Annotated in this window: 62 protein-coding genes and 1 pseudogene (2 of these 63 running past the window's edge); 30 read left to right on the top strand and 33 right to left on the bottom strand. The window is 70.7% G+C overall.

The window, feature by feature from the left end:
- The 4 genes in view from AB0H54_RS25490 to AB0H54_RS25475 are tightly spaced (at most 55 nt apart) and all read right to left on the bottom strand, a layout consistent with a single transcriptional unit that may run on beyond the window.
- Positions 1-1,135, bottom strand: the 5' portion of a protein-coding gene (locus tag AB0H54_RS25490; protein WP_357348422.1) for an MFS transporter. The gene continues 176 nt to the left of window position 1, outside the view; 1,135 of the gene's 1,311 nt are visible here — the first part of the coding sequence; the start codon lies at positions 1,133-1,135; its stop codon lies beyond the left edge, outside the window.
- Positions 1,136-1,190: 55 nt separating this feature from the next.
- Positions 1,191-2,231, bottom strand: coding sequence for a pyridoxal-phosphate dependent enzyme (locus tag AB0H54_RS25485; RefSeq protein WP_357348420.1), 1,041 nt, complete (start codon positions 2,229-2,231; stop codon positions 1,191-1,193).
- Positions 2,228-3,052, bottom strand: coding sequence for a hypothetical protein (locus tag AB0H54_RS25480; RefSeq protein ID WP_357348419.1), 825 nt, complete (start codon positions 3,050-3,052; stop codon positions 2,228-2,230). The genes AB0H54_RS25485 and AB0H54_RS25480 overlap by 4 nt, the downstream gene beginning before the upstream one ends.
- A complete protein-coding gene (locus tag AB0H54_RS25475; RefSeq protein ID WP_357348417.1) occupies positions 3,049-4,314 on the bottom strand; it encodes an ATP-grasp domain-containing protein in 1,266 nt (421 codons plus the stop codon). The genes AB0H54_RS25480 and AB0H54_RS25475 overlap by 4 nt, the downstream gene beginning before the upstream one ends.
- A 105-nt stretch (positions 4,315-4,419) precedes the next feature.
- Between AB0H54_RS25475 and AB0H54_RS25470 the strand changes: the two genes are divergently transcribed.
- Both AB0H54_RS25470 and AB0H54_RS25465 read left to right on the top strand, forming a co-directional pair.
- Positions 4,420-5,115 carry a hypothetical protein gene (locus AB0H54_RS25470; protein ID WP_357348415.1) on the top strand — a complete coding sequence of 232 codons (696 nt, stop codon included), beginning with the start codon at positions 4,420-4,422 and terminating at the stop codon, positions 5,113-5,115.
- A gap of 99 nt (positions 5,116-5,214) precedes the next feature.
- Positions 5,215-6,639: an amidase gene (locus AB0H54_RS25465; protein ID WP_357348413.1), complete on the top strand. Its 1,425-nt coding sequence runs from the start codon at positions 5,215-5,217 to the stop codon at positions 6,637-6,639.
- Here AB0H54_RS25465 and AB0H54_RS25460 read toward each other — a convergent pair whose 3' ends face one another.
- On the bottom strand, positions 6,640-6,870 hold the full coding sequence (locus AB0H54_RS25460) for a hypothetical protein (protein ID WP_355276638.1): 231 nt from the start codon (positions 6,868-6,870) through the stop codon (positions 6,640-6,642). It abuts the gene before it with no gap.
- A gap of 187 nt (positions 6,871-7,057) precedes the next feature.
- The gene (locus AB0H54_RS25455; RefSeq protein WP_355276640.1) at positions 7,058-7,534 is read right to left on the bottom strand and encodes a MarR family transcriptional regulator; all 477 of its coding nucleotides are present in this window, start codon (positions 7,532-7,534) and stop codon (positions 7,058-7,060) included.
- A 58-nt stretch (positions 7,535-7,592) separates the two neighbouring features.
- On the opposite strand from AB0H54_RS25455, the gene AB0H54_RS25450 reads away from it, so the two are divergent.
- From AB0H54_RS25450 to AB0H54_RS25425, 6 genes are all read left to right on the top strand, one after another.
- A complete protein-coding gene (locus AB0H54_RS25450; RefSeq protein ID WP_357348410.1) occupies positions 7,593-7,967 on the top strand; it encodes a cupin domain-containing protein in 375 nt (124 codons plus the stop codon).
- Between the two features lie 67 nt (positions 7,968-8,034).
- Positions 8,035-8,979, top strand: coding sequence for a metal ABC transporter substrate-binding protein (locus AB0H54_RS25445; RefSeq protein ID WP_357348408.1), 945 nt, complete (start codon positions 8,035-8,037; stop codon positions 8,977-8,979).
- Positions 8,976-9,707, top strand: coding sequence for a metal ABC transporter ATP-binding protein (locus tag AB0H54_RS25440; protein ID WP_355276646.1), 732 nt, complete (start codon positions 8,976-8,978; stop codon positions 9,705-9,707). The genes AB0H54_RS25445 and AB0H54_RS25440 overlap by 4 nt, the downstream gene beginning before the upstream one ends.
- Positions 9,708-9,717: 10 nt before the next feature.
- On the top strand, positions 9,718-10,593 hold the full coding sequence (locus tag AB0H54_RS25435) for a metal ABC transporter permease (RefSeq protein ID WP_357348406.1): 876 nt from the start codon (positions 9,718-9,720) through the stop codon (positions 10,591-10,593).
- Between the two features lie 110 nt (positions 10,594-10,703).
- Positions 10,704-11,222, top strand: a complete 519-nt coding sequence (locus AB0H54_RS25430; RefSeq protein ID WP_355276650.1) for a hypothetical protein — start codon at positions 10,704-10,706, stop codon at positions 11,220-11,222.
- A gap of 40 nt (positions 11,223-11,262) precedes the next feature.
- The gene (locus AB0H54_RS25425; protein WP_355276651.1) at positions 11,263-11,604 is read left to right on the top strand and encodes an MmcQ/YjbR family DNA-binding protein; all 342 of its coding nucleotides are present in this window, start codon (positions 11,263-11,265) and stop codon (positions 11,602-11,604) included.
- Here AB0H54_RS25425 and AB0H54_RS25420 read toward each other — a convergent pair.
- Positions 11,598-12,032: a hypothetical protein gene (locus AB0H54_RS25420; protein WP_357348403.1), complete on the bottom strand. Its 435-nt coding sequence runs from the start codon at positions 12,030-12,032 to the stop codon at positions 11,598-11,600. The genes AB0H54_RS25425 and AB0H54_RS25420 overlap by 7 nt on opposite strands.
- 55 nt (positions 12,033-12,087) lie before the next feature.
- On the opposite strand from AB0H54_RS25420, the gene AB0H54_RS25415 reads away from it, so the two are divergent.
- A complete protein-coding gene (locus AB0H54_RS25415) occupies positions 12,088-12,636 on the top strand; it encodes a YaeQ family protein (protein WP_355276655.1) in 549 nt (182 codons plus the stop codon).
- Positions 12,637-12,694: 58 nt separating this feature from the next.
- Complete coding sequence (locus tag AB0H54_RS25410) at positions 12,695-13,591, top strand: alpha/beta hydrolase (protein WP_355276657.1); 897 nt, start codon at positions 12,695-12,697, stop codon at positions 13,589-13,591.
- On the opposite strand, the gene AB0H54_RS25405 is transcribed toward AB0H54_RS25410, so the two are convergent.
- Positions 13,588-14,169, bottom strand: coding sequence for a TetR/AcrR family transcriptional regulator (locus AB0H54_RS25405; protein ID WP_355276659.1), 582 nt, complete (start codon positions 14,167-14,169; stop codon positions 13,588-13,590). The genes AB0H54_RS25410 and AB0H54_RS25405 overlap by 4 nt on opposite strands.
- 89 nt (positions 14,170-14,258) lie before the next feature.
- Between AB0H54_RS25405 and AB0H54_RS25400 the strand changes: the two genes are divergently transcribed.
- The gene (locus AB0H54_RS25400) at positions 14,259-15,296 is read left to right on the top strand and encodes a beta-ketoacyl-ACP synthase 3 (protein ID WP_357348400.1); all 1,038 of its coding nucleotides are present in this window, start codon (positions 14,259-14,261) and stop codon (positions 15,294-15,296) included.
- A 7-nt stretch (positions 15,297-15,303) separates the two neighbouring features.
- Here AB0H54_RS25400 and AB0H54_RS25395 read toward each other — a convergent pair whose 3' ends face one another.
- From AB0H54_RS25395 to AB0H54_RS25385, 3 genes are all read right to left on the bottom strand, one after another.
- On the bottom strand, positions 15,304-15,816 hold the full coding sequence (locus AB0H54_RS25395; protein WP_355276663.1) for a DUF1990 domain-containing protein: 513 nt from the start codon (positions 15,814-15,816) through the stop codon (positions 15,304-15,306).
- Between the two features lie 28 nt (positions 15,817-15,844).
- Positions 15,845-16,180 (bottom strand): hypothetical protein, encoded by a 336-nt coding sequence (locus AB0H54_RS25390; protein ID WP_355276665.1) that lies wholly within the window; start codon positions 16,178-16,180, stop codon positions 15,845-15,847.
- 120 nt (positions 16,181-16,300) lie between these two features.
- Positions 16,301-16,837 (bottom strand): carboxymuconolactone decarboxylase family protein, encoded by a 537-nt coding sequence (locus tag AB0H54_RS25385; RefSeq protein WP_357348398.1) that lies wholly within the window; start codon positions 16,835-16,837, stop codon positions 16,301-16,303.
- A 144-nt stretch (positions 16,838-16,981) separates the two neighbouring features.
- Here AB0H54_RS25385 and AB0H54_RS25380 point away from each other — a divergent pair, with 144 nt between their 5' ends.
- The gene (locus AB0H54_RS25380; protein WP_357348396.1) at positions 16,982-17,836 is read left to right on the top strand and encodes an AraC family transcriptional regulator; all 855 of its coding nucleotides are present in this window, start codon (positions 16,982-16,984) and stop codon (positions 17,834-17,836) included.
- Here the strand turns inward: AB0H54_RS25380 and AB0H54_RS25375 are convergent, their stop codons facing one another.
- Positions 17,837-18,418 carry a TerD family protein gene (locus AB0H54_RS25375; RefSeq protein ID WP_355276671.1) on the bottom strand — a complete coding sequence of 194 codons (582 nt, stop codon included), beginning with the start codon at positions 18,416-18,418 and terminating at the stop codon, positions 17,837-17,839.
- Positions 18,419-18,494: 76 nt separating this feature from the next.
- Positions 18,495-18,914, bottom strand: a pseudogene (locus AB0H54_RS25370) (MgtC/SapB family protein); the annotation flags it as partial.
- Positions 18,915-19,223: 309 nt separating this feature from the next.
- Here AB0H54_RS25370 and AB0H54_RS25365 point away from each other — a divergent pair.
- The gene (locus tag AB0H54_RS25365; protein ID WP_357348394.1) at positions 19,224-19,931 is read left to right on the top strand and encodes a hypothetical protein; all 708 of its coding nucleotides are present in this window, start codon (positions 19,224-19,226) and stop codon (positions 19,929-19,931) included.
- Between the two features lie 6 nt (positions 19,932-19,937).
- Here the strand turns inward: AB0H54_RS25365 and AB0H54_RS25360 are convergent, their stop codons facing one another.
- The 3 genes from AB0H54_RS25360 to AB0H54_RS25350 form a co-directional block, all read right to left on the bottom strand.
- Entirely contained in the window at positions 19,938-20,795 is an 858-nt protein-coding gene (locus AB0H54_RS25360; RefSeq protein ID WP_357348392.1) for a universal stress protein, read from the bottom strand.
- Between the two features lie 87 nt (positions 20,796-20,882).
- Positions 20,883-22,622, bottom strand: a complete 1,740-nt coding sequence (locus tag AB0H54_RS25355; protein WP_357348390.1) for a GAF domain-containing protein — start codon at positions 22,620-22,622, stop codon at positions 20,883-20,885.
- Positions 22,623-22,661: 39 nt separating this feature from the next.
- Positions 22,662-23,306, bottom strand: a complete 645-nt coding sequence (locus AB0H54_RS25350; protein ID WP_355276678.1) for a response regulator transcription factor — start codon at positions 23,304-23,306, stop codon at positions 22,662-22,664.
- 209 nt (positions 23,307-23,515) lie between these two features.
- Between AB0H54_RS25350 and sulP the strand changes: the two genes are divergently transcribed.
- The gene (sulP, locus tag AB0H54_RS25345; protein ID WP_357348387.1) at positions 23,516-25,198 is read left to right on the top strand and encodes a sulfate permease; all 1,683 of its coding nucleotides are present in this window, start codon (positions 23,516-23,518) and stop codon (positions 25,196-25,198) included.
- A gap of 4 nt (positions 25,199-25,202) precedes the next feature.
- Here sulP and AB0H54_RS25340 read toward each other — a convergent pair whose 3' ends face one another.
- A complete protein-coding gene (locus AB0H54_RS25340) occupies positions 25,203-26,192 on the bottom strand; it encodes a hypothetical protein (protein ID WP_357348385.1) in 990 nt (329 codons plus the stop codon).
- 80 nt (positions 26,193-26,272) lie between these two features.
- Positions 26,273-26,470, bottom strand: coding sequence for a three-helix bundle dimerization domain-containing protein (locus tag AB0H54_RS25335; protein ID WP_355276684.1), 198 nt, complete (start codon positions 26,468-26,470; stop codon positions 26,273-26,275).
- Between the two features lie 146 nt (positions 26,471-26,616).
- Between AB0H54_RS25335 and AB0H54_RS25330 the strand changes: the two genes are divergently transcribed.
- On the top strand, positions 26,617-27,417 hold the full coding sequence (locus AB0H54_RS25330; protein ID WP_357348383.1) for an alpha/beta hydrolase: 801 nt from the start codon (positions 26,617-26,619) through the stop codon (positions 27,415-27,417).
- Positions 27,418-27,467: 50 nt separating this feature from the next.
- Here the strand turns inward: AB0H54_RS25330 and AB0H54_RS25325 are convergent, their stop codons facing one another.
- The 3 genes from AB0H54_RS25325 to AB0H54_RS25315 form a co-directional block, all read right to left on the bottom strand.
- Positions 27,468-28,064 carry an ABC transporter permease gene (locus AB0H54_RS25325; RefSeq protein ID WP_357348382.1) on the bottom strand — a complete coding sequence of 199 codons (597 nt, stop codon included), beginning with the start codon at positions 28,062-28,064 and terminating at the stop codon, positions 27,468-27,470.
- A 31-nt stretch (positions 28,065-28,095) separates the two neighbouring features.
- Positions 28,096-29,118 (bottom strand): medium chain dehydrogenase/reductase family protein, encoded by a 1,023-nt coding sequence (locus AB0H54_RS25320; protein ID WP_357348380.1) that lies wholly within the window; start codon positions 29,116-29,118, stop codon positions 28,096-28,098.
- Between the two features lie 73 nt (positions 29,119-29,191).
- On the bottom strand, positions 29,192-29,761 hold the full coding sequence (locus AB0H54_RS25315; RefSeq protein WP_357348378.1) for a TetR/AcrR family transcriptional regulator: 570 nt from the start codon (positions 29,759-29,761) through the stop codon (positions 29,192-29,194).
- A 166-nt stretch (positions 29,762-29,927) separates the two neighbouring features.
- Between AB0H54_RS25315 and AB0H54_RS25310 the strand changes: the two genes are divergently transcribed.
- A complete protein-coding gene (locus AB0H54_RS25310; RefSeq protein WP_357348376.1) occupies positions 29,928-30,845 on the top strand; it encodes an alpha/beta hydrolase in 918 nt (305 codons plus the stop codon).
- 67 nt (positions 30,846-30,912) lie between these two features.
- Here the strand turns inward: AB0H54_RS25310 and AB0H54_RS25305 are convergent, their stop codons facing one another.
- Positions 30,913-31,800, bottom strand: a complete 888-nt coding sequence (locus AB0H54_RS25305) for a helix-turn-helix transcriptional regulator (RefSeq protein WP_357348375.1) — start codon at positions 31,798-31,800, stop codon at positions 30,913-30,915.
- Between the two features lie 150 nt (positions 31,801-31,950).
- Between AB0H54_RS25305 and AB0H54_RS25300 the strand changes: the two genes are divergently transcribed.
- Positions 31,951-32,466 (top strand): universal stress protein, encoded by a 516-nt coding sequence (locus AB0H54_RS25300; protein WP_357348373.1) that lies wholly within the window; start codon positions 31,951-31,953, stop codon positions 32,464-32,466.
- Between the two features lie 85 nt (positions 32,467-32,551).
- Here the strand turns inward: AB0H54_RS25300 and AB0H54_RS25295 are convergent, their stop codons facing one another.
- From AB0H54_RS25295 to AB0H54_RS25285, 3 genes are read right to left on the bottom strand one after another with little or no spacing between them, the layout of a single operon-like run.
- The gene (locus AB0H54_RS25295; RefSeq protein ID WP_357348371.1) at positions 32,552-33,307 is read right to left on the bottom strand and encodes a MerR family transcriptional regulator; all 756 of its coding nucleotides are present in this window, start codon (positions 33,305-33,307) and stop codon (positions 32,552-32,554) included.
- A 14-nt stretch (positions 33,308-33,321) separates the two neighbouring features.
- Positions 33,322-34,194: an alpha/beta hydrolase gene (locus AB0H54_RS25290; protein ID WP_357348369.1), complete on the bottom strand. Its 873-nt coding sequence runs from the start codon at positions 34,192-34,194 to the stop codon at positions 33,322-33,324.
- A gap of 34 nt (positions 34,195-34,228) precedes the next feature.
- The gene (locus tag AB0H54_RS25285) at positions 34,229-35,203 is read right to left on the bottom strand and encodes a YafY family protein (RefSeq protein WP_357348367.1); all 975 of its coding nucleotides are present in this window, start codon (positions 35,201-35,203) and stop codon (positions 34,229-34,231) included.
- Positions 35,204-35,325: 122 nt separating this feature from the next.
- On the opposite strand from AB0H54_RS25285, the gene AB0H54_RS25280 reads away from it, so the two are divergent.
- A complete protein-coding gene (locus AB0H54_RS25280; protein WP_357348365.1) occupies positions 35,326-35,787 on the top strand; it encodes a VOC family protein in 462 nt (153 codons plus the stop codon).
- 33 nt (positions 35,788-35,820) lie between these two features.
- On the opposite strand, the gene AB0H54_RS25275 is transcribed toward AB0H54_RS25280, so the two are convergent.
- Entirely contained in the window at positions 35,821-36,435 is a 615-nt protein-coding gene (locus AB0H54_RS25275) for a TetR/AcrR family transcriptional regulator (protein ID WP_357348363.1), read from the bottom strand.
- Between the two features lie 97 nt (positions 36,436-36,532).
- Here AB0H54_RS25275 and AB0H54_RS25270 point away from each other — a divergent pair, with 97 nt between their 5' ends.
- The 7 genes from AB0H54_RS25270 (at position 36,533) to fadD11 (ending at position 45,138) form a co-directional block, all read left to right on the top strand.
- On the top strand, positions 36,533-37,426 hold the full coding sequence (locus AB0H54_RS25270) for a metal-dependent hydrolase (RefSeq protein WP_357348361.1): 894 nt from the start codon (positions 36,533-36,535) through the stop codon (positions 37,424-37,426).
- Positions 37,427-37,431: 5 nt separating this feature from the next.
- Entirely contained in the window at positions 37,432-38,493 is a 1,062-nt protein-coding gene (locus AB0H54_RS25265) for a PDR/VanB family oxidoreductase (protein WP_357348359.1), read from the top strand.
- Between the two features lie 61 nt (positions 38,494-38,554).
- On the top strand, positions 38,555-40,042 hold the full coding sequence (locus AB0H54_RS25260; protein ID WP_357348358.1) for an aldehyde dehydrogenase family protein: 1,488 nt from the start codon (positions 38,555-38,557) through the stop codon (positions 40,040-40,042).
- A gap of 2 nt (positions 40,043-40,044) precedes the next feature.
- The gene (locus tag AB0H54_RS25255) at positions 40,045-41,505 is read left to right on the top strand and encodes an NAD(P)/FAD-dependent oxidoreductase (protein ID WP_357348356.1); all 1,461 of its coding nucleotides are present in this window, start codon (positions 40,045-40,047) and stop codon (positions 41,503-41,505) included.
- Positions 41,505-42,386 carry a short-chain dehydrogenase/reductase gene (locus tag AB0H54_RS25250; RefSeq protein WP_357348354.1) on the top strand — a complete coding sequence of 294 codons (882 nt, stop codon included), beginning with the start codon at positions 41,505-41,507 and terminating at the stop codon, positions 42,384-42,386. The genes AB0H54_RS25255 and AB0H54_RS25250 overlap by 1 nt, the downstream gene beginning before the upstream one ends.
- The gene (locus AB0H54_RS25245) at positions 42,383-43,315 is read left to right on the top strand and encodes an alpha/beta hydrolase fold domain-containing protein (RefSeq protein WP_357348352.1); all 933 of its coding nucleotides are present in this window, start codon (positions 42,383-42,385) and stop codon (positions 43,313-43,315) included. The genes AB0H54_RS25250 and AB0H54_RS25245 overlap by 4 nt, the downstream gene beginning before the upstream one ends.
- Before the next feature lie 23 nt (positions 43,316-43,338).
- A complete protein-coding gene (fadD11, locus tag AB0H54_RS25240; RefSeq protein ID WP_357348350.1) occupies positions 43,339-45,138 on the top strand; it encodes a fatty acid--CoA ligase FadD11 in 1,800 nt (599 codons plus the stop codon).
- Between the two features lie 42 nt (positions 45,139-45,180).
- Here fadD11 and AB0H54_RS25235 read toward each other — a convergent pair whose 3' ends face one another.
- The 3 genes from AB0H54_RS25235 to AB0H54_RS25225 form a co-directional block, all read right to left on the bottom strand.
- Positions 45,181-45,789 carry a hypothetical protein gene (locus AB0H54_RS25235; RefSeq protein WP_357348348.1) on the bottom strand — a complete coding sequence of 203 codons (609 nt, stop codon included), beginning with the start codon at positions 45,787-45,789 and terminating at the stop codon, positions 45,181-45,183.
- Between the two features lie 111 nt (positions 45,790-45,900).
- On the bottom strand, positions 45,901-46,701 hold the full coding sequence (locus tag AB0H54_RS25230) for a SigB/SigF/SigG family RNA polymerase sigma factor (protein WP_357348346.1): 801 nt from the start codon (positions 46,699-46,701) through the stop codon (positions 45,901-45,903).
- 94 nt (positions 46,702-46,795) lie between these two features.
- Complete coding sequence (locus tag AB0H54_RS25225; RefSeq protein ID WP_357348344.1) at positions 46,796-47,236, bottom strand: anti-sigma factor; 441 nt, start codon at positions 47,234-47,236, stop codon at positions 46,796-46,798.
- A 183-nt stretch (positions 47,237-47,419) separates the two neighbouring features.
- Between AB0H54_RS25225 and AB0H54_RS25220 the strand changes: the two genes are divergently transcribed.
- Positions 47,420-48,052 carry a TetR/AcrR family transcriptional regulator gene (locus tag AB0H54_RS25220; RefSeq protein ID WP_357348342.1) on the top strand — a complete coding sequence of 211 codons (633 nt, stop codon included), beginning with the start codon at positions 47,420-47,422 and terminating at the stop codon, positions 48,050-48,052.
- A gap of 3 nt (positions 48,053-48,055) precedes the next feature.
- Here the strand turns inward: AB0H54_RS25220 and AB0H54_RS25215 are convergent, their stop codons facing one another.
- A complete protein-coding gene (locus tag AB0H54_RS25215) occupies positions 48,056-48,514 on the bottom strand; it encodes a hypothetical protein (RefSeq protein ID WP_357348340.1) in 459 nt (152 codons plus the stop codon).
- 136 nt (positions 48,515-48,650) lie between these two features.
- On the opposite strand from AB0H54_RS25215, the gene AB0H54_RS25210 reads away from it, so the two are divergent.
- A complete protein-coding gene (locus tag AB0H54_RS25210; RefSeq protein ID WP_357348338.1) occupies positions 48,651-48,968 on the top strand; it encodes a GYD domain-containing protein in 318 nt (105 codons plus the stop codon).
- Here AB0H54_RS25210 and AB0H54_RS25205 read toward each other — a convergent pair whose 3' ends face one another.
- Both AB0H54_RS25205 and AB0H54_RS25200 read right to left on the bottom strand, forming a co-directional pair.
- Positions 48,969-49,991: an LLM class flavin-dependent oxidoreductase gene (locus tag AB0H54_RS25205; protein WP_357348336.1), complete on the bottom strand. Its 1,023-nt coding sequence runs from the start codon at positions 49,989-49,991 to the stop codon at positions 48,969-48,971.
- Entirely contained in the window at positions 49,988-50,110 is a 123-nt protein-coding gene (locus AB0H54_RS25200) for a hypothetical protein (protein ID WP_357348334.1), read from the bottom strand. The genes AB0H54_RS25205 and AB0H54_RS25200 overlap by 4 nt, the downstream gene beginning before the upstream one ends.
- A 363-nt stretch (positions 50,111-50,473) precedes the next feature.
- On the opposite strand from AB0H54_RS25200, the gene AB0H54_RS25195 reads away from it, so the two are divergent.
- Together AB0H54_RS25195 and AB0H54_RS25190 are read left to right on the top strand one after the other, a co-directional pair.
- On the top strand, positions 50,474-51,547 hold the full coding sequence (locus tag AB0H54_RS25195) for an oxygenase MpaB family protein (protein ID WP_357348495.1): 1,074 nt from the start codon (positions 50,474-50,476) through the stop codon (positions 51,545-51,547).
- Positions 51,548-51,558: 11 nt separating this feature from the next.
- Positions 51,559-51,774 carry a hypothetical protein gene (locus tag AB0H54_RS25190; protein WP_355276739.1) on the top strand — a complete coding sequence of 72 codons (216 nt, stop codon included), beginning with the start codon at positions 51,559-51,561 and terminating at the stop codon, positions 51,772-51,774.
- Here AB0H54_RS25190 and AB0H54_RS25185 read toward each other — a convergent pair.
- Entirely contained in the window at positions 51,766-52,476 is a 711-nt protein-coding gene (locus tag AB0H54_RS25185; RefSeq protein ID WP_357348332.1) for a TetR/AcrR family transcriptional regulator, read from the bottom strand. The genes AB0H54_RS25190 and AB0H54_RS25185 overlap by 9 nt on opposite strands.
- Positions 52,477-52,657: 181 nt before the next feature.
- On the opposite strand from AB0H54_RS25185, the gene AB0H54_RS25180 reads away from it, so the two are divergent.
- Positions 52,658-52,711, top strand: partial view of an ABC transporter permease gene (locus tag AB0H54_RS25180; protein WP_357348493.1) — the 5' portion only. 753 nt of this gene lie beyond the right edge of the window; only the first 54 of its 807 coding nucleotides appear in the window; the start codon lies at positions 52,658-52,660; the stop codon falls past the right edge of the window.

The following is a 52,711-nucleotide window of genomic DNA, read 5'->3' as shown; positions in this document are numbered from 1 at the left end:
ACCGGTCGAGGACGGCGCCGGTGACCGAGGTGCCCACGACCGTGAACACCCCGGACGCCAGATAGAACGCGCCGAAATAGGTTCCGGTGAGCCGATTCCCGGCGAAGCGGCCGATCGCCTCGTTCACGAACGGCTGCACCGCCGTCACCCCGAGGGCGAGCAGCACGGCGGCCACCACCACGGGCGCGACCCGGATCACCGTGCCCGCCACGCCATCTCCGGCCGCCGCGACGAGTCCCGCGACGGCGGGCGGCACCAGGAACGACAGCCCCATGACCGCCATCCCGAGCGCCATCGCGGGCCCACGGTGCGGTCGGCGCCCCAGCACCGTGGTGACCCGCACCTGCAACGCCACCACCGCGATCGTCTCCACGACGAACAGCGCGGCCACCGCGGCGGGACCGTGCCCCGGCCCCGCGCTGTCCTGCGCCTGCAGGGTGAACACGAAATAGATCTGGCTCTGCAACGCGAACATCGGCATCAGGGCGAGGGTGAACGCCCAGAAGCGCCGATCGGTGAACACCGTCGCGAAGTCGGCCCCGACCCCACCGTCGTGCCGCGGCACCGGACGAGCGGGCAGCAGCAGCCACTGCACCACCGCGAGCACCGCGAAGATCGACGCCGCGACCAGCGCGGACAGCCGGAAACCCGCCGCGATCAATACGGTGCCGAGCACCGGACCGATCGCGGAGCCCGCGTTGCCGAACACGTTGAACAGCGCGAACGCCTGCGCGGAGCGGGCACCGCTGTCGCGGGCGATGAAGGCGCGGACCGCCGGATTGAACAGCGCGCCAGCGAAACCCGTGAGCACCGACGCCGCCAGCACCACCGGCAGCGACCCGCCGACGGCGAACAGCGCGAAACCGAGCGCCCGGATGGCGAGTCCGGTCATGATCACGCCACGCGCGCCGAGCCGATCCGCCGCCGAACCACCGACCAGGAACAGGCCCTGCTGACTCAGATTGCGGACCCCGAGCACCACACCGACGACGGCGGCCGAGAGGGCGAGGTCGTCGAGGAGATAGTCCGCCAGGAACGGTACAAGCAGGTAGAAGCCGATATGCCCGACGAGGTGGTTCACCAGCAGCAGCCGCACCGCGCCCGGCATCGCGCGGAAGGTGGCGAGCCCGCTCATCCGACGGCCCCCGCCCCGAAATCCTTTGTCCTGGAGGCACTGTCGGCGACCCGCGTCACGCCGTCACCCCGGCGGCGGGATCGCGCACGACCGCGCAGCGGCCCCAGCCGGTGACCTCGGACCCGGTGGGCGAGGCGAGCTCGGCCGGTGCGTGCGCGGACTCGCCGAGCAGATCGTTCGCCCGGCACCAGTCGTCGTCGTAGATGGTGCGCAGGTAGCGGTGCGGACCGTCGGGAAACACGGTGAGCACCCGGGCCGCCGGCGCGCGCTCGGCGGCCCAGCCCGCGACCAGCGCGGCGGCCCCCGTGCTCCAGCCGCCCGCGATCCCGGTCGACGCCGCGAGCCCCCGGCACGACGCGACGGCTTCGCGCGCGCCCACCCAGTGCACCTCGTCGAAGTCGGCGTAGGCCACATTGCGGGGCAGGATGCTGCTGCCGAGACCACGCATGAGCCTGCGCCGGTCGGGCTGACCGAAGATGCGGGAGCCGACCGCGTCCACCCCGATCACCCGCAGGTGGGGCCAGCGGGTGCGCAGCACACGGGTGAGTCCGGCGCAGTGCCCGCCCGAGCCGATCGAGGCGACGAGCACGTCGACGGCGTCGACCTGGTCGAGGATCTCCGCGCCCATGGCCTGATAGCCGCCCGCGTTGTCGGGGTTGTCGTACTGGTCGGGCCAGTAGGCACCCGGTGTCGCGGCGAGCAGTTCGGCGAGCCGGTCCAGCCGGGCCCGCTGCCAGCCGCCGGTCGGGTGCGGCGTACGGACGACGTCGAGTCCGATCCGGTAGGCCGAGAACAGCGAGCGCAGTTCGGGTTCCAGCTCGTCGTCGACCACGAGCAGGACCGGATGCCCGAGCGCCTTGCCCGCCAGCGCCAAGCCGAGGCCGAGGGTACCGCTGGTGGACTCGATGATGGTCGCCCCTGGCGCGAGCTCGCCGCGGGCCGCGGCACCCCGCAGCATCGACACGGCCGCGCGGGCCTTCATGCCCGCGACGCTCGCGGCTTCGAGTTTCGCCGTGTACCAGCTGTTTTCGGTGGGGACGGGTACGGCGGGCGTGCCGCCGATCAGCTGGAGCAGGGCGGGCTGCGGTGTCGTCATGAGCGCTCTCGATAGGTGACGACGGTGCTGGGTCCGCCGTCGAGGGAGAAGAACGGATAGGGCTCGGCCGAGACGGCGTGCACGCCCGCGCCGAGAAACCAGGGCAGCACCGCGCTCCCGGTCTGCGCGAACATCACCAGCGGCAGCTCCCGCTCGACGGCGACGGCCCGCAGCGCGTCGAAACTGCCGTTGCCCAGGGTCATTCCGGTGACCAGCAGGGCGTCGTAGCCGGTCGGTGCCGCCGCGACGGACTCGTACACGGGCTCGTCCCACTCGGTGACGCCGCCGGCGAGATCGCACGGCAGATACCCGATCGCCCGTGCCCGCAGTTCGGCGAGCAGCGAGCCGACTACCCCGACGACCAGGACCTCGCCGACCCCGGCGGGCAGCAGATCGACCACGGCGGCGGCCCGGTGCCGGGATTTCGTGAGTGACGTCGGCCCGTCGATGCGCACCGGTCGGCCCGCCGCGCCCGCCGCGTGCGGATGCGGACGCGCGTGCATCAGATAGGCGTCCAGCGCGGCGATCCTGACCTCGGCGCGCGGATGCGCGAGCAGCTCGGCGATCGGGGCCGCGACGCAGTCGTCGACGAGTTCGGCGGTGGCCGTGCCGGGTTCGAGCCCGCACGAGCCGACCGCCGCGCCGAGCCGGATGCTCAGTACCTCGTTGCGGTACCCGCGGGTCCGGCCAGGATGACGGGTGCCGTAGGTGGTGCGGAACGCGGTCGAGGCGTGCAGGGACGCGGCGTCGGGCCCGAGCAGGCCCGCGCGCGCCCACTCGGTGAGTTCGGCGACCGAGGTGGGACAGGCGGCGACGGTCATGCCGCACCGCCCGGTGTGGCGAGCGCGAAGCGCAGGTCCCCGATCAGCGTCCGGGCCAGTGCGCCCGCGCCGCCGGGCTCGGTGTCGGTGACCATGACATGACCGAGGTAGCTGTTGTTGTCGGTCGCGGGCCGCACCCGCGTCCCCGGCGCCGCCAGGGTGTACTCCACGATCCGGGGGTCGTCGGCCCAGTGCGCCGCGCCGTCGATGCCGTCGAGCTCGCCGGTCCCGGTGGGCACCGCGAACGCGACCGCCGCGCTGGCCACGTCGCTCGGACGCGGTGTCAGATCCGGGGTCCCACCCGCGGCCACCTCGGCATACGTTGCCGCCAAGTCGATTCCGGTGACGCGCCGGACGAGTTCGGTGATCCGGTTGCCCGCCGGGCGCGGGTTGACCTCGATCAGCCGCGGGCCCCGCGCGCCGAGCCTGATCTCGGTGTGCGCGACGGTCGCGTCCAGACCCAGCGCGGCGACGGCCGCCAGCGCGAGCTCGACCACGGCCGCCGTCTCGGCCGCGGGCAGCGCGGCGGGGAACATGTGCCCCGATTCGATGAACGCGGGCGCGCCGGTGAGCTGCTTGTCGGTCACCCCGATCACCGTGGTGCGGCCACCGACGGTCACCGTCTCGACGCTGAATTCCGGTCCGTCCACGCACTCTTCGAGCAGCACCCGCGGGGAGCGGCGCTGTCCGCGCGCGTTCACCGGGAAACCGGCGATCCGGTCCACCGCCGCCCGCAGTTCGGTCTCGTCCTCGACCCGGCGTACGAACATCCCACCGCACAGATCGACCGGCTTCACCACCAGCGGATAGCCGAGACCCGCTGCCGCGCCGATGATCTCGTCCCATTCCTGGGCGACCGCGAAGTCGGGTCCCGGGACGCCGGCGGCCCGGCAGATCTGCCTGGTCCGGTCCTTGTCGCACGCGTCGGCCACGGCGGTGCGGCCCGCGCCCGGCAGGCCGAGGTCGGCGGCGATCGCGGCGACCGTCGGCAGGTAGTAATCGCAGGAGGTGAGCACGCCGTCGAAACCGAAGACCTCGTGCAGTTTTCGCACGTACGGCAGCAGCGTGGCCTCGTCGTTGGTCTCGGCGGTGAACACGTTGTCCGCGGCCAGCAGAGGGTGCGGCGACGGTGTGCCCGGCCGGAGATAGTGCGCGAGATCCCTGGTCAGGAAGCTGAATCTGTGTCCGGAATCCCGGATTCCCGCCGGGAGCAGGGTGCTCATCGAGCCGACCCAACTCTCCACCATCAGCAGATGTCCCATGTAGCCTCCCAGCCTCCAGCAAGGTGCTAATGATAACCATTATCGTTAGAATTGCGACAGTCGAGCGCTCGCTCGACCGGAAATGATGAGGAAAACCGCATGTTGATGAGGAAATTCGTTGTGCCCGCCGTGCTTTCGCTGGCCGCCCTGACGGTGGCCACCGGCACCGCGCAGGCCCAGGCACCGGAGCGGCCGGTCGCGTTCACCGCTCACGCCACCGAGACCGCGTCGATCATCGAGGTCGAGCAGGGTGGCCTGGTGGTCGCGGACGGCGCGCTGCAGGTGCGCGACCTGGCGGGCACCGTCGTGGCCGCGACACCGCTGACCTTCGCGGTCGACGATTTCGAGTTCCCGATCGCCGCCGAGATCACCGGCCGCACCGCCACCCTCACCCCGCAGCTGAGCATGGACAAAGCCGTCTACAAGCCGGTCGCCCTGCCGTTCGAGGACAAGGCACCCTGGAAGTCCGAATACGACCGCGAACAGGCCGCCTGGTCCCGTATGACCAGCACCATCTCCCTGGGCGCTTCGATCGGCACACTCGTCGGTGGACTCGGCGGCGCCGCCGTCGGCTGCGTCCTCGGCGGGATAATCGGCGCCACCGTCGCCTCGGCCACCATCGTGGGACTCTTCGGCCCGTTCCTGCCCGCCGCGGCCGTCGGCTGTATCGGCGGTGTACTGGCCATCGGCGCCCTGGGCACCGTGGCGGGACAGATCTTCGTGACCGCGCCGGTCGCGCTCGGCGCGGCGATCCAGTACTTCACCACGATCAACCAGCCGTTCACCCCACCCGCCAAGTAGGCGAGGGTCCCGTGGCCCGCTGGTCACGGGACTCTAAGGGTTTCTCGAGGAAATTCGTTACCGCCGCAAATGGCCACCGGATCGCATTACGCTGCGGCTATGAGCACTACCGTCCATGGATTCACCGATGATGCCCTCGGCACGCTGGATGCCGTTGGGGTCGCCGCGGCGTTGCGGGCGGGGGAGGTCGGCCGGGCGGAGGTGCTCGAGGCCGCGATCGCGCGGACCCGGCGGGTGGACCCGAGTCTGGACGCGGTGCAGGTGGCCTGCTTCGAGCGGGCCGCGTCGGCGCCGGAGACCGCGGGCGTGTTCGCCGGCGTGCCCGCCTTCGTCAAGGACAACACCGATATCGCCGGGCTGCCCAGCTGCCACGGGTCGGCCGCGTTCACGCCGCGCGCGGCCACGGCGACCAGCGGGCCCGGCGCGCAGTTCCTGCATTCGGGTGTGGTCGTCATCGGCAAGTCGACGCTGCCGGAGTTCGGGCTCACCGCCAGCACCGAGTTCACCGGCCGGGCGCCGACCCGCAATCCGTGGAACATCGAGTACTCCGCCGGCGCGTCCTCGGGCGGTTCGGCGGCACTGGTCGCGGCGGGCGTCGTGCCGATCGCGCACGCCAACGACGGTGGCGGCTCGATCCGGATCCCGGCGGCGGCCAACGGCCTGGTCGGCCTGAAGCCCACCCGCAACCGGTTGCTCGACCAGCCGGGCGCCCGGCAACTGCCGGTGCACCTGGTCGCCGAGGGCGTGGTGACCCGATCGGTGCGCGATACCGCGCACTATCTGGCCGCCGTCGAACGGTTCGGCGCGAATCCGAAGCTGGCGCCGATCGGCTTGGTCGAGGGGCCGAGCGCGCGGCGGCTGCGGATCGGGCTGATCAGCGAGGACGTGCTCGGCCGCCCGGTGCACCCCGACAATGCCGCGGTGCTCGCCTCGGCGGCGGCGATCCTGGCCGGCCTCGGCCACGAGGTCGTCGAGATGCGGCTCGACGTGGAGCCGCGGTTCGTCGATGACTTCAAGCGGTACTGGGCGATGATGGCCGCCGCGATGACGCTGTCGTTCCGGTTCGGGCACCGCGACCACTTCGACGCGGGCAAACTCGACCCGTTCACCAGCGGCCTGATCGGGCTGGCCAAGCGCAACCCGCTCGGTGTCGCCGCGTCCACCTGGCGGCTGCGGTCCGGCACCGCCACCTACGACCGGCATTTCACCGACGTCGACGTGCTGCTCACCCCGGTGCTGTCGCATCCGGCGCCGCGGATCGGCGAGCTGGCGCCGGGCCAGCCCTTCGACGAGCTGTTCACGAAGCTGGTCGACTACGTGGGCTTCACGCCGCTCAACAATGTCGGCGGCGGGCCCGCGGTGTCGCTGCCGCACGGGCTGCTCCCGCACGGGCTGCCCGGCTCGATCCAGCTCGCCGCCCGGCGGGGCGACGAGCGATCGCTGCTCGATCTGGCCTACCAGCTGGAGGCGGCGAGCCCGTTCCCGCGCATCGTCGACCGGACGGCGGCCGAGGGCGCGGCCTGATCAGCTCTGGCGCACCGCGACATTGATCGGGCGCAGCCGGCCCGGGCTGGCGGTGCCCGCCTCGAACGCCCAGTGCTCGCCGTGCCAGCCGGGGAACTCGGTGTGCCAGCGGCCGACCAGGCGCGGGTCCTCGAGCGAGTCGATGACACCCGCCGAGCCGGTGTACTGCAGCCGCTCGTACTTGTGGCGGGTGATGGTGTCGACCGTGGCGACGGTGGCAAGGGTTGACATGACGATCCTGTCGGGAGGGTGGGAAACGGTGACTGACGTGACGAGGCGCGTCCGGTCCGATGGTCCGGATGCCGCGGTGGCGCGTCACCGCTCGCTGCCGAGTATGCCGCGCGACGCGACAGTACGCGGGTTCTTTTGAAAATCCTGTTCTTCGGATTAACGGCTACTCGTCATCACTTCGTCATGATCACCACGAGGGGCGGACCCGGCCAGGCGTGACCATCCTGGCGATGGCATTTCTGGTCTGCGCGAACATCGCCGGACCGAGGGTGTCGACCCAGTGCGCGGCGAAGGCGGCGGCGGCCGCGTCGGCCGCCCTGGTGCAGGCCCAGCCGCGATCGGTGAGGGTGATCAGGCGGGCGCGCGCGTCGCGCGGATGTGGATTGCGGTCCGCGTAACCCTTGGTGACCAGCTCGTCGACCAGCTGGCTCGCGGCCTGCTTGGTGACGCCGAGGTGCTCGGCGATCTCGCCGACGGTCGCGCCGTCGGGCGCCATCCGGACGAACGCGAAGCCGTGCGCCGGGCGGATGTCGGTGAAGCCCGCGGCGGTGACCCCGTCCTGGATCGCGGCGCTCACCTCGCTCGCCGCCGCCAGCAGCAACAGGGGGAGATCGGTGGCGGGCGGCGGGTTCCGGTGCACGGCCGTCATTCTGGCACTTGACATGATGGTCAATCTACTTGACCATATAGACAAGTTGCTTGACTATCCGAAGGAGGCGCCCATGCCGGTCACCCGTTCCGAAGACGCTCAGGTCCACGAGATCCACAACGCCCGCTTCACCTCGCTCATCCGCCCCGGCACCGGCAGTGCCGAACTCTGTGTCTGGCAGACCGAGGTCGCGCCCGATTCGGTGGGCGTGCCGCACCGCATCCTGGGGGAGGAGGCCTTCTACCTGCTCGCGGGCGAGGTCGAGATCACCATCGACGGCGAATCGGCGCCGCTGCGGCCGGGCGATGCCGCCGTCGCGCCCGCCGGGTCGATGATCGGCCTCACCAATGCGGCCGCCGAGCCCGCGGTGCTGCTCGTGACGGTGCGCGTCGGGTTCTCGGCGGAACTGCCCGATGGCTCGACTTTCGTTCCGCCCTGGGCATCCTGAACCGTCACAGCGTCTGTTCTAGGCGTTGAACTTGAAAGTTCGGTAACCCGAACAATATAATTCTGGAATGAAGGTTGGGTTTCACCGCGCGCCGGGTTCGTCGCGGCGTCGAGTTGTCGCGGCGTGTGTGCTGAGTGTCATGGCGTTCGCGCTGTCCGCGTGCGGTGGAGCCACCGCCTCCGACGACGGGAAGAAGGTGGTCCTCACCACCTTCACCGTGCTCGCCGACATGGCGCGCAATGTCGCCGGCGATCACCTACGGGTCGAGTCGATCACCAAGGTCGGTGCCGAGATCCACGGCTACGAGCCGACGCCGGGCGACATCAAGAAGGCGGCCAAGGCTGATCTGATCCTGGACAACGGGCTCAACCTGGAGGCCTGGTTCGCCCAGTTCGTCGCCGATCTGACGGTGCCGCACGCGGTGGTCAGCGAGGGCGTGACCCCGATGGACATCAGCGAGGACGCCTACCGCGGCAAGCCGAATCCGCACGCGTGGATGTCGCCGGTGAACGCGCAGATCTACGTCGACAACATGGTCCGTGCCTTCGCCGACCTCGACCCCGGCCACGCCGAGGAGTACCGCGCCAACGGCGCCGCCTACAAGGCCCAGCTCGCCGCCGTCCACAACGACCTGGTCGCCGCCGTGAACACCCTGCCCGCCGGGCAGCGGGCCCTGGTGACCTGCGAGGGCGCGTTCTCCTACCTGGCCCGCGACACCGGTCTCACCGAGAAGTACATCTGGCCGGTCAACGCCGAACAGCAGGCGACCCCGCAGCAGATCGGCTCGGCCATCGATTTCGTGCGCCAGCGCGGCGTGCCCGCGGTGTTCTGCGAGTCGACCGTCTCCGACGCGCCGATGCAACGGGTGGTCGAGGCCTCCGGCGCGCGCTTCGGTGGCACGCTCTACGTCGACTCGCTCTCGGAGGCCGACGGCCCGGTGCCGACCTACCTCCAGCTGATCCGCCACGACGCGAACACCATCGCCACCGCACTCGCCGGAGCCCCGAAATGACCACCGCGCCTGTCGTCGAGATCCAGGACGTCACCGTTCACTACGGTGACGTCCTCGCCCTCGACAATGTCGAACTGACCCTGAAATCCGGCCGGGTCTGCGGCCTGATCGGCATGAACGGCTCGGGCAAGTCGACGCTGTTCAAGACGATCATGGGCCTGGTCACCCCCGACCGCGGCCGGGTGCTGATCAACGGCAGCGCGCCCGTCGCGGCCCGCAAGGCAGGCAGCCTCGGCTACGTGCCGCAGTCCGAGGACGTGGACTGGACCTTCCCGCTGTCGGTGCGCGATGTCGTGATGACCGGCCGCTACGGGAAGATGGGCTTCACCCGCCGGGCGAGCAGGGCCGACCGCGCCGCCGTCGCCGAGGCGCTGGCCCGCGTCGAGCTCACCGAGCTGGCCGACCGTCAGATCGGTCAGCTCTCCGGCGGGCAGAAGAAGCGCGCCTTCGTGGCCCGCGGCATCGCCCAGGAGGCGACGATCCTGCTGCTCGACGAGCCGTTCGCCGGCGTCGACAAGCGCTCGGAGGCCACCATCACCGCGCTGCTGCGCGAACTCGCAGCCGACGGCGCGACGATCCTGGTCTCCACCCACGACCTGCACGCCCTCCCGGCACTGGCCGACGAGGCGGTGCTGCTCAACCGCCGGGTGCTCGAGCACGGCGACCCCGATGTGGTGTTGCGACCGGAGAACCTGGCCAAGGCCTTCGGGCTCGACGTGGACGCGTGAGGAAGTACCGATGAGCCTCGAAGAATTCTTCCTCGACCCGCTGCGCTACGAGTTCATGGTGCGCGCGCTCGCGACCACCGTCACCGCGGCGGTGGTGTGCGCGGTGCTGTCGTGCTGGCTGGTGCTGATCGGCTGGTCGCTGATGGGTGACGCCGTCTCGCACGCGGTGCTGCCCGGTGTGGTGCTGGCCTACATCGTCGGCTGGCCGTTCGCGGTCGGCGCGGTGATCTTCGGTTTCCTCGCGGTCGCGCTGATCGGCGTCGTCCGCGACACCAGCCGGGTGAAGGAGGACGCGGCGATCGGCATCGTCTTCACGACGCTGTTCGCCTTCGGCCTGGTGCTGGTGTCGGTGACACCGAGCCAGACCGACCTGAACCACATCGTGTTCGGCAATCTGCTGGGTGTCAGCCGCGGCGAGATGATCCAGATCATGATCCTGGCCGCGATCGTGCTGACCGCGCTGGTGCTCAAGCGCCGCGACTTCACCCTCTACGCCTTCGACGCCACGCACGCGCACGCCATCGGGCTGAACCCCCGGATCCTCGGCACCGCGCTGCTGGCGCTGCTCGCGCTGACCTCGGTGGTGGCGCTGCAAGCCGTCGGCGTGGTGCTGGTGGTGGCCATGCTGATCATCCCGGGCGCGACGGCGTACCTGCTGACCGACCGGTTCGCCCGGATGCTGATCATCGCGCCGACGGTGTCGGTGGTGTGCGCGGTGACCGGCCTCTACCTCAGCTACCACCTCGACACCGCCGCGGGCGGCATGGTGGTGGTCACCCAGGGCGTGGCCTTCTCGCTGGTCTACCTGTTCGCGCCGCGGCACGGCGTCATCGGCCGCAGGCTGACCGCCGCGCGGGCGCGCGGGAAGGTGGCCGTCGCGCGCTGATTTCGGCGAATCGACCGCGCGGAACCGTGCCGCGTCGCACCATGTGACCTGGAACGTGTTCCAGTTGCCCCCGGCCGTCGGCCGTGGCGGCACGCGGGAAAGGTCGCTCGATGTTCGGACTCGGGATTCTCGATTCCGTCGCCCTCTCGCTGGACGCGCCCGACGGGCGTCCGCGCGAGGTCCGGCGGGCCCAGCAACTGGCGGTGTGGCAGGCCGTCTACTGCACCGGCCTCGCGCTGGTCACCATTCCGGCCACGGAACTGCTGCCCGCCGATGCCCTGCTGCTGCGCTACGAGGGTTTCGCCTACGCCGCCGCGATCGGCACGGTGCTGCTCGCGGTGCTCACGAGCGAATTCGCCAACCGCAGCCGGTACGTGCACGCGCTGGGGTGGTACGGGGCGGCGCTGATCGCCGGTGTGGCGCTGTTCGGCCTGCTCACGCTGCCCGCCGTGGTGGTGTCGGTCGCGGTCATCACGCTGCTGGACCGGCCCGCGTCCACCGCCTGGTTCGGGGTGTCCGGCACCGTGGAACCGGTCGCGTTCTGCCGCCGGGCGACGCTCCCGGCCTGGGCCGTTCCGGTCGCCCGGCCGGTCGGGGCGCGGTGGAAGGCGCTGCTGGCCGAGCGATGAGCCCGGCGAGCTGTCGGGGCCTGCTGGCAGGATGACGGTCATGAAGGCCACTGGGGAGGACGTCCGGGCGATCGTCGCCGCGCTACCGGAGACGGTGGAGCAGTTCGCCTGGGGTATGCCGATTTTCAAGGTCGCGGGCAAGCTGTTCCTGACCCTGCCCGAGGACGAGACCTCGATGGCGGTGCGCTGCCCGATCGTGGACCGCGACGAACTGGTCGTCGCGGAACCGGACAAGTTCTGGATCGCCGCGCACGAGTCGGGCAATCCGTGGGTCCGGGTCCGGCTGGCCGCCCTCGACGATCGCGCGGAACTGACGGCGATCGTCACCGACTCGTGGCGGCTGGCCGCACCGCGGGCCCTGCTCGAAGCCGCCGATCAGTAGCCGATCGGCCTGATGTCGGCCTCGATGGTGCGGATGGCGTCGTCGGGGATGACGAAGGTCTCGACGATCTCGACGGTGGTCAGCCGCACGCCCGCGATGCCGGTGTCGAGCAGGTAGCGGGTGGTGACGGTGTCGCCGGACTCGGACATGGTGAGCTCGCGCACGCCCTGGATCACCCGGTACTGCGGTCCGTTCGCGAGATCCGCGCTCAGCTGCGGGCCCGAGTACCCGGTCTGGAAGCCGACCTCGACCCGGGTGGCGTCGGGGGTGAACGGCACCGCGCTCGCGTCGTGCGAGACCAGCGCGTCGATGTAGGCGCGGGCGATGGCCTGGCGCGGGGTGTCGGCCGGATTCGGTGCTGCCGCAGCGGTTCCCGCGCCGAGGGCGAGGAACGTGGCGGCTATTGCTGAAACATGGGTGATTCGCATGCGGAGATGCTGGCCGTCGGGGCGGGCGAGCGCAAGCGGTAGTCTCGGAGCTCCTATGGCACTCAGCGCAACCCTGCATCATTTCGCCGTCCAGCTCGCCGACGTCGACCGCGGCGTCTACGAGGACCTCGAGCTGCGGGTCGCCCGTCATCCGTCGGAGACCCTCGAGTACATGCTCACCCGCATCCTCGCCTACTGCCTGCAGTACGAGGAGGGCATCGTCTTCAGCGAGGGCGGCATCTCGGCCACCGACGAACCCGCCGTGCAGATCCGCGACCTCACCGGCCGGGTCACCGCCTGGATCGAGGTCGGCGCGCCGGACGCCGACCGCGTGCATCGCGGCAGCAAGCTGGCCGGTCGCGCGGCGGTCTACACCCATCGCGACCCGGCGAAGGTGCTGGCGCAGTACGCGGGCAAGAAGATCCACCGCGCCGAGGACATCCCGCTCTACGGCATCGACCGCGCCTTCATCGACGAGGCCGTGCCGCTGATCGATCGCCGCAACACCCTGAGCCTGTCGGTCACCGAGGGTGTGCTGTACCTGGATCTCAACGGGACCAGCCTGCGCGGCGAGGTCACCGAGCATCGGCTCGGCCAGGTCTGACCCGCGATCCGGGTCGGTGGCCTATCCTCGGTTCGGACGATTGACCAGGAGGTTGCCGGTGCCGAGTGTCATGAGCCGGATCGTGCTGCCCGCCTTCCTGCGGATCACCCGGCGCAACCGGAACTACATCGACGCCGAGGCCGCGCGCGAGCACGTCCGCAAGCTGAGCGCGGCGCCGGTGGACTATGCCCCGCCCAAGCGGTTGCGCGGCGTCGTGGTGTCGAAGCTCGAGGATCGCGGCTGGCCGGTCTACACGCTGACCCCGGCCACCGGCGACTCGCGTGGCGGGCTCGTCTACGCGCACGGTGGTGGCTGGGTCGGCGAGATCGCGCCGCAGCACTGGCAGCTCGCGGCCCGGCTGGCCGCCCAGTTGCGGCTGACCGTCACGGTGCCGATCTACCCGCTGATCCCGGCGGGCACCGCCGCCCAGGTGATTCCGCGCTTCGCCGAGATCGTCGCCGCCAGTGCGGAGCGGCATGGCACCACCTTCGTGGCAGGCGACTCGGCGGGCGGCCAGATCGCCCTCTCGACGGCACTGCACCTGCGCGACACCCGGTCGATCACCCTGCCGCGGACGATCCTGATCTCACCCGCACTCGACCTCACACTGGAGAATCCGCAGATCACCGAGGTGCTGCCGCTCGATCCCTGGCTCGGCCGCGACGGCGGGCTGGTCTTCGGCCGGCTGTGGAGCGGCGAGCTGCCGATGACCGATCCGATGGTCAGCCCGCTGTTCGGCGACCACGCCGGCCTCGGCCCGCTCACCGTGTTCAGCGGCACCTACGACATCCTCAACCCCGACACCCGGTTGCTGGTGGACAAGGCGCGCGCGGCGGGGGTCGAGGTCGACTATCACGAGGCCGACGGCCTGGTCCACGTCTATCCGCTGACCCCGACCCCCGAGGGCGCCGCCGCCCGCCGCACCATCGTCGAGACGCTGCGCGCCCACCTCTAGCGCTGGGACAGGTGCAGGTTGAGCAGGATGGTGAGCTGGGTGACGGCCTGATCGAACGGGTGCGGGGACTTGAGCGCGCGACTGTGCACGATGGTGCCCTCGATGGTGGTGAGCAGGAACCCGGCCAGTGAGACGGCGGTGGCGCGTTCGATGCCGGTCGCGACGATGCCGTCGGCCAGGCGCGCGGTCCACTCGGCGAAGGCCTGGCCCGCGATGGACTGGACGGCCGGGTCGAGTTCGTCCAGCGCGGCGGCCATCATGAACGAGCCGGCGCTGTAGTCGGACTTCTCCAGCGGGATGCGCCAGAAGGCGAGCAGGTCGGTCAGCCACTGCTGGACCGACGGCGCCGTCTGCAACGCGTCGGCCATGGTGCTCACGTGCGAGTAGACCAGGCGCGAGACGATCCGGCCTGCGGTCTGCACCAATTCGCCCTTGCCCGAAGGGAAGTGCTGATACAGCGAGTTGCGTGAGGTGTTGCTGCGCTTGAGCAGTTCACTCAGCGCGGCCGCGTGGACGCCGTGCTGCTGGACGGTGCTGATGGTGTGTTCGATCAGTCGGGCGCGTGGTCCGGCTGCCATCCGATCTCCTCCCAACCCTTGATTGAACCGATCGGTCCATGTTAGACCTATTCCAGCGTGAACCGATCGGTTCATATGGAGAGGATGCCATGCCCACCCCCATCGCCACCGCAGTTCCGGTCACCCATACGGGAATTCTCGGCCTCGGCGTGTATCGCCCGCGCCGGGTTGTGCCCAACGCCGAGATCGTCGAGGCCATCGACTCCTCCGACGAGTGGATCAAGACCCGCTCGGGGATCGCCGCCCGGCACTGGGCCGAGCCCGACGAGACCATCGTCGGGATGAGCGTCGCGGCCGCCCGCGACGCGCTGACGGCGGCCGGCGTCGCGGCCGCGGAGATCGATGTCGTCGTGCTCGCGACCTCCTCGCAGATGGTGCTCGGCCCGTCGGCGGGCGCGGTCGTCGCCACCGAGCTCGGCATGGACGACACCGCCGCCTACGACATCTCCGCCGGGTGCGCCGGCTTCTGCTACGCCCTGGGCGACGCCGCGAACCTGGTGCGCTCCGGTCAGGCCCGCAAGGTCCTGGTGATCGGTGTGGAGCGGCTGTCGGACCTGCTCGACACCTCCGACCGCAGCTGCGCGTTCATCTTCGCCGACGGCGCGGGCGCGGTGGTCGTCGGCGCGGCCGAGCAGGAGGGCATCGGCCCGGTCGCGTGGGGTTCGGACGGCAGCCGGACCTCGGCGATCAAGCAGGACAAGGACTTCCTCGAGTACTTCGCCGAGGTCGCGGAGGCGGAGGCGAACGGCGGCACGTCGGTGCGCCCGTACATCCGGATGAACGGGACCGAGGTGTTCCGCTGGGCCGTGACGTTCCTGGAGAAGGCGTGCCGGGCCGCGCTCGATCAGGCCGGTGTCGCGGCGGCCGACCTCGACGCGTTCGTCCCGCACCAGGCCAATATCCGCATCACCGACGCGCTGGTGCGCACCCTCGGGCTGCCCGAGTCGGTGGCCGTCGCGCGCGACATCATCGAGACCGGCAACACCAGCGCCGCCTCGATCCCGATGGCGATGGAACAGCTGCTGCGCTCCGGCGGCGCGAAGCCGGGCGACACCGCGCTGCTGCTCGGCTTCGGCGCGGGCCTGGCCTACGCCGGTCAGGTGGTGCATCTGCCGCCGATCGCCTGAGCGGTGCTCAGCGCACCAGCGCGCGCAGGTACCGGCGACGGTAGACACGCTGGGCGAGCAGCAGGATCGGGAACGCCGCGCGCCAGCAGCCCGCCCGCGCGGGCCTGGTAAGCGAGCGCAGGGTGAGGACAACGGCACCGTCGGGGCGCCGATGCACCACGAACGCCTCCTCGCCGGTGACCGGGTGGCCGGGCAGGGTGCCGTAGGCGAAGCCGCACCGGTCGCCGGTGTCGACGACCGCCACCACCCGCACCGGCTCGTGCACGACGATCGGGCCGAAGCCCGCGGTGATCCGGTAGTCGGCGTCGGTCACCACCGGGGTGTCGGGCGCCACGCGAAACCCGCTGCGGCGCTTGATGCCCCAGCGCAGGATCGTGTCGGTCGCGGCGGTCCAGACGTGGTCGCCGTGGCCGATCACCACCGAGGTCTCGAACCGGCGGAACCCGGGGAGTTCCGCCGTCCAGGATTCCTCGGCGGGGCGGGTCGCCCCCGCCGGGTGATAGGTGAGTGCCGCGGGCATACCGTCGACGATAGAGCGCCGAGGAGTGTCAGGCGGTGGGCTGCGGGGTGCGCTTGGCGCGCCGCTCGGTGACCGGGATCGCGTAGGCGGCGCCGTCGCGGATGCCGAATTCGAAGCGGCACGGGAACAGCGAGGGTAGGCCGGTGGAGCGTAGGTCGTAGTTCGCCGCGAGGGTCTGCATCGCCCAGTTCTGCAGCGAATCCGGCAGGCGCAGGGTGGTGCCGTCGACGCAGGACACGTAGGCGTGTGTCCGCTCGCCGTCGACGGGCAGTGGGTTGCGCAGACCGACCGCGCCGATTTCCAGAATTCGTCCGGCGTTATGGGCAGAAGCGACGCTCGGCAAATCCAACTCGATGTCGTCCATGCGGGAAACGGTAACTCAGCAACTATTCAGGGAACACGGAAATCGAGTGCCCTTGACCAAACTTCGCAAAGTCACTCCGATCCGCCGGGCGGGTCGGCCGCCCGGCGGATCGCGGGCGGGCTAACGCAGGGCGACCACCGGGAAGTCGACCGGCACGCGCAGCGCCACGTTTACGTAGTTGGTGAACAGGTTCAGCGCCACGTGCGCGACGAGTTCGACCAGCTCGGCGTCGGTCCAGCCCTGGGCGCGCGCCCGCTCGACGTGCTCGTCGTCGACGTGTCCGCGCTGCTCGACCAGCTCCAGCGCGAGCCCGAGCAAGGCGGCTGTCCTGGGATCGTCGGCATCGCCGACCTGTGCCGCGGCCAGCGCGTCGGCGGACAGTCCGGCCTTGCGGCCGAGCCCGGTGTGCGCGGCCAGGCAGTATTCGCAACTGTTGCGATTGGCCACGGCCACCGCGATGAGTTCGGTGAGGGCCGGGCCGAAGGTGCCCTCGCCGAGCGCGGTGAACGATCCCCACATACTGCGCAGTGCCGCAGGCGAATTCGCCACCGCCCGGAACATGGCCGGGGTGGTGCCGAAGGCGCCGTCGATCTGATCGAGCAGCTCGCGAGTGCCGCCCGTGGTGTCGGTCCGGGCGATGAGCGAGACGTGCGACATGGTGATTCCTCCGTGGTGCGGGGGTTGCCACCGGGGCCGATCGGCTCCGGCGGATGCCTGGGCATGCCTCCAGCTTCGTCGTCGAAATCGGCCGAAAAGGTACCAAAAGTCCGTGATGCTTACCGGATCGTCTAACTTTGGGGGATGTCTTCGGTCGATCGGCTGTCCCCACTGCTCGAGCAGTTCCGGGTGCGGGCGCACGTGCTGCACACCGGACCGCTGTGCGGCGTCACGCGATTCGGCGCCGAGCGGGGGCGGGGGTTCCTGCATCTGATCCGCGCCGGGCGGTTGACCGTCGAACACCGCGATCCGCTCGGCGCGACCCACCGGCTGGAGGTGGCCGAGCCGAGCGTCGTGTTCTATCCGCGGCCGCTGGCGCACGTCTTCCATACCGACGCCTGCGGCGACACCGATTTCGCCTGTGCCACCGTGGACTTCGATGGCGGCGCCGAGCATCCGCTCGCCAGGGCGCTGCCGCCGGTGATCGTCGTCCCCCTCGCGCGGGTCGAGGGGCTCGATCAGGCGCTGGAACTGCTGTTCGGTGAGATCGACCGGCATCGGTGCGGGCACCGGGTGCTCGCGGATCGCCTCTTCGAAGTGGTGCTCCTGCAACTGCTGCGCTGGCTGCTCGATCACCCCGGCGACGTCGCGATGCCGCCTGGCCTGCTCACCGGCATCGCCGACCCGCAGCTCGCCCCGACGCTGCTCGCCCTGCACGAGGCGCCGGGCGACGACTGGACGCTCGCGAGCATGGCCCGGCACGCGGCGATGTCGCGCAGCGCCTTCGCGGCCCGGTTCCGGGCCGTCCTCGGCCAGACCCCGCTGGACTATCTGACCGCGTGGCGACTCGCGCTCGCCCAGCTGCGGCTGCAGGCCGGGCACTCGGTGAAAGCCGTTGCCGCCGAGCTCGGTTACGCCAACAGCTCGGCCCTGTCGCGGGTCTTCACCCAGCGGATCGGCCGGTCGCCGACGGCCTGGCTGGCCGAGCTCGGCGACTGACTACTGGATCGCGAAGCGCAGCAGGGCCTGGCGGTCGCCCTGCTTGATCTTGCCCTTGCGGTCGAGCACTTCCAGCTGCCAGACCGGGCCGTTGCGGAACGCCCTGGCGATCGCGTTGGCGTTCTCCTGGCCGAGCAGCGAGGGCCAGATGTCGGCGACCGGCTGGCTGTCGGCGCCGGTGGCGTCGTAGATCTTGAACGAGACGTTGTTCGCCTTCTCGAACGAGGAACCCTTCTTGAAGGCGGCGGCGACGAACACGATCGCGTCGATGCCGGGCGGCACCTCGGCGAAGGTGACGTGCACGGTCTCGTCGTCGCCCGCGGCGGCGCCGGTCTGCTCGTCACCGGTGTGCACCACCGCGCCGTTGCCCAGCGGATTCAGCGAATCCAGCCCGGCGAACCGGACGGGTTCGCCGCCCTGCAACAGAATGGCGATCAGATCCAGGTCGACGCCACGCTTGCGCCGGGCGATGCCGAGCAGGCCGCCGCTGGATCCGGCCGACGGGTCCCAGCTCACCCCCACGCTCATCTTGGTGATGCCGGCGAGGTCGGCCGCGCCGTCTTCCTTCTTCAGCGTAATCACGATTCCAGGCTACGGACTCGCGGAGCGGGGTGCAGGGCAACAGAATTCACCCGGAACGGTCACCCGCCGTTTCGGGCTCCGGCTGCCGATCCACCGCGCGCCCCGCCGCCCGCAGCGCGACATTGGTGACGACGACGGCGACCGTGCCCGCCGCCGCGGTGGCGTACATGCCCGCGCCGGCGAGCGCGCCGACCGCCGCCGCGCACCACAGCGTGGCCGCGGTGTTCAGCCCGCGGATATTGACACCGTCGCGCAGGATCACCCCGGCGCCGAGAAACCCGATGCCGGAGACGATCTGCGCCGCCACCCGCGTCGGGTCGGCGTCGGCGCCGTGGAAACCGTTGGCGGACAGCAGGACGAAGAGGGCGGATCCCGCGGCGACGAGCGCGTTGGTCCGCAGCCCGGCCATCCGGGCGCGATATTGCCGCTCGATCCCGATCAGCGCACCGAGACCGATGCCCGCGCCGAGACGAAGCAGCATTTCCAGAGTCGACATGACGACCACACCTTTCGGCGGGTGGTGGCGTCGCTACCTCACAGTCGCGGAGGCGATCGCCGGGTGAACGAGGGACAGCACAGTTCGATGACTTCCGTCGGACACGACAACCACCTCCTTTCGCCCACTTCACGGCGTGTACCCGCGCACCCGGCGGTGCCGGGTGCCGATCGGGGCCCAGTAAACCCCCGGTTACCGGATTCCGCAACCCGAATATCGGTAACGATCGAGTTCTTTTGATTACCAACATGTTTCGCGCCATACAATCGAGGGGTGGGCGCAGGGGAGCCATGGCCGGGAGGGAAGCGAATGGACACCCGCGAGTGGATCGCCGAGAAGGTGGAAGAGTCGAGGGGCGCCACCTACCGGACACGGCCCGAGGGTGAGCAGGTCCTGATCGTCGAGCGGACGCCGACGTGCGGGCCCGCGATCGTGGTGTGCCTGGAGCGGTCGGCGGTCGAGTTCACCGCCGCGGATCTGGACGCGGTCTGCGCGCAGATCCCGGAGGTCGACTTCGTGGTGGGCACCCGGTCGAGCCCGATCGCCCATCAGACCTATCACCGTGCCGACGTGCTTGGCATCGGCCTCGGCTCGCTCGGTGACCTGCTGTTCGCGCTGCGGCACGCGGACGTGGCGAGCGCGCGCACGAGTGAGCGCATCTTCATCGAGAACGGCTTGGCCCGGCACGCGGGGGTGGAGGGGTTCGGGCGGATCGCGAAACGGGCCTACGAGGTGGTGCTCGGCGCCGTCGCGGCCGGGACCAGACGGGTCGTGATCACGAAGGAATACGAGCTGACCGCGGGGGAGGTGCTCAGCCTGGTGGCCGAACACCGCGCCCTCGCCATCGACGCCATCGCGTCGAGCAACCCCGCGGCGACGGGATTCGGCCCCGACGCGCACGACGCGGCGCGCCGGGCCGGCGTCGAGCTGTACACCTGGAAGGCATTCCTCGCCGACCTCGGCAGCGCGGTGGCGCAGGACGAGCACCGGCCGCCGCCGCACACCGGCTCGCGGTGACCCCGATCAGCGCGGGGATTCCGGGCGGGTGATGATCAGCGGGCAGGTGGTGCCGTGGAGGACGGCCTGGGCGACCGAGCCGAGCGCGGCGTCGGCGAAACCGCCGCGGCCGTGGCTGCCGACCACGATCAGCTGCGCGCCCGCGGCGGCGGTGAGGATCGCTCGGGCGGGACGGTCCTCCACGGCGATGCGCTCGACCGACACCTCGGGATACTTCTCGCGATAGCCCGCCAGGCTCGCCGAGAGCTCCGCCTCGGCCTCGGCCCGCATCGTCGCCCGCGATTCGTAGCGGAAGAACTCCGACCAGGCGTGCACCGCGATCACCCGGACCCCGCGCCTGCTCGCCTCGTCGAAGGCGACCGCGATCGCGTCCGCGCTGACCCCGGAACCGTCGACACCCACGACCACCGCACCAGCGGTGGCCGGTGCCTCCGGCACCACCGCGACCTGGCACGCGGCGTGCCGGGCGATCGCGGTGCTGACCGAGCCGAGCAGCGTGCGCCGCAAAGCACCGAGTCCCCGGCAACCGACGACCACCAACCTGGCCCGTTCGCTGCGGTCCCGCAGCACCGCGCGCGCGTCCCCGACTTCGACGCCCGTGCCGACGGTGAGCCGGTCGGTGGCGACCAGCGCCGCCGCCTCCGCGACCACGGATTCGCCGTGCGCGTGCAGCGCCGCACCGTCGAAGAGCGGACCGCTGAGTCCCGGCCCGTAGTCGATCGGGATCTCGACGGCGTAGACGAGTTCGAGTGGTGCTCCATGGTGAACGGCGTACTCGGCGGCCCAGCGCACCGCGATCAGCGACTGCGCCGAACCGTCGACACCGGCGACGACCGGGCGGCCCGGGTACTCGGGAAGGGACATGACGGCCTCTCTCTCGAGTCCACCCTGCGCCCCGGACGCCGGGCCGGGACAGGGCCGCAGGACCTGGGCCGCAGGGACTTTGGTCCCTCAGTCCAGCGGGGCCGACCAGCGCAGCAGCGTGCCGCCCTCGGGCCGCGCGGTGGCGGTGAAGACGCCGCCCGCCGCCGCGGCCCTGGCGGCCAGATTGGCCAGTCCGCTGCGCCGGGTCACCTCGGGCGCGATGCCGATGCCGTCGTCGGCGACCTCGATCGTCACCTCGTCGCGCACCACGAGTTCCACCGCCACCGAGTTCGCCTTCGCGTGCCGCACGACATTGCTCACCGCCTCGCGCAGCACCGCCTCGACGTGATCGGACAGCGGCGGCTCGAGCACGGTGACCGGCCCGGCCAGCCGGACCGTGGTGCGCAGCCCGGTCTCGGCGGTCATCTCGGTGATGATGTGGTGCAACCGTTTCCGGTACTGCGAGGAGTCGGTGGTGGTGTTGGACTGCAGGTCGAAGATCGAATACCGGATGTCCTGCACGATCGCCTGGATGTCGTCGATGGTCTCGTCCAGGCGGGTCCGCACCTCCGGCGTCCGGACCCGCTGCATCGTGCCCTGCAGCGACAGGCCGACCGCGAACAGCCGCTGGATGACGTGATCGTGCAGCCCGCGGGCGATCCGGTCGCGGTCGGCGTAGACGTCCAGATCGCGCATCCGGCGCTGGGTCGCGGCCAGTTGCAGCGCCACCGCCGCCTGGTCGGCGTAGGTGGTCATCAGCGCCTGGTCCTCGTCGCTGGGCGGGGTGGTCCCGGCCGGGAGCACCGTGGTCAGGACCCCGGTGACCAGGCCGTTCGCCCGCAGCGGCAGGGTGAGCGCCGGCCCGAAGTCGGCGATCGAGTCGAAGACCGGATCGTGGGCGGGGGCATCGGAGGTGACCGGCAGGCCCGACCGGAACGCCGCCGCCACCGGCGAACTCGCGGTCAGCGGAATGGCCCTGCCGACCAGGACACCGGCGTCGGCGCCGGCCGCCGCGACCACCCTCAGCTCGGTGATCTCCTCGGACGGGACATCGGGGTCCTCGGGCAGGGCCAGGAAGGTACACGCCGAATTCGTCAGGGAGCGGCCACGTTCGGCGATCAGCTCGAGCACGTCCTCGGACGGGCTGCCCGCCAGCAGTTCGGTGGCCACGTCCCGGATCGCCTCCAGCCACTGCTGCCGGATCCGCGACTGCTCGTAGAGGCGGGCGTTCTCGATCGCGATGCCCGCGGCGGCGGCCAGCGCCTGCACCACCACCTCGTCGTCCTCGGTGAACTCGAGTCCGTCGGCCTTCTCGGTGAGATAGAGGTTGCCGAACACCTCGCCGCGCACCTGCACCGGAACGCCGAGGAACGTGCGCATCGGCGGATGCCGGTCGGGGAAGCCCACCGAGGACGGGTGGTCCGAAAGGTTGGTCAGCCGAATCGGTTTCGGCTCGGCGATGAGCAGCCCGAGCACGCCGTGCCCGCGCGGTAGGTCGCCGATCAGCACGCGGGTGCGGTCGTCGATGCCCTCGTAGACGAACTCGGCGAGCTGGTTGCTGGTCTTGTCGGTCTCACGCACGCCGAGCGCGCCGTAGCGGGCGTCGACGAGTTCGATCGCGGTGTGCACGATGGTACGCAGGGTGTTGTCCAGGTCGAGGCCCGCCGTGACGACGAGCATCGCCTCCATCAACCGGTCCATCCGGTCGCGCACGTCGACGATCTGGGTGATCCGGTCCTGTACCTCGGTCAGCAGTTCACGCAGACGCAATTGGGACAGGGTCTCGGTCACCGGGGGCCGGCCCGCGGCCGCCGATTCGTCGTCCATGCCGGGCATTCTTCCACGGCGGGGGCGCCGTGGCCGACGTCATGCGCGTGGCGGTCGGTCCAGGTCGGCGGCCATGACGGCGGCCTGGGTGCGACGCTCGACGCCGAGTTTGGTCAGCAGCCGGGAGACGTAGTTCTTGACCGTCTTTTCGGCCAGGAACATGCGCGCGGCGATCTGCCGATTGGTCAGGCCCTCCCCGAGCAGCGACAGCAACGTGCGCTCCTGTTCGGTGAGCGTCGCCAGCGGTCCGGACTTCTCCGCCGCCTCCGAGCGCAGCTTGGCCATCAGAGCGGCGGCGGCCCGGTTGTCCAGCAGCGATTTGCCGTGGCCGACCTCGCGCACGGCGTTGATCAGCTCCAGGCTGCGGATGTCCTTGACCACGTAGCCGCTGGCGCCGGCCAGGATCGCGTCGAGCATGGCCTGTTCGTCGGTGAACGAGGTGAGGATCAGGCAGCGCGGCGCCGGGTCGGCCGAGAGCAGTTCGCGGCACAGCTCGATGCCGTTGCCGTCGGGCAGGCGCACGTCGAGCACGACGACGTCGGGTCGCAGCGCGGGAATGCGGGCCAGCGCCTCCGCGCAGGTACCCGCCTCACCGACCACCCCGAGATCGGATTCGAGCGCGATCAGGTCACCAACGCCGCGCCGGACGATCTCGTGATCGTCGACCAGGAACACCGTGATCATCGCTGACCCTCTCTCGAAGACCGACCGTCGCGTTCCATTGTCCGCCGTCCTCGCCGGCCGGGGACACCGCAGGTAGCCGATCATGCTTCGAGCCTGCCCCCGGCGGGTGGCCGGGGGCAGGGCCGAAGGTCCTCCGGGAGTGGGACTCGCGTCCCGATCCGGTGACGTCGGCGCCGCGCGCGGCCGCGACGGCGCACAATGTTCGCACTGTGTTGGAGCGCGCACTGCCCGGTTTGCGGCAGTTCCGGAACTATCGGCGCGCGTGGCTGCGTTCGGACGTGGTCGCGGGCGTGACCGTCGCCGCCTATCTGATCCCCCAGGTGATGGCGTACGCGACGGTCGCCGGGCTGCCGCCGGTGGTCGGGCTGTGGGCCACGATCGGGCCGCTGGCGGTGTACGCGCTGCTGGCGACCTCGCGACAGCTCTCGGTCGGCCCCGAGTCGACCACCGCGCTGATGACGGCGGTCGCGCTGGCGCCGCTGGCCGCGGGCGACCCGTCCCGCTACGCGGCGCTGGCCGCGCTGCTGGCGCTGCTGGTCGGGGTGCTGTGCCTGGTCGCGGCGCTGGCGCGGCTCGGCGTACTGGCCGATTTGCTGTCCCGGCCGGTCCTCGTCGGGTATCTGGCCGGCACCGCCGGGTTGATGATCGCCGGTCAGCTGGAGTCCGTCACCGGCGTGCCGGTCGAGGGGGAGTCCGTCCTGGACCAGGTGCGATCGTTCGTGTCCAACCTCGCGCAGTGGCATCCGGCCACCGCGCTCCTGGCCGGTACCGTGCTGGCGGCCCTGCTGATCATGGCGCGGTGGGCGCCACGCGCGCCGGGCCCGCTCATCGCGGTGCTGGCCGCGGCGCTGGCCGTCGGGGTGTTCTCGTTGCAGCGCTTCGGCATCGATGTCGTCGGGGAGGTGCCCGCCGGTCTGCCGGTGCCGGGGCTGCCCGCCATCGCGTTCGACGATGTGGCGGCCCTGCTGCTGCCCGCGGTCGGCATCGCCGTCGTCGGCTTCTCCGACAACGCGCTGACCGCGCGGGCCTTCGCCGCCCGGCACGGCGAGCGGGTGCAGGCCAACGCAGAACTGGCGGGTCTCGGCGCGACGAATGTGGCCACCGCGTTCACCCACGGGTTCCCGGTGAGCTGTAGCGGCAGCCGCACCACCATCGCCGACCTGATGGGCGCGCGCACTCAGCTCTACGCCCTGGTCACCCTCGTGTCGGTGCTGGTCGTGCTGTTCGGCGCCACCGGGCTGCTGGCCCAATTCCCCTCGGCGGCGCTGGGCGCGCTGGTCGTCTACGCGGCGCTGCGGCTGATCGACGTGCGCGAGTTCCGCCGGATCGCCCGGTTCCGGCGCAGCGAGCTGTTCCTGGCGCTCGGCACCGTCGCCGCGGTGCTGGTGCTCGGCGTCCTCTACGGCGTGCTCGTCGCGATCGCGCTGTCGGTGTTCGACCTGCTGCGCCGGATCGCCCGCGGCCACGACGCCGTCCTCGGCTTCGTCCCCGGCCTCGACGGCATGCACGACGTGGACGACTACCCCGAGGCTGCACCCCTGGCCGGTCTGGTGGTGTACCGCTACGACGCGCCACTGTGCTTCGCCAACGCCGAGGACTTCCGCAAGCGCGCGCTGGCCGCGGTCGACTGGTGGGCCGAGCGCAGCGGTGAACCGGTGCGCTGGTTCGTGCTCAACGCCGAAGCCAATGTCGAGGTCGACCTCACCGCGCTCGACGCCGTGGATCAGGTCCGCGACGAATTGACCTCTCGCGGGGTGGTTTTCGCGATGGCGCGGGTCAAACAGGATCTGCGCGACGATCTGGACGCGTCCGGTCTCACCGAGCGCATCGGTCCCGACCTGCTGTTTCCCACCCTGCCCACCGCGATCGAGGCCTTCCGGGCCGACGCCTGACCGTTCACTTCTCGGTGAGCACCTCGGTCAGCGGCCGCCGCGGGGTGGGCGGATGCTGTTCGTCGCCGGGCGCGATGCCGATCCGGACGACGACCTGCGGGGCACCCGGCCGCCCGGCCAGGCCGGCCAGCAGGCGCCGGTTCGCGGGGAGTTCGGTGATGTGGGTCAGCGCGCAGGTCGACAGGCCCGACGCGGTGCACTCGAGCAGCACCGCCGAGAGCGCCTCGCCCGCCCGCAGCCAGTCCAGCGTCGCTTCCGCGCCGGTGGACAGCACGGCGAGGCGCGCGTGATCGTCGTCGAGCTCGCCGCGTCGCGCCGAGCGACCCGGCGCCGGGAACGCGCGCGCGACGCCCACCCTGGCCCGCTCGGATTCCGAGGCGAGCGCGGTCGGCGGGACGCCGTCGGATTTCTCGGAATGTCCCGCCCACCAGCGCAGTTCGGCCTGGTATTGCATGTCGTAGGTGCGCAGGGCGTCGGCCTGCTCGGACGCGGTGGTCAACCGGGGACGCGCGTCCTCCGGCAGCACATCCACGTCGAGATCGTGCGGCGCGACGAGTCCACCGACGGTGGACATCACCGAGGACAGGCCGATCGGGGCCGCCATCGGCAGCCGGTCGGTGTAGCGGCGGTCGATCGCCTCCGCGCGGCGCAGCTCGCCGATCGGCGGATCGGGCCACGGCGCGAACTCGATGCGGGCCAGCAGATCCGGGCGGTCGGGATCGGGCAGCCGGGTGACCTCGGTGTGCCAGTGGGCGGCGGCGAACGCGGTCCGCACATGGTGCAGCGCGGCGCCGCAGCTGATCACGGCCTGCCGTCCGGTCGGGTCGGCCTCGGTGAGCACGCGGGTGGGGTCGCGCCACAGCTCCAGCGCGGTTCCGTCGAAGACCCAGCGCCACGGCTGGGTGTTGTGCACCGACGGCGCCCGGCACCCGAGCCGGATCGCCGCGCGCACCGTGGGGTGGTCGGGGATCGGGGGAACCGTTTGCTCGGTCATGTCATCCAGCCTGGTCCGGGATCCGGACGGCCGAAACGGGCTTTGCGCACTTTCGCGGGGGACCGAAGTCACTCATCGGCTCAGGTGGGCGGGGTCGACAGGCTGCGGCTGGCGCGGCGCTCGACCAGGAGCGGGACGAAGTCGCGGACGTGCACGTCGGCGAACCGGTCGTAGGCCGTGTGGACGGTGTCGGAGATGAACTCGGGGGCGATGCTGGGATATCGCTGCGTGAGGCGGACGACGACTTCGTCGATCTGTTGAGCTTCATCGGTGGCCATGAGTCCATGGTCAGCTCGGGTCGATCGGGGGTCAATCGGATTACGCGGATCGTTTGCCAGATGTTGCCGGAGCGGTGATGGTGGACAGGAGAGATCCGTGCCGCATGTCATCTGAATCCGAGATCGCCGGGAGAGGTAGACCGATCATGAGCAGAATCCGACCGAGCACGGCCCTCGCGCTGGCCGCCGGGCTGAGCGCCTGCGTGCTCACCGCCGCGCCCGCCCTGGCCGCCGAGCACCCGACCGTGGTGCTGGTGCACGGCGCGTTCGCCGACACCACCAGCTGGGACGGTGTCGCCGCCGCCCTGCGCGCCGACGGCTATCGCGTGGTCGTGCCGGACAACCCGCTGCGCGGCCCGGCCAACGACGCGGCGGCCGTCGAACGCGCCATCGCCGGTATCGACGGGCCGATCGTGATGGTCGGCCACTCCTACGGCGGCGCGGTGATCACCAATGTCGACGATCCCGACGTGACCGCCCTGGTCTACATCGCGGCCTTCGCCCCGACGCAGGGCGAGCCGACCCAGCTCCTGCTCGACCCGATCCGCTTCCCCGGCAGCCAGCTGCTGCCCCCGGTCCTGCAACTCGCGCTGGTCGACGACCCGCAGGGCCTCGCGGGCAAGAGTCTCGACGGCTATGTCGATCCCGCGTCGTTCCACCGGGTGTTCGCCCAGGACGTCGACGACGCGACCGCCGCCGACATGATCGCCCACCAGCGCTCGATCGCCGTCGCCGCCAATCTCGAGCTGTCCGGGCCCGCCGCCTGGCGGAACCTGCCGAGCTGGTACTTGGTCTCGGGCGAGGACCGGGTCATCCCGCCCGCGTCCCAGCGCTTCATGGCGGGCCGGATCGGGGCGAGGACCAGCGAGATCCCCGCGTCGCACGCGTCCCTGGTCGCGCAGCCGCAGGTCGTCGCCGAGGTCGTCGAGCAGGCCGCCGCGGGCTGAACCACCGATTGCCCGCCCGGCGGGTCCGGGCGGGCGATCGGGCGAAAACGTCAGGCGGCCATGGCTCGTCGCCGGGGTTCGACGGCCGCGGCGACCAGATAGCTGCCGCCGCCCGCGAGGGCCAGCACCCAGTACGGGCTCGCGCCGTCGAGGAACAGGGCGGCCGTCGAGGTCAGGGCCAGCCAGGCGCCGAGCGCGTATTGCAGGACGTCACGGTAGGCGGCGCCGCCCGCGAGATAGAGCAGGCCGACGATCAGGCCCGATCCGGTCGGCCAGAGCAGCATCTTCAGATCATCTTGGGCCAGTGCCGAACTCAGCGCGGTGATCACGAGGAACAGCGCGCCGAATCCGACCAGCCAGGACACCGCGAGCAGATTGCCGACGACCGCGTCGGCGCCGGTGGCACCCCGCTGCGCCCGCATCGTCACGACGCTGGTGATCACCATCGCGATCAGCAGCCCCGCGATCAGCAGCGCGGTCGGCACGGCCGCGGGCAGGCGCAGCAGCGGATCGGCGCCGTGGGACAGGGCGTAGGCGCCGTGGCCGAGCAGCCAGGCCAGCCCGAAACTCAGGTAGGACGGCCGGTTGTCGAGCAGAACGCGCAGGGTGGACGGTCGGGCTTCGGTGGACGAAACAGGCTGGGACATCACAGATCTCCTGGGTGCGGGGTGGAACGGATCAGGCGACGACGACGACTTTGCCGACGACCGTGCTGGACTCGGCGAGTTCCATGGCACGGGCGGCCTCGGTGAGCGGGATGCGGGCGGCGACCTGGGCGCGCAGGTCGCCACGGACGGCGAGCGCGAAGACCTGTCCCAGGTCCGCGGCGATGCGGGCGCGGAAGCCCGCGCGGTTCCGCTTGCCCGCCCAGAGATTGAAGAAGTGCGCGTTGCGCTTGTTGGGCAGCGCGTTCCACAGCACCAGCCGGGCGAACAGCTTCAGCACCGGCAGCCGGGAATCGCCCTCGTCGTCCTTGGTGGCCGCGGTGCCGTAGGAGACCAGCGTGCCGTGCGGCGCGAGCAGCGCGAACGAGTCGGCGATCCCGGGTCCGCCGACATGGTCGAAGACGGCGTCCACCCCGCCGGGGGCGAGCGCCCGCACCTGCCGCGCGACCTCGCCGCGGTAGTCCACCCAGGTCGCGCCGAGGGCGCGCACCGCCTCGGCATGGCGGGCCGAGGCGGTCCCGATGACGTGGATTCCGTTGGCGCGGGCCAGTTGCACGAGGGTCGAGCCGACGCCGCCGTTGGCGCCGAGCACCAGGATCGTCTGTCCCGCGCGGACCTTCGCGGTCCGGAAGAGCATCTGCCAGGCGGTGATCCCGTTGACGACGAAGGTCTCGGCCTCGGCGGCGTCGAGCGCGGCCGGTACCGGCACCAGGTCGGCCGCGTCGAGCACGGCGTGGCTGGCCCAGCCGCCGATCTTGGTGAGCGCGGCGACCCGCGTGCCGACCAGGGCCGGGTCGACGTCGGCCCCGACCGCGGTGACGGTCCCGACCAGGTCGTAGCCCGGCACGAACGGGAACGGCGGCTGGTCGTAGTACTTGCCGCGCCGCATCTGCTGCTCGGCGAAGGAGACGCCGCTGGCCTCGACGCGGACGAGCGCCTGGCCGGCGGCGGGCGCGGGCAGTTCGCGCCGGGTGATCAGCAGGCCCGCTGGTTCGACGCGGCCGGGCAGGACGATTTCGGTGGCGGTGGTGGACATGGCGATACTCCTAGTGTGTGACTGGTCAATCACTCGATGGTCCGAAAAAATGCCCCGGGCGGGGCATTGCCGGTCAGTGGGGTTTCGGGTGGCGGATGCCCGCGGTGACGATCTGCGCCCAGGCGCTGTTGTCGCCGTCGAGGCCGAGGGTGGTGATCAGGTGGCAGAGCTGGCCGAAGGCGATGAAGCGCTGGACGAATTCGTCCGCGGCGCCCGAGCGCTGTTTGGCCAGCTCGGTCACCCTGGCCAGTCCGTCGCGCAGGGCCGCGCCGATCTCCGGCACGTCCGCGACGGATTGGGCGTGCACCTGCAGCATGAGCAGGCTCTTGTCGCCGATGAGCTCGGCGTAGGCGCCGCCCATGTCGTAGAGGATCTGTTCGGGACTCTCGCCGGTGGACCTGGCCGCACCGCTCGACATGGCCGCCACGATCCGGTCGAAGCACCGCTCGAGCGCCGCGACGAACAGGGCGACCTTGCCGGGGAACAGCTTGAACACGTACGCCGGCGAGATCTGAGCCGTCGCCGCCACCGTGCTGATCGGCGTGCCGTGATAGCCGGTTCTGGCGAACTCGACGATCGCGGCGTCGACCACGGCATCGCGCCGCACGTCCGACTTGGAGAGGGTGGCTCCGCTCTTGCTCATGTGAGTGACTGTACACTCACTCTTTCTGGAGCGTCAATCCGTACGGGTGAGGGGAACAGCCGGTACCCCCTATAAACCGGCTCTCCCGCGCCCGCCCACGGCGCAGCAGAGTAGAGATCGAGGCTCGCACCGATCGGTCGAGCACCGTCTCGAGCAGGGAGTTTTCATGGAATCCGTCAAGTTCCCCAGTGGGCCGATCGACATCGCGGGCAACCTGCACCTGCCCGCCGATTTCGACCCGGCCGGCAGCTACGCCGCGATCATCACGGTGCATCCGGGTGGCGGCGTGAAGGAACAGACCGCGGGGCTCTACGCGAGCAAGTTCGCCGAGCAGGGCTTCGTCGCGCTGGCCTACGACGCGTCGCACCAGGGCGAGAGCGGCGGCGAACCGCACTTCCTGGAGGACCCGGGCGCCCGCGTCGAGGACGTCCGCGCCGCGGTCGACTACCTGCAGTCGCTGGGCTACATCGACGCCGAGCGCGTCGGCGTGTTCGGTATCTGCGCCGGTGGCGGCTACTCCGTCGCCGCGACCAAGACCGACCACCGGATCAAGGCGCTGGCCACCGTCAGCGGCATCGACATCGGCTCGTCCTACCGCCGTGGCTGGCTGGGCACCGACCCCGATTCCGCCGCGGTGCCGACCCTGGACGCCGTCGCCGGGCAGCGCACCGCCGAGGCGCAGGGCGCCGAACCCGCCTACATCCCCTACGTGCCCGCCCAGCCGGACGAGAACACGCCGCGCGACCTGGTCGAGGCGAGCGACTACTACCTGACCCCGCGCGCGCAGCACCCCAACGCGCAGAACAAGAAGCTGTTCACCAAGAGCATCTCGAAGATCTTCGGCTTCGACGCGTTCCACCTGGTGGAGGACCTGCTCACGCAGCCGATCCTGATCATCGCGGGCAGCGAGGCAGGCTCGATGTGGGCCTCGGCGGGGCTGTACTCGCGGGTGCGCAGCCCCAAGCGCCTGGTGGTCGTCGACGGTGCCGCGCACATGGACTTCTACGACGTGCCGAAGTACGTCGAGCGGGCCGTCACCGAGGCGACGCCGTTCTTCCAGGAGAACCTGGCCGCGCGGAACTGAGCGCACACCGGAACAGCGCAGCGGCGGAATTCTCCGCCGCTGCGCTGTTTTCGCGTCGTCGAAGGGCTTACTCGTCGATCGCCGGAGACACCGGCGTGGTCGCGGCCGTCTGCTCGGTGGCCGCCCAGCTCGACAGCAGCCGCAGCGCCTCGTCGGCGGTGGAGCCGGGTACCGCGGTGAAACCCATCAGGGTCAGGCCCGCCGTGCCGCCGATCTCGAGCGCCTCGTAGCGCAGTGGAAGCGTGCCGACGACGGGATGCCGGAACGTCTTGCTGCCCCGGCGATGAACCCGCACGTCATGGGCGGCCCAGCGGGTGCGGAATTCGGCACTGCGGGTGGCCAGTTCGCCGATCAGCCCGGTCAGCGCGGTCGACTGCGGCGCCCGCGTCGTCTCCACCCGCAGCAGCGCGACCACCTCGTCGATGGCGCGCTCCCACTCCGGGAAGACCTCGCCCGCGCGCGGGTCCAGGAACAGGAACCGCGCGAGATTCGGTGTGCCGGTCTGCCGTTCGTACACCGGCCCGTACAGGACGCGGCCGAGTGTGTTGGCGCCGAGCAGATCGAGGCAGCCGTTCTGCACGACCGCCGGCGCGGTCATCGAATCCATCAGGGCCAGAATCCCCTCGGGTACCTGTTCGCGTTTCGGCGCCTGGCCGCGCCTGCGCCCCGGCCGGATGGTGGCGGCGCGGGCGAGATCGAACAGGTGCTCGGTCTCGGCCTCGTCGAGCCGCAGCGCACTCGCGATCGCGTGCAGCACGTCGTCGGAGACCCCGTCCACGCGCCCGCGCTCGATCCGGATGTAGTACTCCGCGCTCACCCCCGCCAGCAGCGCGACCTCCTCCCTGCGCAACCCGGCGACCCGGCGTCGCCCGCTGGTCGGCAGCCCGACCTGCCCCGGCACGATCTTGGCGCGGCGGGTCGTCAGGAACTCCTTGATGTCCTCGGCGAACTCCATCCCTCCAGGTTAAGGCGGTTGTCGTGCGGGATGGAGGGTCTGGCGGTACCCCCGTCCGGCGCGGATACCGGCCGCCGGGCCGCGGAGCGCATGATGGTGGGGAGCGGGTGACCGCCTCGGTGGGCCCGGCCGGACTTCTCAGGAGGACCGATGACCGACGGTTCCGAACCACCGGGTGACCGGAGCGAGGTGCTGCGGGTGGACGGTCCCGCCGGTCCGACGGCGGCGGCCACGCACCTGGTGGTGGGCTACGACCGGCACCGGGCCAGTGACGTGGCCCTCGGTGTCGCGATCGGGCTGGCCACCCGGCTCGACGCTCACCTGCACGTCGTCCACGTCATCGACGCCGACGATCTGCCCGACGACCCCGACGCGGCCGACTGGGAGCGGGCCGTCACCGAAACGGTCGAGCGGGAACGCGCCGCCGCGTGCGCCCGGCTCGCCGAACTACCGGGCAACTGGACCTACTACGCGCGCCGCGGCCACCCGGCGCACCTCCTGGACGCCCTCGCCGAGACGTACGACGCGTCGATGATCGTGATCGGCGCACCCCGGCACGGACTCCAGTCGCTCGTCGAACGCCTGCTCGGCGCGTCGGTCTCCGCCCACCTCGTCCACCACGCGCACCGCCCGGTGCTACTGGTCCCGGCAGGCCCCGGCGACTGACGGCTACCGCCGCACCGCTTGTGCCGTCCGTCCACTGTCGCCCGCGCGCATGTCGTCGCCGATCACGGCCCCGACCGTGCCCGGTTCAGCCGTCGCGCGAAGTCCGGCGCTGCTCTGCCCGGTGGGCGAGCGTTTCGACGACGCGCTGCCAGGCTGGGGACGCCTCGGCGATATGCGCGGTGACGAGGCGGTTCGCCGGGCGGCCGGTGTCGCTCTCGTGCGCGATCTCCCAGGCGTCCAGCTCGTCGATGAGCTGGTCGAGGCGTGGGTCGCGCGGGTCCCAGTCGACGGATCGGTCGCAGGCCAGCACCATCCGGGTCGTCGCCGGGTCGTCGAAGTCGGCGTTCTTCTCGCGCACGCGGTGGGGGAGGGCGCGCGGGTCGATGGCCTGCAACAGGATCCAGGCGTCGCGTTCGAGCCGGATCCGGCGCTCGCCGATGCCGAGCGCGCGCATCCGGTCCAGCAGGGCGACCACCTCGGCGGGCAGCACCAGGCGCTCGCCGCTGTCGAGCGCGGCAATCCGGCGGCGGTAGTCGGTGAGCTGGTCGATCCTGCGTTGGAGCTCGTCGTCGATGGCGGTGACGGCGGCGGCGAACTCGGCGGGCTCGGCGTGCAGCAGGGCGTCGATGCGCGACAGCGGCACCCCGGCGTCGGCGAGGGTGCGGATCCGGATGAGGTCCACCGCCGCCTGCGCGCCGTAGCGGCGATAGCCCGAGGCGTCGCGCTCCGGCTCGGGCAGCAGGCCGACGTGGTGGTAGTGGCGCACGGCGCGCACGGTCACCCCGGCCGTCGCCGCGAGCTGGCCGATCGTGAGCACCGGTCCCCTCGGGTCGTCGAACATCGTCGCCGCCGAGTCTAGGGGCGGGCCCGGTCGACGACGTCCCGGATCGCCCGGACCACGGCATCCGGCCGGTCGAAACAGAGCCGGTGGTGGAAGGTATCGGTGAGCACGCGCTGCTCGCCGTGCGAGACGGCGCCGACCAGGGCCGCGTCCATCCGCGTCTTGGCGGCGGCGAGGTCGCGCTGGGCCGGGTCGTCGGAGACCACGGTCAGCGCGACCACCGGCACGTCCGGAATCCCCGGCCCGCCGAGCAATTCGGTGGCGAGCGGTACGAGGACGCGGCGTTCGGCCATCCCGGTGCGCAGCCAGGTGTCGCTGCCCTTGGCGTCGAGCAGCGCGTCCCTGATCGCGGCCGGATAGCCGGTGAGCAGCTCGGCTCGCATGGCGCGCATGGCGGGCCGCAGCTCGGCGAGCTGGGCGAGGTCGGGCCCGAGCCGCTCGGTCGCGGCCAGCCGCGCCTCGCGCGGCACGTGGTCGTCCCAGTCGCGGTGCAGGGCGTCGAGCCAGACCAGGCCCGCGACCTCGCCCGGGTACAACTGCGCGAACCGATGCGCGTAGAACCCGCCGAGGGAGTGGGCCGCCAGCACATAGGGGCCGGGAATGTCGCAGGCCCGCAACAGTTCCCGCAGCTCGGTGGCGACCGCGGCCGCGGTGCGCGGTAGCGGCAGCGCGTCGCTGTACCCGGTGCCGCCACGGTCGTACACGACGGCGGTGGTGAACTGCGAAACCTGCTGCTGGACACCGAAATAGTCCAGGCCGACGGCGCTCGCGCCCGGCAGGAAGACGACCGCGGGCCCACCGGTACCGGACCGGAACACGAAGAGGCGTCGGCCGTCGATCTCCTGGAACCCGCCGATCGGCGGGGCGTGGTCGCTGATGTTCGTCATGCGACCACTCTGCGACCCTGACGCAGGGTCAAGGTCAAGCCCCGCCCGGGATCGCCGTGCCCGCCGCCCGCAGCCGGTCCGCCAGCACGTGACAGCGCGCCGCCAGCTCCGGGGGATCGAGCACCGCGAACTCGTGGCCCAGCAGCAATATCCGCACCAGCAGGATGTCGAGATCGGCGGCACCGCTGAGGATTTCGCACGACGTCCGGTCGCGCTCCCGGACCACGGCGGTCGAGCCGGGGAGCTGGGCGCGGACGGTGTCGGCGTCCGCGTGCACGAGGAAGCGCGCCTGCTTCGGGTAGACCCGGCTCGCCACGCCCTCCTGCACGTAGGTCGCCGCGTCGGGTGCTGGCCGCGGCCGGAACCGCCAGGTGCGCGCGGCGACCTCGGTCATCCGGTCGACGCGGAAGCTGCGCCAGTCGGCGCGGTCGAGATCGTAGGCGAACAGATACCAGCGACGGTCCGAGGCGACCAGGCGATAGGGCTCGACCCGCCTGCGTCGCGTCGCGCCGGCGGACGGATAGCCGAACCCCGCCTCGACCTCGTCCCGACAGGCCCTGGCCAGGGTGATCAGCGCGTCCGGGTCGACCGGCGTGTGCCCGGTGCCGAACGATTCCACCGAGCCGGTCAGCGCGCGCACCTCGTGCCGGAGCCGGGTCGGCAGCACCCGGTCGAGCTTGGTCAGCGCCCGCAGCGCGCCGTCGCCGGTGACCGCCCCGCCCGCGCCGACCAGCAGCGAGACCGCGGTGGCGATCGCCTCCTGATCGTCGAGCAGCAGCGGCGGCAGCTCCTGGCCGGGACCGAGCCGGTAGCCGCCGCCGACCCCATGACCGGCCTGCACCGGATAGCCGAGAGCGCGCAGCCGGTCGACATCGCGGCGGACCGTGCGGGTGGTGATCCCGAGCCGTTCGGCCAGCTCGGGACCGGTCCACACCTGCCGCTGTTGCAGCAGCCCGAGCAGAGTGAGGACCCGTTCGGTCTGGCCGCGTTCCGCGCTGTCGGTGTTCACGTTTCTCAGCGTGCCAGAGATAGCGGACCTGATCTGTCCGCTATTGGTGCGAGAGTGTCCGCAGGGACCCAGTCGACCTCGACTGGGACCATCCGCTGAACCGACGAAAGGAAGCAATCGCGATGAGCCGCCAATTCCAGGTCACCTTCGACGCCGCCGATCCGAAGGCGCTGTCGACCTTCTGGCGTGAGGTGCTCGGCTATGTGCATCCCGGCCCGCCCGGAGTCGAGCTGGCGGACGGCGTCGACCCGCTGGCCGCCTGGGACGAATTCCTCGCCCGGCTCGGTGTTCCGGCGGAGCAGCGCAACACCCGCTCGGCCATCGAAGACCCGGCGGGGGATGGCCCGCGCGTGTTCTTCCAGCAGGTGCCGGAGGGCAAGGTCGCCAAGAACCGCGTCCACCTCGACGTCCGCGCGGCACCCGGCCTCCAGGGCGAGGAGCGGATGACCGCCCTGGAAGCCGAATGCGCGCGACTGGTCGCCCTTGGCGCGACCCGGCTGCGCCGCTTCGAACCCGAGCCCCCGATGAGCTTCGGCTTCATCGTCATGGCCGACCCCGAAGGCAACGAATTCTGCCTCGACTGACCGGAACCGCCGGGCCGATCCGGCCCGGCGGGGTCAGCGGGTGATGATCGGAACGAGATAGGTGCGGGCGAAGGCGTCGAGTTCCTCGTCGGTCCGCAAGGGGAGCAGGCCGCTCGGCGCCAGGATCATCGAGTGCACCACCCGGCACAGCACCTCGGCGCGGGCGAGCAGGTCCGGTGTCTCGGGCAGGAGCCCGGCCGAGATCGCTTCCCGCAGCATGGATTCGGTGGTCAGGATCGACATGGTGAAGGTCGACGCGCTGTCGGTGGTGAGGTGCGGCATCACCCGGTCCGGTTCGAGGACCAGCAGCCGCTGCACGAGCGGGTGATCGCGCCACCGGCCGACGACCGTGACGAGGATGTCGGCGACGAGGTCGTCGAGGTCGTCGTGCTTGCCCGGCAGGCTCCGCAGGTCGGCCAGCACCCGCGCGACCTCCCGCGCGAACACCGCGGTGACCACGTCGTCGCGGGAGCCGACCCGGCGGTACACCGTCGCCCGGTCGACGCCGGCCTGGCGGGCGATGTCCTCGATCGTCGTCTTCTTGACGCCCACCTGCTCGAACTGGACCAGCGCCGCGTCGAGGATGCGCGCCGCCGCGGAATCGTCGGTTTCGGGGGTGTTCGTCGAGGTGGGGGACGCCGCGGTCATGGGAACCACGGTAGCAACTCGGCGCTCGATGCAACATATCCACACAATTTGTTGCTGCAACATTGCAATCATTTGTGTTGCATCGTACGGTTGAGGCATGGCTCACTCCGCTGACGCAACGAGGCGTCATCACCGCGAGGAAGCGCACGCGATCCACGCGCGAGACGTGCACTTCGACTTCGGTGATGTGCCGATGCACTACATCCCGGGCGAGGTCTTCGCGACCCATGTCATCAATGTCATGCACCTGGTACTGCCGGAAGGCGAACGGGCGATGGCGCAGGCGCTCGCCGAGGCCCTGCCCTACATCGACGACCAGCGGCTGCGCGAGGAGGTGCAGGGCTTCGTCGGCCAGGAGACGATGCACGCCAGCAGCCACGCCGGCGCGCGCGACCACCTCCAGGCCATCGGCCTCGACGTCGACTCGATGGTCAAGACCTTCGCCTGGTTCGTCGATCGCATCCTCGGCGACCACGGCCTGACCGGCCGGGCGAAGGAGGAATGGCTCAAGGAGCGGCTCGCGCTGTTCGCCGGGATGGAGCACTACACCGCCGTCATCGGCGAGTGGCTGCTGGAGAACGACAAGTTCGAAGACCTCGGCATGGACCCGACCATGCTCGATCTGATCCGCTGGCACGGCGCCGAGGAAGTCGAGCACCGCAGCGTGGTCTACGACGCCTACATGTACGTCGACGGCGGCTACGCGCGCAAGGCGCGCACCGCGGTGGCGGCGAGCACCGCTCTGCTCGCGACCTTCATCCTGTCCTCGGCCTACCTCTACGCCAAGGACCCGTCGCCGAAGAAGGGCCCGTTCTGGCCCGTGCAGCTGGTGCGGGCGACCACCCGAGGCATCATGCCGAACTTCGGTCTGTTCCTCACCGAGATCCCGCGCTACCTGCGGCCGGGCTTCCATCCGTCCCAGCTGGGGCCGATGGATCGCGCGCTGCGCTATCTCGCGCATTCGCCCGCGGCGCGGGCGGCCGAGCAGTGACGGCGATGACCGAGCGGCACACCCCGCCCGCCGCCCTGCGCGCGATCGGCGCCGTCGCCGACGGCTATCGGCAGCTGTTCGTCTCCGGGCGCGCGGCATCGCTCATCTCGCGACCGAACCCGGTGCGGCACACCGGCTTCGAGATTCCGGTGACCGTCGCCGGAATCGAGCCGGTGGCGGTCGACGTCACCTGTCTCACCCTGACCTCGCCGACCGGCGCGCCGCTGCCCCCGTGGCGGCCGGGCTCGCATCTCGACATCGTGCTGCCCTCCGGCAAGCAACGCCAGTACTCGCTGTGTGGTGACCCCGCGGATCGGCGCCGCTACCGGATCGCGGTGCGTCGCATCGCCGACGGCGAGGGCGGATCGATCGAGGTGCACGACCAGCTGGCGGTGGGCGACGCGCTGCGAATCCGCGGCCCGCGCAACGCGTTCGACTTCATCGACGCGCCGTCGTACCTGTTCGTCGCGGCCGGGATCGGGATCACACCGATCCTGCCGATGGTCCGGGCGGCGGCCCGCGCGGGTGCGCGCTGGCAGCTGATCTACCTGGGGCGCTCGCGGGCGACCATGCCGTTCCTCGACGAACTGGCCGTGATCGGCGGTCGCCGGATCGACATCCGGCCCGACGACGAGTTCGGCACCCCGGACGTCGGCGAACTGCTCGGCCGGGCCGCGCCCGGCGCGGCGATCTATGTCTGCGGCCCGCCGCCGGTCCTCGACGCCGCGCACCGCCACGCCTTCACCGTCAACCCGACGGGTTCGCTGCACACCGAGCGGTTCTCCGCGGCGCCGGTGGTCGACGGCCGGGAATTCGAGCTCACGCTGGCCCGATCGGGGACCACAGTCCGGGTCGGCGCGGACGAGACCGCCCTGTCCGCCATCACCCGGGTCCAGCCGGACGCCGTGTACTCGTGCAGGCAGGGCTTCTGCGGCACCTGCAAGGTCGCGGTCCTGGCCGGCGAGGTCGACCACCGCGACCGCAAACTCCTCGACGCCGAGCGCGGCGACCACATGCTGACCTGCGTGTCCCGCGCGGCAGGCGAATCCCTGGTCCTCGATCTCTGAGCAGGGCACGAACGAGAAAGGGTCGTCCATGGGGCGAACAACACTCTCTTCCGCGGAATCCGTGAATTCTGTTCCCGCGCGGGAGGACTCGACCTTCGACGTCGTCTCGCCGGCGACCGGTGAGGTCGTCGGCACGTATCCGCTGCACACCGCGGCCGACGTCGCGGCCACGGTCGCCGACGCGCGCCGGGCCGCGGACTGGTGGTCGCGGATCGGCTTCCGTGAGCGGGCCCGGCGACTGGATGCCTGGCGGTCCGAGATCACCCGGGGGCGAGCCGAACTCGCCGAGCTCATCCACACCGAGATGGGCAAGCCACGCTCGGACGCGCGGCTCGAGATCGCCATGGCGCTCGAACATCTCGCCTGGGCGGCGGGCAACGCGCGCCGGGTGCTCGGCCCGCGCGGTGTCCGCCCGGGGCTGCTCGCGTTGAATCAGGAATGTACGCTCGAGTACCGCCCGTTCGGGGTGGTCGGCGTGATCGGGCCGTGGAACTATCCGGTGTTCACGCCGCTGGGGTCGGTGTCGTTCGCCCTCGCCGCGGGCAACGCGGTGGTGTTCAAGCCGAGCGAGTACACCCCGGGTGTCGGGCAGTGGCTGGCCGAGCGGTTCGCGGCGGTGGTCCCGGAACAGCCGGTGTTCCAGGTGATCACGGGCCTCGGCGACACCGGCGCCGCCCTGTGCCGGGCGGGGGTCGGCAAGATCGGCTTCACCGGGTCGACCGCCACCGGCAAGCGGGTCATGGCCGCGTGCGCGGAGACACTCACGCCGGTGCTGATGGAGCTCGGCGGCAAGGACGCGCTCGTGGTCGATGCCGACGCCGACCTGGCCGCGGCCGCCGACGCCGCGGTGTGGGGCAGCATGTCGAACGCGGGCCAGACCTGCCTCGGGGTGGAGCGGGTGTACGTGCACACCGACGTCTACGACGATTTCCTCGCCGAACTCCTCGACCGCGCGACGGATCTGCGGGCGGGCACCGGCGCGGCGAAGATCGGCCCGATCACCATGCCCAAGCAGATCGAGATCATCCGTAACCACATCGAGGACGCGCTGGCGCGCGGCGCGCGGGCCCTGCTGGGGGGCGCCCACGCGATCGACGGTCAGTTCGTGCAGCCCACCATCCTGGTCGGTGTTCCCGAGGACGCGCTCGCCGTCACCGAGGAGACCTTCGGCCCGACCCTCACCGTCGCCCGGGTGCGGGACATGGACGAGGCGATCGAACGGGTCAACGCCGGGCCCTATGGGCTGGGCAGCACCGTCTTCTCCCGGCGCAACGGCAAGCGGATCGCCGACCGGATCCGCGCGGGCGGCACCTCCATCAACGCCTATGTCGCCCATGCCACCATCGCGCGCCTGCCGCTGGGCGGCGTCGGTGACTCCGGCTTCGGCCGCGTGCACGGCGAGGACGGACTCAAGGAGTTCACCTACGCCAAGGCGACCACCCGTCAGCGCTTCGCGATGCCGCCCGCGCTGACCACGTTCACCCGCAGCGAGACCACCGACGCCCTCGTCGATCGCCTGGTCACCGTGCTGCACGGAAGGAATCGGTAATCATGGCAGCAACCGAACACCGTCACATCGTCGTGATCGGTGCCGGATTCGGCGGCATCGCGCTCGCGATCAAACTGCGCGAGGCCGGGTTCGACGATCTGACGATCCTCGAACGCGCCGCGGATCTGGGCGGGACCTGGCAGGCCAACACCTATCCGGGCTGCGCCTGCGATGTGCCGTCCCAGCTCTACAGCTATTCCTTCGCGCCCAATCCCGACTGGTCACGGACCTACGGCAAGCAGTCGGAGATTCTCGCCTATCTGCGCGACGTGGCGACGAGATTCGATGTCGTCCCGCGGATCCGGCTGAACACCGAACTGCTCGAGGCCCGCTGGGACGATGATCGTTCGCTGTGGCACCTCGAGACCTCGCAGGGTGCGCTCACCGCGGACTACCTGATCTCGTCCACCGGCATCTTCGCCGACGCCAAGTACCCGACGCTGCCGGGCCTGGACACCTTCGCGGGCAAGACCTTCCACTCCCTGCACTGGGATCACGACCACGACCTCACCGGCGAGCGGGTCGCGGTGATCGGTACCGGCGCCTCGGCGGTCCAGTTCGTGCCCGAGATCCAGCCGAAGGTGGCCGCGCTCACCGTGTTCCAGCGCTCGGCTCCGTGGATCATCCCGCGGATGGACCGCTCGATCCCGGATCTGGAGCGCTTCGTACTGCGTCGGGTGCCGCTGGCGCGCAAAGCGATTCGCAGCGCCTGGTACGCGGCGATCGAAGGATTCGGCCTGGTCGGCTTCGTCGACAACCGCTTCCGGCACCCGTACGAGCTGCTGGGCCGCTGGCAGCTGCGCCGCCAGGTGCGCGATCCCGATCTCCGCGCGAAGCTGACGCCGGACTACATGATCGGCTGCAAGCGAGCGATCTTCTCCGACGCCTACCTGCCCTCGCTCGACCAGGACAACGTCGAGGTGGTGACCGACGGCATCGCCGAGGTGCGGCCGCGATCGATCGTCACCGGGGCGGGGGTCGAGATCCCGGTCGACACCATCATCTACGGCACCGGCTTCGATCCGGCGCCCGCGTTCTTCGACCGGGTCATGGATGGTGACGGGCTGTCGGTCGGCGATGTCATGCGCAAGCAGCGCCGGACTTACCTGGGCACCGCCATCGCCGGATTCCCCAACCTGTTCCTGACACTTGGCCCGTTCGGCGCGGTGGGCAACCAGTCGGCGGTGTTCATGATCGAATCCCAGGTCGCCTACATCGTCGACGCGCTGAAGACGCTGCACGACAAGGGCGCGCATCGGGTGGAGGTCCGCCAGGACGTCCAGGACCGCTTCGTCGAGGAGATGCACCGGCGCAGCGCGTCCACGGTGTGGCTCACCGGTGGCTGTGACAGCTACTACACGACCCCGGACGGTCGCAACGCCGGGCTCTACCCGAGCTGGAGTTTCGAATACCGCAAGCGCACCAGCGTGTTCGACGCCTCGTCCTACGAGGTGAGTGCCTGATGGATATCACCGCGCTCACCCCGTCGAACCTGCTCGGTCGCCGGTCCTTCGACGTCCGCGACAAGGTCGTCCTGATCACCGGCGCGGGACAGGGCATCGGGCTCGCGCTGGCCGAAATCCTCATCGACCGTGGGGCGTTCGTCGCGCTCGTCGATATCGATGAGATCGCCGTCAAGACTGCCGCGCAGCGTCTCGGTTCCCGGGCACTGGCGATCGTTGCCGATGTGCGTGATCGCGGGGCGATGGCCGACGCGACACAGCTCGCGGCGGACTACTTCGGCCGTCTCGATGTGGTCGTCGCCAATGCCGGGGTCACCCCGAAACCCGCCACCGTCCGCACGATGGACCCGGCGGATTTCGACCGGGTGATGGCGATCAATCTCGAAGGCTGCTTCAACACCGTGCATCCCGCCCTCGACCACATCGTCGCCGCCGAGGGGCACGTGGTCGTCGTCTCGTCGTGCGCGTCGTTCGCGCCGGGCATGGCCGGGTCGCCGTACATGATGAGCAAGGCCGCGGTCGAGCAGTTCGGGCGCGCGTTGCGGGTGGAACTCGCCGCGGCGGGTGCCAGCGCGGGCATCGCCTACTTCGGCGTCGTCGACACCGAGATGACCCACGCGATGCTCGACCAGGACGATCTCGGCCGGGAACTCGACGAGCTGCTGCCGTGGCCGCTGAACGTCCGGATCAGCGCGGCGCACGCGGCGACCGTGATCGCCGACGGCATCGCGCGCCGCGCCGCCCGCACCATCGCCCCCAGCGGGTGGGAGCCCTACGCGCTGCTGCGCGGCCTGGTCAACGTGGTGCTCGACGCGCAGCTCGCGGGCAGCGGCAAGGTCAAGGACCTGCTCGACCGGGTCGAGCGGCGGAGCGGCCGGTGACCGCGCCGGACCGGGGCTCGTTGCGGACCCGCGCGGCCCGGCTGGTGGCCGAACATACGGTCAAGCCGCTGGCCGCCGCGCTGCCCGTCAACACCGCGACCCTGCCGGTGGCCCGGCTCGCGATTGATACCGCGATGCGCGTGGTCGGCCCGAGCCTGGCCGGAACCTCGGTGGACCGGGTCGACGACGGCATGGTCCACGGCGAGATCGTCACCGGGCCCAAGGCCGACCGCCGCGACGCGATGATCCTGTACGTGCACGGTGGCGGCTTCGTCGCCGGTTCGGTCGCCGCCTATCGCGGGGTGGCGTCGCGGCTGTCGACCGCGACCCGCACCCCGGTCTTCGTCGCCGGCTACCGGCTGGCACCGGAACACCCGAGCCCGTGCGCCCAGCTCGACGTGGCGCGGGCCTACCGGTGGCTGCTGCGGCGCGGGTTCGCGCCGGACCGGATCGTGCTCGCCGGTGATTCGGCCGGTGGCTTCCTTGCTGCCGACCTCGCGCTCGCCAACGCCCGCCTGGGGATGCCAGGACAGGGTGGGCTGGTGCTGTTCTCGCCGATGGCCGATCTCGGGCTGAGCATCGCGCAAGCCGGCGGGCGCAACCGGGACGGTGTCCTTTCCTACGCCCTGTCGGCCAAAGCGGTCGCCCACTTCACCAGTGACCGTCTCGAACTCCGGCCCGAGCGCGGGATGGTCCTGCCGCCGACCCTGATCCAGACCGGCGGTGCGGAGTACTTCGCCGCCGACGCGATCGAACTGGCCGAGCGGCTACGTGCCAGCGGAACCCCCTGCGAACTCCAGGTGTGGCCCGACCAGATGCACGTCTTCCAGGTCATGCCCGCATTGGCTCCCGAGGCCCGTTTCGCCTTCGGTGCCGCGGGTCGCTTCGTCACCTCCTTGCTCGACTCACCGGCCGCGACCGCGGTCTGATACACGGAAGAACCACACACACTATGTCGACACCTCGTTTCGAAACCCTCTGTGCCGCTTTCCAGTACAACGCCACTATCGATCCCGACGCGGTCGCGTTGCGTACTCCGGGCGATGGACAAACCATGACCTGGCGCGAGTACGCCGACGGTGTGCGCGCCGCGGCGGCGGGTCTGGCGGCGCTGGGCGTGCGGCGCGGTGACACCGTCGCGTTGATGATGGGCAATCGCGTCGAGTTCTATCCGCTCGAGGTCGGCGCCCAGCATGTGGGCGCGACGTCGTTCTCGGTCTACAACACGCTCTCCGCCGAGCAGCTGGCACATGTCCTCGGCAACGCGGGCGCGCGCGTGGTGATCTGCGAGCCGCGGTACGTGGCGCGACTGCGTGACAGCGGGGTGCCGCTGGACCACATCGTCTGTCTCGACGACGCGGTCGAGGGCACGGTGCCGGTGGCCGAGCTGATCGCCGGCGGTGCACCGGATTTCGACTTCGACGCGTCCTGGCGGGCGGTCGAGCCGGGCGACGTGGCGACCCTGATCTACACCTCGGGCACCACCGGCAACCCGAAGGGCGTGGAGACCACACACGCGAACCTGATGTTCCAGGCCTACGGCCTCGGCGACGTGCTCGGGTTCGAGTTCGGTGATTCGATCACCTCGTTCATGCCGAGCGCGCACATCGCCGACCGGTTGACCGCGCTGTATCTCCAGGAGGTGTTCGGCACCCAGGTCACCGCGGTGTCGGACCCGAAACTGATCGCGGCCGCGCTGGCGGATCTGCGCCCGACCATCTGGGGCGCGGTGCCGCGGGTGTGGGAAAAGCTCAAGGCCGCTATCGAATTCGTCGTCGCGAACGAGCCCGACGAGACGCGCAAGCAGGGCATGCAGTGGGCACTGTCGGTGGGTGCCAAGCGCAGTGGGTATCAGCTGGCCGGACAGCCGGTTCCCGACGAGGTCGCCGCCGAGTGGGCCAAGGCCGACGAGCTGGTGCTGTCGAAGTTGCGGGCGAAGCTGGGTTTCGACCGGCTGCGTTTCGCGCTCTCGGGCGCCGCGCCGATTCCGCCGCAGACGCTGGGCTTCTTCGCCGGGCTCGGCGTGCCGATCTCGGAGATCTGGGGCATGTCGGAGCTGTCGTGCATCTGCAGTGTCAGCGCGCCGGGCGAGACCCGGCTCGGGACGGTCGGGCGGTTGCTGGCGGGCATGGAATCGCGGATCACCGAGGACGGGGAACTGCTCGTCAAGGGCCCGCTGGTGATGAAGGGCTATCGCGGCGAGCCGGAGAAGACGGCCGAGGCCGTCGACGCCGACGGCTGGCTGAGTACCGGTGACGTGGTGACCGTCGACGACGACGGCTATCTGCGGGTGGTCGACCGCAAGAAGGAACTGATCATCAACGCCTCCGGCAAGAACATGTCACCGACGACGATCGAGCACGCGATCAAGGCGGCGACCCCGCTGATCGGAGCGATGGCCACGATCGGTGATGGTCGGGCCTACAACACCGCGCTGATCGTCCTCGATGCCGAGAGCGCGGAACCGTATGCGGCCCAGCACAATCTGTCCGATGCCTCGGCCGCGGCGTTGGCGGTGAATCCCGAGGTGGTCAAGGAGATCGCGGCGGGTGTGGCGGCGGGTAACGCGAAGCTGTCCCGGGTCGAACAGGTGAAGCGGTTCCGGATCCTGCCGGTGTTCTGGGAAGCCGGTGGTGACGAGGTGACGCTGACCATGAAGCTGAAGCGGAAGGTGATCGCCGAGAAGTACACGGCCGAGATCGCCGAACTCTACGCCGACAACCCGCCCGTCCAGGTCCAGCAACCGGTATAGCCGCCCGGTGGCGGGCCACCCCGGCCCGCCACCGCACGCCGGTCAGGGCAGCACGTTGGGGATGATCTGCGGCGCCTGCTGAGCGACCAGAGTGCCGAGGTAGGCACCGGCGTAGTAACCGGCATAGGTACCGACCACACCACCGACGATGCCGCCCGCGACCGCGCCGACCGGGATGCCGAGGCCCGCGGTGGGGACCGCCAGCGGAGTGGCCAGCGCCGCGCCGCCCGCCGCGCCGAGCCCGGCACCGGCCAGACCTCCGATCACCTGCCCGGCCGTCGAGCCGAGGAAGGTGGCGTTCTCGATCGGGCTGGCGATCGGGGCCGCCGTCGCGATCGGCCGGGCGTCCGTGCTCTGCTGCGGGACAACCTTTTCCGTGTCGGCACCGAGGTACGGCTCGTCATCGACGAAGGAGATCGGCTGCGCGGCCCGGTGTTCGATGTCGGCCGACGCCGTCTCGAACGCGACCTCCTCGGCCTGCGGGGCCGCGAAATCCGGCAGGTCAGGGGTGAAGGAGACGGTCTGCACCGGCGCGGCCTGGGCGGCGCCCGGCCCGATGCCGAAGGCGATCGCCGCGGGCAGCGCGACCGCCACGGGAAGTCCGCGCAAGGCCTTGCCGCGCTTGCTCACTGCTCGATGCCGTCCAGCCACCGTGATGTCCTTCCCGAGTCCACATCCGTCACGGTGCAGATCGTGGTCGGACGACCAGGCGCTACCGGGATGTGAGCGGCCTCGCTCGCGCGGCGCGGTGGCTATGGGATGTCAGCCCAGCGCCTGTTCGCGGAGTTCGCCCAGCGTCTTGGCCAGGATGCGCGAGACCTGCATCTGGGACACCCCGAGGCGCTCCGCGATCTGGCTCTGCGTCAGGTTCTCGTAGAACCGCATCACCAGCACCCGCTTGCTCTCCGCGGGCAGCGCGGCGATCAGGGGCGCCACCGCGATGGCGTTCTCGGTCAGCTCGTAGCAGGGTTCGTCGGCGCCGAGGGTGTCGGCGATCGGCGGCGCCGGGTTGTCGCGATCGTCGTCGGTGATCCCGTCGATCGAGTTGGTCTGGTAGCCGTTGCTCGCCACGAGCGCCCTGGTCACCTCGTCCAGCTCGACCTCGAGCTCCGCGGCCAGCTCGGGCGCGTTCGGCATCCGGCCCAAGCGCTGGGACAGTTCCTCGGTGGCCGGACCGATCCGCAGCTGGATCTCCTTGAGCCTGCGCGGGACGTGCACGGCCCAGGTGCGATCGCGGAAGTGCCTGCGGACCTCACCCATGATGGTGGGGATCGCGAAGGACAGGAAGGTGAAGCCCCGGGTGACGTCGAACCGGTCGACGGCGAGCACGAGCCCGACCCGGGCCGTCTGCTCCAGATCGTCGAACGCCTCGCCACGGCCCGTGAACTTGCGGGCGATGTGGTCGGCCAGCGGTAGGCACCGCCGGATCACCTCGGCCCGCAGGTCCTCGTGGTGTTCGTCGTCGGGCGGGAGTGCCCGCAGCTTCTCGAACCAGGGTTCGATGTTGTCGTAGCTGTCGCCGCTGGACCGGGATCGCCGGACACTCGTCTCGCCTGCCGTCATCGTTTCCACTGTCATCGCCACGTGCCTCGCTTCCGGGCGGAGTTGGATGACAATGGGGTACCCAGCACCACGGTGGCTATGCCTCGGCGGCGGGCTACTCGGGCAGCGCAGGCCTGTGAGCTCGGCGAATCCAGCCGAATTCGATGGTCGTCGGGTAGCCGTCGCGTGCCGGGTCGTACTCGCTGTACTCCGTAGCCAGCGCGTCGGTCAGGGTCGCCGCCACGTGCCAGCCGAAGGCGTTCTCGTCGATCGCGGAGGGCGTCCGCGCGAGGGTGGAGGCACGTGCGCCGAGCACACCGTCGCGCCCGGTGAACACGCACTCGAGGTGCGAACCCGGAACGGCGGCCAGCACCAGCGCGGTGACCACCTCGTCCAGGGCCAGCAGCAGGTCGGTGACCTCGTCGAGGGCGAATCCCTCGATGAGCAGGATCGTCTCGGCGAGGGCGTGCGCCATGGTCAACTGGTCGAGTTCGGCCGGAACTGTGAAGCCGACGGCCCGTGATCGCGGCGCGCCGTCCTGGTTGCCGTTCCGCACGCCGCCTCCCTTCGCCGTCGCTGACCGATGGACTCCCGTGCGATGAGCTCCACCCGGCGCGTACCCACACCACGCCGGGCCAATCGCCGTTCGCCGAGCCTAGACGCATTCGCGGGATCGTCGGGGCGCACGTCGACGCGGCCGTGGCCGCGCACGCCGCCGTCGTCGAGTAGAACTGGGGGCATGGCGCAGCGTGCACCCGAGACCGACGACGAGCAGCCGGTGGCGGCACCGGGCCCGCGCAAGCGGACCGGGGGACGCTCGGCGCGGGTGCGCGAAGCCGTGCTGACGGCCACCCTGGAACAGGTCGCCGAGCACGGCATCGAGGGGCTGACCATCGGTGACGTCGCGGCCCGCGCCGGGGTCGCCGAGACCACGATCTACCGCCGCTGGGGCACCCGCACCGCCCTGATCGCCGAGGCGGTCACCGAACTCGCCGCCGTCGGCAACCCCGCGCCGGACACCGGCGCCCTGCGCACCGACCTGCTGGTGCTCGCCGAGCAGATCTCCCACCTGATCACCCGCCCCGGCATCGCGCGGCTGGTGGGGACCACCATCGCGCTCTCGGCCGATCCCGAGGTCGACGCCGCCCGCCGCAAGTTCTGGAACGATCGTTTCGAACGGAGCTCCCAGGTAATCACCAAGGCCGTCGAGCGCGGGGAACTGCCCGCGACGGTGCGGCCGCGCGACGTGCTCGAAACCCTGTCCGCGCCACTGTATTTCCGGCTGCTGGTCGGCGACGAGCCGCTCGACGACGCGTTCATCGCGCGCTGCATCGACGACACCCTCACCCTGCACGGCACCGGCGCGGACTAGGGCTCACGCGCCGCCGGAACCGCTGTCCGGCCGCGGACCGTTGTCGACCTCGGCCGACAGGTGGACCACCCCGGTCGCCATGGTGCCGACCAGCGGACCCGGCCGGACCTCGGGCGGGGTGTGTTCCCAGGTGCCGTCGGCCCGGAGCTGCCCGGGCCGCTGTTCCACGGTGGGCGGCGCGGACACCACCGGGCACGCCACGCTGATCCGCGCGGTGTCCCGAGGCGGGACGTAGGTGTCGACCACGACCGACTGCCGGGGCACCGCCGAGACACCCGGCGCATCGCAGAGCACCTGCGATCGCACCCGGTAGGTGTCGTCGGTGTCGTTGCGGCAGGCGAATCCGTCGCAGGTGATCCCGGGCGCGAGTGTGGCGGCCGCCTCCTGTGGCGCGGCGAGGACGAGATGCGCGACGCCGGCGGTGGCGGCCAGCAACCCCGCGAGCTGTGGAGTGAGTTTCATGTCGGGTCCGAGGCAAGGCGGTATCGCCATCGTCACGGTGGCGCATCATTGCGGCCGCGCCTTTCCGTGCCGCGTGCCGTCGTGACCTAGGCTTTTGACGCCGAGATCGCGTCCCAGTCCGAGGAGGCTCGAAGGTATGCCGAAGTACATGTGGCGGGTCAGCTATCTGCAAGACGGGGCCAACGGCCTCCTCGCACAGGGTGGTAGCGCTCGCCGCGCGGCCATCACGGAGATGGTCGAGAGCGTCGGCGGGCGGGTGGAAGCCTGCTATTTCGCCTTCGGCGACGACGATCTGTTCGTGATCGGTGACGTCCCCGACGAGGTGGCCGCCGCGGCGCTCGCGATCCGCACCGCCGCCGCCGGTGCCGCCGTCTCGCACACCGTCGGCCTGCTCACCCCCGAGCAGATCGATGCCGCGACGGGGCTGGATGTCACCTACCGACCGCCGGAGTAGCTAGCCGAGCGCGGGTTTCCACCCCAGCTCGGGAGCGATCAGCGTCACCGTGTCGTGCAGGATCTGCTCGTAGTCCGCACGATGGAACTCGTACGGCAATTCCAGGCGCAGTTCGGTGGTCAGCGCGAGCACCGGATCGGCGCGCAGCTGGTCGAGGATCTGCTCGGCGGTCCCGACGACATCGGGGGCGAACAGCACCCGCCGCTCGCCCTGTGGTCCGAGCGTGCGTTCGTGCCTGCTCGCGGCGTAGGCCCGGTACCGCTCGCGGGTCGCGCGATCGGCGCTGTCGAACGGAACCAGGACCCGGCCGACCGCGACGCGCGCCGGTCGCGCCGGATCGATCCGCTCGCGGTAGTCGCCGATCAGGCCCCGCTGGGCGGTCGCGAAGTCGTCGCTGCGATCACCGAAGACGATATTGCCGCTGAGCAGATTCAGCCCGTTCTCTGCGGCCCAGCGCACCGACCGCGTGCTCCCGCCGCCGTACCAGACGCGATCGGCGAGGCCGGGGCTGTGCGGCTGGAGCCGGGGGCGCTGGGTGTTGCCCGGCGAGTGGATGACGGTGTCGGCGTCGCCCAGGTAGTGGCCGCGCAGGTTCTCGACCAGCCGGGCGACCCGGCCGTAGGACAGGTCGAAGGTGCGCCAGTCGCCGTCGAAGACCAGATCGCCGATCAGGTCGGCGTGCGGCGGTGTCCCCGCGCTGAACCCCGGCTGCAGGCGTCCTCGCGACAGGACGTCGGCCAGCGACAGGTCCTCGGCCAGCCGGAACGGGCTCTCGTATCCGATCGGAATGACCGCCGTGCCCAACTCCACCCGGCTGGTGCGCTGGGCCGCCGCGGCCAGGAACACCGCCGCCGAACCGACCCCGTGCTCGAGATGCCGCTGCCGGACCCACGCGCCGTCGAACCCCAGACGCTCGCCGTACTCGAACAGCCGCAGGGTGTCCTCGAGGCCGGTGTACGGATCCTCGTCGAGGTAGTTGCCCGGGGTCAGGAACGCCAGCGAGGTGATCCGCGGCGTGCTCATCCCCGGCGCCCGTAGCGGATCTGCTCGCCCGCCTCGACCGCGATCGGCAACCGGTTCTCCGTCGCGGCGGGCAGGGTGCCGGATCGGTGCGCGTCGGTCTCGGTCGCCTGGGTAGCCATGTCATCGATGGAATCCGATCCGGGGACCGATGGACAGGATTCCGCTCAGCCCGAACGCAATTCGGCTACCCGGCCCTGTGTCGACGCGGTATCACGACTGATGTGTCAGTGTCTGGGTTGGTTGGTGTATACGCCTTGCTAAGTGCGCGATGTCTGACTGTTGTCGTATGGCTTGGAACTCAAGTATGGCTTTGGTCAGTAGTTTTCAGAGCTGCCCTTGTGTGAATATCTGTCTGAGTCAGTGAGCGGTTTTTCGGCCGAAACCGTTGACTGGCCGCCCGGAGCGGGTCTATCGTTTCTACTCACGCGTAGTAATACTTCTACGCATGAGTAGTAAATGGATTGGAGCTCGCGATGGCAACGATGGCGTCCTTGCGTGAGTGGCTGTCGATACCCCCACTGACGCCCGCGGAGGACTATGGTTTCTTCGGTCCGGAGTCGGTCGCGTGGCAGGTCTGGAGCTACCCGACCAGCCTGACGGTCGGCTTCCAGCGGGCGGTAGTGATCGAGGAGCTGGACCCGGCGCTGGTCGCCTCGGTGGACGCCACCCATGCCATCTACGACCGGCCGCGTACCCGCTACGACCGCACCCTGCGGTATTTCGCCATGGTGATGTTCGCCGACAGCCGGTCCACCGCGCACGCGGCCGACATCCTGGTGAAGATCCACTCCAAGGGGATCGGCGTCGACCCCGTCACCCGGCGGTCCTACGACGCGAACGATCCGCAGTCCCAGCTGTGGATCCACCTGACGGCATGGCATTCCATCCTCGTCGCCTACGAGAAGTACGGGCCGGGCCGGCTCAGCGAGGCCGACGAGCTGCAGTACTGGGCGGAGTGCGCGCGGGCGGCGGAACTCCAGACCTGCGACCCCGCGGACGTGCCGCGCACCAGGGCCGGGATCAGCGAGTACTTCGAGCGGATGCGCCCGCAGCTGATCGGGTCCGACATCGCCCGCAAGGCGATGCGGCACCTGCTGCGGGCGGAGGTGATGATGCCGGAGATCCCGCTGCCGCTCCGGCCGATCTTCAAGGTCGTCTACGCCTTCCTGCGCCGCGGCACCCTGGCCACCATGCCGCGCTGGATGCGGGAGATGGCCGGATTACCGACCGGCAGGCTGCTCGACGCGCTCGTCACCACGCCGATGAGCGTCGCGTTCACGGTGGTGAGTCTCAACGCGCGCTTGCAGATTCAGCTGCTGCGGCTGATCTCGCCGATGTCGGTGCCGGTGGCCGGTCCGGTGCTGCTGAAGATCCCGCCGGCGAACGCGACCACGATGACTCCGCGCCAGGCGCAAGAACTCTACGGCTACGACATTCCCGCACAGGCGCATCAGGCACTGCGGGACAAGCAGCGGGCCAGGGTCTTCGGTCGCGGGGAAGCGCCGGACGACCAGGGGCTGATCGAGTCGCAGGCCGTGCTCGGCGAGATCGCGTAGGGGGAGCGGTGATGATCAAAGAACTGCTGGGCTACCGGATCAGCCTGCGCCAGCTCATCTTCCTCGGCATCGCCTTCGGCGTGCCGTACTTCCTGATCGGGCTGTTCTGGCTGGGCTACCACCACGAGCACCTCGCCGAACTGCACGGCTTCGACAAGCTGTTCTCGGCGATCGGCGAGATCATCGCCTGGCCGCCGCTGCTGATCTCCGACATCCGGTTACGGTGACGCCGGATGCTCGGGCGGCGTCCGCGCGTTCCCGGCCTTGGGCAGCGTCCTGGTCAGTGCCCGCACCGTGGGCCGGAGTGCCTGGGGGGAAGCGAGTTCCGGATTCGACAGCACCAGTCGGCCGAGCGATTCGATGAACCCCAGCATGACGCGACCGGCCAGTTCGACATCCACGTCGCTGGGTCCACCGCGCCGCGCGATGCCCGTCTCGAGCAGCTGGGCGCAGCGCTCGACGACCTTCTCCCTGGCGCCGGCGAGTAGGCCGCGGTAGGAGGCGGGGGCGCCGTCGGCGGGCATGAGGATCAACCGCCAGCGCACCGGATCGTCCTGGACGGCGGTGAGGAACGCGATGACGGCTTCCTCGAACTCCACGTCCGGGTCGGCGTCGTCGAAGCCCGCAGGCAGGGCCTCGAGGACCTGGGCGATGCCCCGGGAGTGTTCGCGCCGCAGCAGTGCGTCGAGCAGCTGGGGTGCGGTGGGGTAGATCGCGTACAGCACGGGCTTCGCGACGCCGGCCTGCTTGGCCACCGCCTGCATCGTGAGCTCGGCCAAGCCGTCCCGGCCCGCGACCGCGCGGGCGGCGTCGAGCAGTTGCTCGCGGCGTTCCTCCGGCGGTAGTCGCGGTCCGTTGCGGCGCCGCGGCCGGACGGGGCGCGGCGGAGCGATCCGCCAGACGCCGTCGGTGTCCTCTTCGATGCTCATCGAGAAATGATCCCCCACCGGCAGGGTGCCGCGCTGTCGGCGCCGTCAGTGTCCATATATCTACTCTAGCGTAGTAATTCCTAACTACTTCACCGTAGAAAATGTCCGCGGAGAGTGAACCATCGTGCAGCAGTCGTCGACTACAGCTCCACCACCGGGCGGAGATGCCCGTGATCAGGTCATCGCCTTCGGGCTGACCTACTGGCGCGACCACCCGCAACGGGCCGTCGAGACG

The organism is Nocardia sp. NPDC050718, from assembly GCF_040654235.1.
Lineage (GTDB): Bacteria > Actinomycetota > Actinomycetes > Mycobacteriales > Mycobacteriaceae > Nocardia.
The sequence above is the reverse complement of the archived record's forward strand: the minus strand, read 5'-3'. Positions and strand labels throughout refer to the sequence as shown.

Bases quoted from the DNA above. Each gene is read 5' to 3' on its own strand.
- AB0H54_RS25365 (WP_357348394.1), top strand. From the start codon at position 19,224: ATGGACACCCGCGAGTGGATCGCCGAGAAGGTGGAAGAGTCGAGGGGC.
- AB0H54_RS25205 (WP_357348336.1), bottom strand. From the start codon at position 49,991: ATGAGCACGCCGCGGATCACCTCGCTGGCGTTCCTGACCCCGGGCAAC.
- AB0H54_RS25480 (WP_357348419.1), bottom strand. From the start codon at position 3,052: ATGACCGTCGCCGCCTGTCCCACCTCGGTCGCCGAACTCACCGAGTGG.
- AB0H54_RS25405 (WP_355276659.1), bottom strand. From the start codon at position 14,169: ATGGCAGCCGGACCACGCGCCCGACTGATCGAACACACCATCAGCACC.
- AB0H54_RS25305 (WP_357348375.1), bottom strand. From the start codon at position 31,800: ATGGAGTTCGCCGAGGACATCAAGGAGTTCCTGACGACCCGCCGCGCC.
- AB0H54_RS25355 (WP_357348390.1), bottom strand. From the start codon at position 22,622: ATGGACGACGAATCGGCGGCCGCGGGCCGGCCCCCGGTGACCGAGACC.
- AB0H54_RS25200 (WP_357348334.1), bottom strand. From the start codon at position 50,110: ATGGCTACCCAGGCGACCGAGACCGACGCGCACCGATCCGGCACCCTG.
- AB0H54_RS25435 (WP_357348406.1), top strand. From the start codon at position 9,718: ATGAGCCTCGAAGAATTCTTCCTCGACCCGCTGCGCTACGAGTTCATG.
- AB0H54_RS25255 (WP_357348356.1), top strand. From the start codon at position 40,045: ATGGCAGCAACCGAACACCGTCACATCGTCGTGATCGGTGCCGGATTC.
- AB0H54_RS25340 (WP_357348385.1), bottom strand. From the start codon at position 26,192: ATGACCGAGCAAACGGTTCCCCCGATCCCCGACCACCCCACGGTGCGC.
- AB0H54_RS25445 (WP_357348408.1), top strand. From the start codon at position 8,035: ATGAAGGTTGGGTTTCACCGCGCGCCGGGTTCGTCGCGGCGTCGAGTT.
- AB0H54_RS25440 (WP_355276646.1), top strand. From the start codon at position 8,976: ATGACCACCGCGCCTGTCGTCGAGATCCAGGACGTCACCGTTCACTAC.
- AB0H54_RS25185 (WP_357348332.1), bottom strand. From the start codon at position 52,476: ATGAGCATCGAAGAGGACACCGACGGCGTCTGGCGGATCGCTCCGCCG.
- AB0H54_RS25230 (WP_357348346.1), bottom strand. From the start codon at position 46,701: ATGACGGCAGGCGAGACGAGTGTCCGGCGATCCCGGTCCAGCGGCGAC.
- AB0H54_RS25470 (WP_357348415.1), top strand. From the start codon at position 4,420: ATGAGGAAATTCGTTGTGCCCGCCGTGCTTTCGCTGGCCGCCCTGACG.
- AB0H54_RS25270 (WP_357348361.1), top strand. From the start codon at position 36,533: ATGGCTCACTCCGCTGACGCAACGAGGCGTCATCACCGCGAGGAAGCG.
- AB0H54_RS25250 (WP_357348354.1), top strand. From the start codon at position 41,505: ATGGATATCACCGCGCTCACCCCGTCGAACCTGCTCGGTCGCCGGTCC.
- AB0H54_RS25220 (WP_357348342.1), top strand. From the start codon at position 47,420: ATGGCGCAGCGTGCACCCGAGACCGACGACGAGCAGCCGGTGGCGGCA.
- AB0H54_RS25280 (WP_357348365.1), top strand. From the start codon at position 35,326: ATGAGCCGCCAATTCCAGGTCACCTTCGACGCCGCCGATCCGAAGGCG.
- AB0H54_RS25315 (WP_357348378.1), bottom strand. From the start codon at position 29,761: ATGAGCAAGAGCGGAGCCACCCTCTCCAAGTCGGACGTGCGGCGCGAT.
- AB0H54_RS25360 (WP_357348392.1), bottom strand. From the start codon at position 20,795: ATGTCCCTTCCCGAGTACCCGGGCCGCCCGGTCGTCGCCGGTGTCGAC.
- AB0H54_RS25460 (WP_355276638.1), bottom strand. From the start codon at position 6,870: ATGTCAACCCTTGCCACCGTCGCCACGGTCGACACCATCACCCGCCAC.
- AB0H54_RS25335 (WP_355276684.1), bottom strand. From the start codon at position 26,470: ATGGCCACCGATGAAGCTCAACAGATCGACGAAGTCGTCGTCCGCCTC.
- AB0H54_RS25485 (WP_357348420.1), bottom strand. From the start codon at position 2,231: ATGACGACACCGCAGCCCGCCCTGCTCCAGCTGATCGGCGGCACGCCC.
- AB0H54_RS25380 (WP_357348396.1), top strand. From the start codon at position 16,982: ATGTCTTCGGTCGATCGGCTGTCCCCACTGCTCGAGCAGTTCCGGGTG.
- fadD11 (WP_357348350.1), top strand. From the start codon at position 43,339: ATGTCGACACCTCGTTTCGAAACCCTCTGTGCCGCTTTCCAGTACAAC.
- AB0H54_RS25475 (WP_357348417.1), bottom strand. From the start codon at position 4,314: ATGGGACATCTGCTGATGGTGGAGAGTTGGGTCGGCTCGATGAGCACC.
- AB0H54_RS25310 (WP_357348376.1), top strand. From the start codon at position 29,928: ATGGAATCCGTCAAGTTCCCCAGTGGGCCGATCGACATCGCGGGCAAC.
- AB0H54_RS25300 (WP_357348373.1), top strand. From the start codon at position 31,951: ATGACCGACGGTTCCGAACCACCGGGTGACCGGAGCGAGGTGCTGCGG.
- AB0H54_RS25295 (WP_357348371.1), bottom strand. From the start codon at position 33,307: ATGTTCGACGACCCGAGGGGACCGGTGCTCACGATCGGCCAGCTCGCG.
- AB0H54_RS25420 (WP_357348403.1), bottom strand. From the start codon at position 12,032: ATGCGAATCACCCATGTTTCAGCAATAGCCGCCACGTTCCTCGCCCTC.
- AB0H54_RS25325 (WP_357348382.1), bottom strand. From the start codon at position 28,064: ATGTCCCAGCCTGTTTCGTCCACCGAAGCCCGACCGTCCACCCTGCGC.
- AB0H54_RS25415 (WP_355276655.1), top strand. From the start codon at position 12,088: ATGGCACTCAGCGCAACCCTGCATCATTTCGCCGTCCAGCTCGCCGAC.
- AB0H54_RS25425 (WP_355276651.1), top strand. From the start codon at position 11,263: ATGAAGGCCACTGGGGAGGACGTCCGGGCGATCGTCGCCGCGCTACCG.
- AB0H54_RS25395 (WP_355276663.1), bottom strand. From the start codon at position 15,816: ATGCCCGCGGCACTCACCTATCACCCGGCGGGGGCGACCCGCCCCGCC.
- AB0H54_RS25195 (WP_357348495.1), top strand. From the start codon at position 50,474: ATGGCGTCCTTGCGTGAGTGGCTGTCGATACCCCCACTGACGCCCGCG.
- AB0H54_RS25430 (WP_355276650.1), top strand. From the start codon at position 10,704: ATGTTCGGACTCGGGATTCTCGATTCCGTCGCCCTCTCGCTGGACGCG.
- AB0H54_RS25400 (WP_357348400.1), top strand. From the start codon at position 14,259: ATGCCCACCCCCATCGCCACCGCAGTTCCGGTCACCCATACGGGAATT.
- AB0H54_RS25450 (WP_357348410.1), top strand. From the start codon at position 7,593: ATGCCGGTCACCCGTTCCGAAGACGCTCAGGTCCACGAGATCCACAAC.
- AB0H54_RS25320 (WP_357348380.1), bottom strand. From the start codon at position 29,118: ATGTCCACCACCGCCACCGAAATCGTCCTGCCCGGCCGCGTCGAACCA.
- AB0H54_RS25210 (WP_357348338.1), top strand. From the start codon at position 48,651: ATGCCGAAGTACATGTGGCGGGTCAGCTATCTGCAAGACGGGGCCAAC.
- AB0H54_RS25275 (WP_357348363.1), bottom strand. From the start codon at position 36,435: ATGACCGCGGCGTCCCCCACCTCGACGAACACCCCCGAAACCGACGAT.
- AB0H54_RS25455 (WP_355276640.1), bottom strand. From the start codon at position 7,534: ATGTCAAGTGCCAGAATGACGGCCGTGCACCGGAACCCGCCGCCCGCC.
- AB0H54_RS25290 (WP_357348369.1), bottom strand. From the start codon at position 34,194: ATGACGAACATCAGCGACCACGCCCCGCCGATCGGCGGGTTCCAGGAG.
- AB0H54_RS25465 (WP_357348413.1), top strand. From the start codon at position 5,215: ATGAGCACTACCGTCCATGGATTCACCGATGATGCCCTCGGCACGCTG.
- AB0H54_RS25265 (WP_357348359.1), top strand. From the start codon at position 37,432: ATGACCGAGCGGCACACCCCGCCCGCCGCCCTGCGCGCGATCGGCGCC.
- AB0H54_RS25385 (WP_357348398.1), bottom strand. From the start codon at position 16,837: ATGTCGCACGTCTCGCTCATCGCCCGGACCGACACCACGGGCGGCACT.
- AB0H54_RS25330 (WP_357348383.1), top strand. From the start codon at position 26,617: ATGAGCAGAATCCGACCGAGCACGGCCCTCGCGCTGGCCGCCGGGCTG.
- AB0H54_RS25215 (WP_357348340.1), bottom strand. From the start codon at position 48,514: ATGAAACTCACTCCACAGCTCGCGGGGTTGCTGGCCGCCACCGCCGGC.
- AB0H54_RS25350 (WP_355276678.1), bottom strand. From the start codon at position 23,306: ATGATCACGGTGTTCCTGGTCGACGATCACGAGATCGTCCGGCGCGGC.
- AB0H54_RS25390 (WP_355276665.1), bottom strand. From the start codon at position 16,180: ATGGACGACATCGAGTTGGATTTGCCGAGCGTCGCTTCTGCCCATAAC.
- AB0H54_RS25190 (WP_355276739.1), top strand. From the start codon at position 51,559: ATGATCAAAGAACTGCTGGGCTACCGGATCAGCCTGCGCCAGCTCATC.